The sequence below is a fragment of the Azospirillum sp. Marseille-Q6669 genome (assembly GCF_965111635.1).
This window is the reverse complement of the sequence record NZ_CBCOOP010000001.1, coordinates 1,261,688-1,316,284: the sequence shown is the minus strand read 5'-3', so window position 1 is coordinate 1,316,284 and position 54,597 is coordinate 1,261,688. Positions and strand designations below refer to the sequence as shown.

57 protein-coding genes (2 of these 57 only partly in view) are annotated in these 54,597 nt (G+C 68.5%); 20 read left to right on the top strand and 37 right to left on the bottom strand.

The annotated features are described in order from the left end of the window. The 7 genes in view from hypF to ACWPXE_RS05710 are tightly spaced (at most 3 nt apart) and all read right to left on the bottom strand, a layout consistent with a single transcriptional unit that may run on beyond the window. Nucleotides 1-232, bottom strand: partial view of a carbamoyltransferase HypF gene (gene hypF / locus ACWPXE_RS05740; protein WP_454017038.1) — the start only. It extends 2,036 nt beyond the left edge of the window; the window shows 232 of its 2,268 coding nt (coding positions 1-232); it begins with the start codon at nucleotides 230-232; its stop codon lies beyond the left edge, outside the window. Beyond that, on the bottom strand, nucleotides 229-840 hold the full coding sequence (locus ACWPXE_RS05735) for a LysE family translocator (protein WP_454017037.1): 612 nt from the start codon (nucleotides 838-840) through the stop codon (nucleotides 229-231). Before ACWPXE_RS05735 ends, hypF begins: the two co-directional genes overlap by 4 nt. Continuing rightward, entirely contained in the window at nucleotides 837-1,772 is a 936-nt protein-coding gene (gene hypB / locus ACWPXE_RS05730; protein ID WP_454017036.1) for a hydrogenase nickel incorporation protein HypB, read from the bottom strand. The genes ACWPXE_RS05735 and hypB overlap by 4 nt, the downstream gene beginning before the upstream one ends. Further along, nucleotides 1,772-2,113: a hydrogenase maturation nickel metallochaperone HypA gene (hypA, locus tag ACWPXE_RS05725; protein WP_454017035.1), complete on the bottom strand. Its 342-nt coding sequence runs from the start codon at nucleotides 2,111-2,113 to the stop codon at nucleotides 1,772-1,774. Before hypA ends, hypB begins: the two co-directional genes overlap by 1 nt. A 3-nt stretch (nucleotides 2,114-2,116) precedes the next feature. Further along, nucleotides 2,117-3,286, bottom strand: coding sequence for a nickel-dependent hydrogenase large subunit (locus tag ACWPXE_RS05720; RefSeq protein WP_454017034.1), 1,170 nt, complete (start codon nucleotides 3,284-3,286; stop codon nucleotides 2,117-2,119). Beyond that, on the bottom strand, nucleotides 3,283-3,987 hold the full coding sequence (gene hybE, locus ACWPXE_RS05715; protein WP_454017033.1) for a [NiFe]-hydrogenase assembly chaperone HybE: 705 nt from the start codon (nucleotides 3,985-3,987) through the stop codon (nucleotides 3,283-3,285). Before hybE ends, ACWPXE_RS05720 begins: the two co-directional genes overlap by 4 nt. Beyond that, entirely contained in the window at nucleotides 3,984-4,256 is a 273-nt protein-coding gene (locus ACWPXE_RS05710) for a HypC/HybG/HupF family hydrogenase formation chaperone (RefSeq protein WP_454017032.1), read from the bottom strand. Before ACWPXE_RS05710 ends, hybE begins: the two co-directional genes overlap by 4 nt. 235 nt (nucleotides 4,257-4,491) lie before the next feature. Between ACWPXE_RS05710 and ACWPXE_RS05705 the strand changes: the two genes are divergently transcribed. Further along, on the top strand, nucleotides 4,492-5,094 hold the full coding sequence (locus ACWPXE_RS05705) for a HupE/UreJ family protein (protein ID WP_454017031.1): 603 nt from the start codon (nucleotides 4,492-4,494) through the stop codon (nucleotides 5,092-5,094). Between the two features lie 106 nt (nucleotides 5,095-5,200). On the opposite strand, the gene ACWPXE_RS05700 is transcribed toward ACWPXE_RS05705, so the two are convergent. Continuing rightward, nucleotides 5,201-7,168: a methyl-accepting chemotaxis protein gene (locus ACWPXE_RS05700; RefSeq protein ID WP_454017030.1), complete on the bottom strand. Its 1,968-nt coding sequence runs from the start codon at nucleotides 7,166-7,168 to the stop codon at nucleotides 5,201-5,203. 653 nt (nucleotides 7,169-7,821) lie between these two features. Between ACWPXE_RS05700 and ACWPXE_RS05695 the strand changes: the two genes are divergently transcribed. Next, entirely contained in the window at nucleotides 7,822-8,838 is a 1,017-nt protein-coding gene (locus ACWPXE_RS05695) for an MBL fold metallo-hydrolase (protein ID WP_454017029.1), read from the top strand. 22 nt (nucleotides 8,839-8,860) lie between these two features. On the opposite strand, the gene ACWPXE_RS05690 is transcribed toward ACWPXE_RS05695, so the two are convergent. From ACWPXE_RS05690 to ACWPXE_RS05665, 6 genes are all read right to left on the bottom strand, one after another. Then, nucleotides 8,861-9,340, bottom strand: a complete 480-nt coding sequence (locus ACWPXE_RS05690; RefSeq protein ID WP_137105400.1) for a HyaD/HybD family hydrogenase maturation endopeptidase — start codon at nucleotides 9,338-9,340, stop codon at nucleotides 8,861-8,863. A gap of 153 nt (nucleotides 9,341-9,493) precedes the next feature. Next, nucleotides 9,494-11,197 carry a nickel-dependent hydrogenase large subunit gene (locus tag ACWPXE_RS05685; protein WP_119506681.1) on the bottom strand — a complete coding sequence of 568 codons (1,704 nt, stop codon included), beginning with the start codon at nucleotides 11,195-11,197 and terminating at the stop codon, nucleotides 9,494-9,496. A gap of 18 nt (nucleotides 11,198-11,215) precedes the next feature. Then, nucleotides 11,216-12,385, bottom strand: coding sequence for a Ni/Fe-hydrogenase cytochrome b subunit (gene hybB / locus ACWPXE_RS05680; protein ID WP_454017028.1), 1,170 nt, complete (start codon nucleotides 12,383-12,385; stop codon nucleotides 11,216-11,218). Between the two features lie 12 nt (nucleotides 12,386-12,397). Next, complete coding sequence (hybA, locus tag ACWPXE_RS05675) at nucleotides 12,398-13,456, bottom strand: hydrogenase 2 operon protein HybA (RefSeq protein WP_454017027.1); 1,059 nt, start codon at nucleotides 13,454-13,456, stop codon at nucleotides 12,398-12,400. Nucleotides 13,457-13,492: 36 nt separating this feature from the next. Then, entirely contained in the window at nucleotides 13,493-14,656 is a 1,164-nt protein-coding gene (locus tag ACWPXE_RS05670) for a hydrogenase small subunit (RefSeq protein WP_454017026.1), read from the bottom strand. Between the two features lie 320 nt (nucleotides 14,657-14,976). After that, nucleotides 14,977-16,668 (bottom strand): methyl-accepting chemotaxis protein, encoded by a 1,692-nt coding sequence (locus tag ACWPXE_RS05665; RefSeq protein ID WP_454017025.1) that lies wholly within the window; start codon nucleotides 16,666-16,668, stop codon nucleotides 14,977-14,979. A gap of 235 nt (nucleotides 16,669-16,903) precedes the next feature. Between ACWPXE_RS05665 and ACWPXE_RS05660 the strand changes: the two genes are divergently transcribed. The 4 genes from ACWPXE_RS05660 to ACWPXE_RS05645 all read left to right on the top strand — a co-directional run bounded on the left by ACWPXE_RS05660 (nucleotide 16,904) and on the right by ACWPXE_RS05645 (nucleotide 20,706). Further along, nucleotides 16,904-17,161: a hypothetical protein gene (locus ACWPXE_RS05660; protein WP_454017024.1), complete on the top strand. Its 258-nt coding sequence runs from the start codon at nucleotides 16,904-16,906 to the stop codon at nucleotides 17,159-17,161. 93 nt (nucleotides 17,162-17,254) lie between these two features. Then, nucleotides 17,255-18,964 carry an adenine deaminase gene (gene ade, locus ACWPXE_RS05655; protein ID WP_454017023.1) on the top strand — a complete coding sequence of 570 codons (1,710 nt, stop codon included), beginning with the start codon at nucleotides 17,255-17,257 and terminating at the stop codon, nucleotides 18,962-18,964. Nucleotides 18,965-19,119: 155 nt separating this feature from the next. Continuing rightward, nucleotides 19,120-19,836, top strand: a complete 717-nt coding sequence (locus ACWPXE_RS05650) for a hypothetical protein (RefSeq protein ID WP_454017022.1) — start codon at nucleotides 19,120-19,122, stop codon at nucleotides 19,834-19,836. A 60-nt stretch (nucleotides 19,837-19,896) separates the two neighbouring features. Then, a complete protein-coding gene (locus ACWPXE_RS05645; RefSeq protein ID WP_454017021.1) occupies nucleotides 19,897-20,706 on the top strand; it encodes an FkbM family methyltransferase in 810 nt (269 codons plus the stop codon). A 4-nt stretch (nucleotides 20,707-20,710) separates the two neighbouring features. Here the strand turns inward: ACWPXE_RS05645 and ACWPXE_RS05640 are convergent, their stop codons facing one another. Further along, nucleotides 20,711-21,634, bottom strand: a complete 924-nt coding sequence (locus tag ACWPXE_RS05640; RefSeq protein WP_454017020.1) for an EamA family transporter — start codon at nucleotides 21,632-21,634, stop codon at nucleotides 20,711-20,713. Between the two features lie 75 nt (nucleotides 21,635-21,709). On the opposite strand from ACWPXE_RS05640, the gene yddG reads away from it, so the two are divergent. Next, nucleotides 21,710-22,642 carry an aromatic amino acid exporter YddG gene (gene yddG, locus ACWPXE_RS05635; RefSeq protein ID WP_454017019.1) on the top strand — a complete coding sequence of 311 codons (933 nt, stop codon included), beginning with the start codon at nucleotides 21,710-21,712 and terminating at the stop codon, nucleotides 22,640-22,642. Nucleotides 22,643-22,647: 5 nt separating this feature from the next. Here the strand turns inward: yddG and catB are convergent, their stop codons facing one another. From catB to gloB, 4 genes are all read right to left on the bottom strand, one after another. Next, nucleotides 22,648-23,289, bottom strand: coding sequence for a type B chloramphenicol O-acetyltransferase (catB, locus tag ACWPXE_RS05630; RefSeq protein WP_454017018.1), 642 nt, complete (start codon nucleotides 23,287-23,289; stop codon nucleotides 22,648-22,650). Between the two features lie 61 nt (nucleotides 23,290-23,350). Continuing rightward, on the bottom strand, nucleotides 23,351-23,779 hold the full coding sequence (locus ACWPXE_RS05625; protein ID WP_454017017.1) for a cupin domain-containing protein: 429 nt from the start codon (nucleotides 23,777-23,779) through the stop codon (nucleotides 23,351-23,353). Between the two features lie 14 nt (nucleotides 23,780-23,793). Continuing rightward, entirely contained in the window at nucleotides 23,794-24,399 is a 606-nt protein-coding gene (locus ACWPXE_RS05620) for a glutathione S-transferase N-terminal domain-containing protein (protein ID WP_454017016.1), read from the bottom strand. Between the two features lie 72 nt (nucleotides 24,400-24,471). Continuing rightward, the gene (gene gloB, locus ACWPXE_RS05615) at nucleotides 24,472-25,233 is read right to left on the bottom strand and encodes a hydroxyacylglutathione hydrolase (RefSeq protein WP_454017015.1); all 762 of its coding nucleotides are present in this window, start codon (nucleotides 25,231-25,233) and stop codon (nucleotides 24,472-24,474) included. Between the two features lie 61 nt (nucleotides 25,234-25,294). Here gloB and ACWPXE_RS05610 point away from each other — a divergent pair, with 61 nt between their 5' ends. After that, nucleotides 25,295-26,071, top strand: a complete 777-nt coding sequence (locus ACWPXE_RS05610; protein ID WP_035678754.1) for a class I SAM-dependent methyltransferase — start codon at nucleotides 25,295-25,297, stop codon at nucleotides 26,069-26,071. A 61-nt stretch (nucleotides 26,072-26,132) separates the two neighbouring features. Further along, nucleotides 26,133-26,696: an RBBP9/YdeN family alpha/beta hydrolase gene (locus ACWPXE_RS05605; protein ID WP_454017014.1), complete on the top strand. Its 564-nt coding sequence runs from the start codon at nucleotides 26,133-26,135 to the stop codon at nucleotides 26,694-26,696. 4 nt (nucleotides 26,697-26,700) lie between these two features. Here ACWPXE_RS05605 and ACWPXE_RS05600 read toward each other — a convergent pair whose 3' ends face one another. From ACWPXE_RS05600 to metX, 3 genes are all read right to left on the bottom strand, one after another. After that, nucleotides 26,701-27,285, bottom strand: a complete 585-nt coding sequence (locus ACWPXE_RS05600) for a PRC-barrel domain-containing protein (RefSeq protein WP_454017013.1) — start codon at nucleotides 27,283-27,285, stop codon at nucleotides 26,701-26,703. A 97-nt stretch (nucleotides 27,286-27,382) separates the two neighbouring features. Further along, nucleotides 27,383-28,033: a methionine biosynthesis protein MetW gene (gene metW / locus ACWPXE_RS05595; RefSeq protein ID WP_454017012.1), complete on the bottom strand. Its 651-nt coding sequence runs from the start codon at nucleotides 28,031-28,033 to the stop codon at nucleotides 27,383-27,385. A gap of 10 nt (nucleotides 28,034-28,043) precedes the next feature. Continuing rightward, entirely contained in the window at nucleotides 28,044-29,267 is a 1,224-nt protein-coding gene (gene metX, locus ACWPXE_RS05590; protein ID WP_454017011.1) for a homoserine O-acetyltransferase MetX, read from the bottom strand. Between the two features lie 145 nt (nucleotides 29,268-29,412). Between metX and ACWPXE_RS05585 the strand changes: the two genes are divergently transcribed. The 5 genes from ACWPXE_RS05585 (at nucleotide 29,413) to ACWPXE_RS05565 (ending at nucleotide 34,357) form a co-directional block, all read left to right on the top strand. After that, nucleotides 29,413-30,327, top strand: a complete 915-nt coding sequence (locus ACWPXE_RS05585; RefSeq protein WP_454017010.1) for a chorismate mutase — start codon at nucleotides 29,413-29,415, stop codon at nucleotides 30,325-30,327. 8 nt (nucleotides 30,328-30,335) lie between these two features. Further along, the gene (gene hisC, locus ACWPXE_RS05580) at nucleotides 30,336-31,430 is read left to right on the top strand and encodes a histidinol-phosphate transaminase (RefSeq protein WP_454017009.1); all 1,095 of its coding nucleotides are present in this window, start codon (nucleotides 30,336-30,338) and stop codon (nucleotides 31,428-31,430) included. 164 nt (nucleotides 31,431-31,594) lie between these two features. Next, entirely contained in the window at nucleotides 31,595-32,488 is an 894-nt protein-coding gene (locus ACWPXE_RS05575) for a prephenate/arogenate dehydrogenase family protein (protein WP_454017008.1), read from the top strand. 193 nt (nucleotides 32,489-32,681) lie between these two features. Further along, the gene (locus ACWPXE_RS05570) at nucleotides 32,682-33,698 is read left to right on the top strand and encodes a sulfate ABC transporter substrate-binding protein (protein ID WP_454017007.1); all 1,017 of its coding nucleotides are present in this window, start codon (nucleotides 32,682-32,684) and stop codon (nucleotides 33,696-33,698) included. 47 nt (nucleotides 33,699-33,745) lie between these two features. Further along, a complete protein-coding gene (locus ACWPXE_RS05565) occupies nucleotides 33,746-34,357 on the top strand; it encodes a helix-turn-helix domain-containing protein (protein WP_454017006.1) in 612 nt (203 codons plus the stop codon). A 23-nt stretch (nucleotides 34,358-34,380) separates the two neighbouring features. Here ACWPXE_RS05565 and ACWPXE_RS05560 read toward each other — a convergent pair whose 3' ends face one another. Then, nucleotides 34,381-35,337: a hydrogen peroxide-inducible genes activator gene (locus ACWPXE_RS05560; RefSeq protein ID WP_454017005.1), complete on the bottom strand. Its 957-nt coding sequence runs from the start codon at nucleotides 35,335-35,337 to the stop codon at nucleotides 34,381-34,383. 222 nt (nucleotides 35,338-35,559) lie between these two features. On the opposite strand from ACWPXE_RS05560, the gene ahpC reads away from it, so the two are divergent. Together ahpC and ahpF are read left to right on the top strand one after the other, a co-directional pair. Further along, the gene (ahpC, locus tag ACWPXE_RS05555) at nucleotides 35,560-36,123 is read left to right on the top strand and encodes an alkyl hydroperoxide reductase subunit C (protein ID WP_014198402.1); all 564 of its coding nucleotides are present in this window, start codon (nucleotides 35,560-35,562) and stop codon (nucleotides 36,121-36,123) included. A gap of 248 nt (nucleotides 36,124-36,371) precedes the next feature. Next, complete coding sequence (gene ahpF / locus ACWPXE_RS05550; RefSeq protein WP_454017004.1) at nucleotides 36,372-37,952, top strand: alkyl hydroperoxide reductase subunit F; 1,581 nt, start codon at nucleotides 36,372-36,374, stop codon at nucleotides 37,950-37,952. Nucleotides 37,953-38,071: 119 nt separating this feature from the next. On the opposite strand, the gene ACWPXE_RS05545 is transcribed toward ahpF, so the two are convergent. The 7 genes from ACWPXE_RS05545 to ACWPXE_RS05515 form a co-directional block, all read right to left on the bottom strand. Further along, entirely contained in the window at nucleotides 38,072-40,348 is a 2,277-nt protein-coding gene (locus ACWPXE_RS05545) for a xanthine dehydrogenase family protein molybdopterin-binding subunit (RefSeq protein ID WP_454017003.1), read from the bottom strand. Further along, entirely contained in the window at nucleotides 40,345-41,343 is a 999-nt protein-coding gene (locus ACWPXE_RS05540; protein ID WP_454017002.1) for an FAD binding domain-containing protein, read from the bottom strand. Before ACWPXE_RS05540 ends, ACWPXE_RS05545 begins: the two co-directional genes overlap by 4 nt. After that, a complete protein-coding gene (locus ACWPXE_RS05535) occupies nucleotides 41,340-41,876 on the bottom strand; it encodes a (2Fe-2S)-binding protein (RefSeq protein ID WP_454017001.1) in 537 nt (178 codons plus the stop codon). Before ACWPXE_RS05535 ends, ACWPXE_RS05540 begins: the two co-directional genes overlap by 4 nt. A gap of 180 nt (nucleotides 41,877-42,056) precedes the next feature. Beyond that, nucleotides 42,057-43,670, bottom strand: coding sequence for a hypothetical protein (locus ACWPXE_RS05530; protein WP_454017000.1), 1,614 nt, complete (start codon nucleotides 43,668-43,670; stop codon nucleotides 42,057-42,059). A gap of 216 nt (nucleotides 43,671-43,886) precedes the next feature. Then, nucleotides 43,887-44,540: a metal-dependent hydrolase gene (locus ACWPXE_RS05525; RefSeq protein WP_145623942.1), complete on the bottom strand. Its 654-nt coding sequence runs from the start codon at nucleotides 44,538-44,540 to the stop codon at nucleotides 43,887-43,889. A gap of 213 nt (nucleotides 44,541-44,753) precedes the next feature. Continuing rightward, nucleotides 44,754-45,173, bottom strand: coding sequence for a hypothetical protein (locus ACWPXE_RS05520; RefSeq protein ID WP_014198408.1), 420 nt, complete (start codon nucleotides 45,171-45,173; stop codon nucleotides 44,754-44,756). 26 nt (nucleotides 45,174-45,199) lie between these two features. Beyond that, the gene (locus ACWPXE_RS05515; protein WP_014198409.1) at nucleotides 45,200-45,499 is read right to left on the bottom strand and encodes a cupin domain-containing protein; all 300 of its coding nucleotides are present in this window, start codon (nucleotides 45,497-45,499) and stop codon (nucleotides 45,200-45,202) included. Between the two features lie 244 nt (nucleotides 45,500-45,743). Between ACWPXE_RS05515 and ACWPXE_RS05510 the strand changes: the two genes are divergently transcribed. Beyond that, nucleotides 45,744-47,621, top strand: a complete 1,878-nt coding sequence (locus ACWPXE_RS05510) for a DEAD/DEAH box helicase (protein ID WP_454016999.1) — start codon at nucleotides 45,744-45,746, stop codon at nucleotides 47,619-47,621. A 90-nt stretch (nucleotides 47,622-47,711) separates the two neighbouring features. Then, nucleotides 47,712-48,095 (top strand): response regulator, encoded by a 384-nt coding sequence (locus ACWPXE_RS05505; RefSeq protein WP_454016998.1) that lies wholly within the window; start codon nucleotides 47,712-47,714, stop codon nucleotides 48,093-48,095. An 11-nt stretch (nucleotides 48,096-48,106) separates the two neighbouring features. Here the strand turns inward: ACWPXE_RS05505 and plsY are convergent, their stop codons facing one another. From plsY to ACWPXE_RS05475, 6 genes are all read right to left on the bottom strand, one after another. Beyond that, the gene (plsY, locus tag ACWPXE_RS05500) at nucleotides 48,107-48,700 is read right to left on the bottom strand and encodes a glycerol-3-phosphate 1-O-acyltransferase PlsY (RefSeq protein ID WP_454016997.1); all 594 of its coding nucleotides are present in this window, start codon (nucleotides 48,698-48,700) and stop codon (nucleotides 48,107-48,109) included. Nucleotides 48,701-48,704: 4 nt separating this feature from the next. Next, entirely contained in the window at nucleotides 48,705-50,009 is a 1,305-nt protein-coding gene (locus ACWPXE_RS05495; RefSeq protein WP_237905113.1) for a dihydroorotase, read from the bottom strand. Then, entirely contained in the window at nucleotides 50,002-50,964 is a 963-nt protein-coding gene (locus ACWPXE_RS05490) for an aspartate carbamoyltransferase catalytic subunit (RefSeq protein ID WP_237905112.1), read from the bottom strand. The genes ACWPXE_RS05495 and ACWPXE_RS05490 overlap by 8 nt, the downstream gene beginning before the upstream one ends. 70 nt (nucleotides 50,965-51,034) lie before the next feature. Continuing rightward, nucleotides 51,035-51,541: a hypothetical protein gene (locus ACWPXE_RS05485; RefSeq protein ID WP_454016996.1), complete on the bottom strand. Its 507-nt coding sequence runs from the start codon at nucleotides 51,539-51,541 to the stop codon at nucleotides 51,035-51,037. A gap of 12 nt (nucleotides 51,542-51,553) precedes the next feature. Further along, nucleotides 51,554-51,910: a DUF6152 family protein gene (locus ACWPXE_RS05480; protein ID WP_454016995.1), complete on the bottom strand. Its 357-nt coding sequence runs from the start codon at nucleotides 51,908-51,910 to the stop codon at nucleotides 51,554-51,556. 30 nt (nucleotides 51,911-51,940) lie between these two features. Continuing rightward, nucleotides 51,941-52,882 (bottom strand): transcriptional regulator GcvA, encoded by a 942-nt coding sequence (locus tag ACWPXE_RS05475; protein ID WP_454016994.1) that lies wholly within the window; start codon nucleotides 52,880-52,882, stop codon nucleotides 51,941-51,943. A gap of 167 nt (nucleotides 52,883-53,049) precedes the next feature. Between ACWPXE_RS05475 and ACWPXE_RS05470 the strand changes: the two genes are divergently transcribed. Beyond that, nucleotides 53,050-53,307, top strand: coding sequence for a DUF1127 domain-containing protein (locus ACWPXE_RS05470; protein WP_454016993.1), 258 nt, complete (start codon nucleotides 53,050-53,052; stop codon nucleotides 53,305-53,307). 37 nt (nucleotides 53,308-53,344) lie between these two features. Further along, entirely contained in the window at nucleotides 53,345-53,761 is a 417-nt protein-coding gene (locus ACWPXE_RS05465) for a GFA family protein (RefSeq protein ID WP_454016992.1), read from the top strand. A gap of 28 nt (nucleotides 53,762-53,789) precedes the next feature. Here ACWPXE_RS05465 and ACWPXE_RS05460 read toward each other — a convergent pair whose 3' ends face one another. Continuing rightward, nucleotides 53,790-54,597: the 3' portion of a hypothetical protein gene (locus tag ACWPXE_RS05460; RefSeq protein WP_454016991.1), read on the bottom strand. 59 nt of this gene lie beyond the right edge of the window; the window shows 808 of its 867 coding nt (coding positions 60-867); its start codon lies beyond the right edge, outside the window; its stop codon occupies nucleotides 53,790-53,792.

Genomic DNA, 54,597 nt, shown 5'->3' with positions numbered 1-54,597 from the left:
GGATGGGGCAGTCTTCCGCCTCGACCGCGTCGATCCGCGCCAACGGTGGGGCATCCTTCGCGAGCGCCGTCAAAAAGCGCTCCAGGGTCTCGCCCTGCACCTCCGCCAGCACCCCGGCCCCGTCGTTCAGCACCCAGCCGGTCAGTGCGAGGCGGTGCGCCAGCCCATGCAGGAAGGGCCGGAAGCCGACCCCCTGCACCTGCCCGCGGACCCGGAGGCGAAGCCGTTTCACCGCGCGGCGACCGCCACGCCAGCGCCGATCATCAACGTGCCGGCGCCCTGGTTCAGCGCCTTCATAGCCCGCTCGCTGCGGAACAGATGACGGGCGCGCGACGCCGCCATGGCGTAGGTCAGCAGGACGGCGCTCAACACGCCCACCACGATGCCGGCCATCAGCACGGCGTCGGTGGCGGATACGCGGGTCAGATCCACGAAGGCCGGGAGAAAGGCCATGTAGAACAGGATGGTCTTCGGGTTGGAAAGGGTCAGGGCCAGACCGCTCGCGAAGCCCCGCAACTGCGCGCCTTCGGCCGCCGGCGGGTCTCCACCGAGGGTGACGGGCGCGCGCCATGTTCGGATGCCCAGCCAGATCAGGTAACCGGCGGCGGCGAAGCGCAGCAGGGTGAACAACTCCTCGAAGGCGTGGGCGACGGCGGCCAGCCCGCCGAGGGCGAGCGCCAGAAGCACGAGGTCGCCCACCACCATTCCGGCGAGGAAGCCCAGATTGCACCGCCATCCCAGGGCGAGGGAACGGGCGACCACGGCGAAGATGCCGGGTCCGGGGGTGGCCATGAAATACAGGCAGGCCCCGGCCATCAGGAGGAAATCGGCGGGGCTCATGCGCCGCGTCCCGCCACGGCCGTCGCAAGCCCCTCCTCGATCCAGCCGTACCAGTCATCGAGCCCCTGGCCGGCGGTCGCGGAAACCTCGATCACGCGCAGGTTCGGCTTCAACTGGCGGGCGTAGGCGATCATGCGCGCCACGTCGAAGGTCAGATGCGGCAGCAGATCGACCTTGTTGACCAGCAGCAGGTCGGCGCCCGCGAACATCGCCGGGTATTTCAGGGGCTTGTCCTCCCCCTCCGTCACCGAGAGCACGACGACCTTGTGCGCCTCGCCGAGGTCGAAACCGGCCGGGCAGACGAGGTTGCCGACATTCTCGATGAACAGAACGCTGCCCGCCTCCACCGGCAGGCGCCCCATTGCCAGGGTAACCATTTGGGCGTCGAGATGGCAGCCCTTGCCGGTGTTGACCTGGATGGCCGGGGTGCCGGTGGCGCGGATGCGGTCGGCGTCGAAGGAGGTCTGCTGGTCGCCCTCGATCACCGCCATCGGGAACCGCCCCTTCAGGTCGGTCAGCGTGCGGGTCAGCAGGGTCGTCTTGCCCGAACCGGGGCTGGACATCAGGTTCAGCACGAACACGCCCTTCGCCGCGAACAGCTGGCGGTTCACCGCGGCGAAGCTGTCGTTCTTGGCGAGGATGTCCTGTTCGATGGCGACCAGCCGGGTCTGCGACATTCCCGGCACCTCCGTCCCCGCCGGGCCGCGGCCGAGGTCGATGGTGCCGTGGTCATGCCCATGATCATGGCCATGGTCGTCGCCGTGCGTGTGCCGGTAGACCTTGCCGTCCGGGCCGAGATGCTCGTGGCTGTGGTCGTGATGATGATGGTGGTCATGATCATGATGATGGTCGTGACCGTGGTGGTGATGGCCGTGCGCGTGGCCGGCTTCGATTTTCGTTTCGCCTTCGGCGCAGCCGCAGACCGTGCACATCACTCCACCTCCAGTTCCTTGACGCGCATTTCCTCGCCGCCGGTCACCATCAGCTGGTGGCCGCCGCAGTCCGGGCAGGGGGCCGACCGCTCGGGCAGCGGGACCGGCTTCTCGCAGGACAGGCAGAAGGCCTGACCCGGCGGGCGTTCGATGTCCAGGACGGCGCCCTCCGCGATGGTGCCGCGGCTGACCGCGTCGAAGCCGAAGGCGATGGCCTCCGGTTCGACGTGAGACAGGGTGCCGATGACCAGACGCACCGTCTTCACCGTCGTGAAGCCCTGGGCCGCGGCCTGATCGCGGATCACGTCGATGATGCCCTGGCTGAGCGCCAACTCGTGCATGGGTCAGTCCTCGTCCTGAATCGTGATGGCGGAGGCCACGCAGGGATCGAGTGCGGCCACCAGCAGGCTGGCACGCTCGGCCAGACCCACGTCGGCCGCGGTGCCTTCCAAACCCCGGGCCAGCGGTCCGTCCGCGGCGAAATTCCATTCGGTCGGCGCCGCGATGCGATAATCGGCGATACGACCGTCCTCAAGCCGCAGCCAGTGGGCGAGGCGCCCGCGGGCTGTTTCCACGACGCCACTTCCCGCGCCGCGCCGCGTGGCGCCGGTGTCCGGAGCCGGTTCGGCGTCGTCGAGGCGGTCCGCCCAGGATGCCAAGCGCTCCGCCAGTCCCGCCAGTTCCACCAGCCGGGCGGCGGCATGAGCGGCGAGACCGGAGCCGTGCCGGGCCAGCAACGCGGCGACCAGCGGATGCGCGGTGCGGCGGGCCAGCGGCCCGGTGTGGGCCGGGGCACCGTCCTGCCGGGGACGCGCGGAGAACTCCGCGTCGACGGACAGCCGCTCGCCGAACCAGCCCGCCGGATGCGGCTCCAGCGCCGCCACGCCGCAGGCGCCGAAGCCTGCCATGCCCGGTGCCAGGACGCGGCGAATCAGCCGAGCCGCACCGGTTCCGCCCGCCTCGGCCCAGCGCTCCAACGCCGCCACGTCGGTGGGAGCCGGGGCGGCGAAGACGGCGCGCTCCACCCCCTTGCGCAGGGCCGCGATGGCGGCGGTCAGAGCGGCGCGGTCGGGCCGCAGGGAGCCGCCGCCGAGGCGCAGCCCGTCGCGGGCCGGGTAGAGCGCAGGATGGATCGCCGCCGCCGCGGCGCGCAGGACTGCCAACTCCTTGGGCTGCGGCGCCTCGCCGAGCCGTGCCGGCCAGTCCATCAGGACTTGCCACGCGTGGTTCGTCGCGGCTTCCGCCTCGGCCAGCAGGACGCGGGCGGTGGTGTGCGGTCGGGCGCCGAGACCGAGCGCATCCTCAAGAGCCTCAAGCGCGGCCAGCGACTGGGCGGTGCCGCACAGGCTGAACAACAGCGGCACGAGGCGCATCGCCTCGTCGGGCGTGCGTCCGCACAGGGCGCGGGCGGCGGCGGGGCGGCGGACCTGCACCGACACGGCGCGCACCCGCCCGTTGGCGGTCCGCAGCCGCACCGACACGGTGCCTTCCAGTCCACCGCCCGCCACGCTCATCGGCGCGCTCTCCCGAACAGGGAGCGGCGGGACAGGGCGGGCTTCGCCGCCTCCGCATCGCTTGCCGGCGGCGGCTCGGTCTGTGGCGCCAGTGGCTGCGGCTCCCGCATCAGATGGTCGAGCGCCAGGGCGGCGGCGGCGCGGGCGTCCTGCTGATCGGGAAACACGTTCATAGCCGAGGCGAGCGGGATCACCGCCAGCGTTCCCAGGACGCCCACGCGCGCCGCGGTGAAGCGGTAGGCGCCGGAGGGCAGGGCGATCTCCATCTTGTCGCCGTCGCGCCGCTCCGCCCATAAGGCGGGATCGCGCGGGATCAGCACGGCGTTCAGGAACCAGGGGGCGATGACGCAGCCGATCCAGCCCGGCCCTTGGGGGCGGAACCCCAGCGCCTCCACCGCAAGGGCGGCGTTGCAGATGGGAACGCCGGCCATGTCGCGCTCCGCGATCAGGCGGTAGCTGGCGGTCAGGGCGGCGACGCGCGCGTCCATCGCATCGCCGCCGGGCGGTGCCGCGACGGTGAAGCCATGCTGCGGCCCGCCGCAACCCGGGCAGCGCCAATAGTCCGGCAGGCCGCCGAAGGGCGTTCCCGGCGGCACTTCCCGCCCCGGATCGCCCGCCGTGGGGTTGTAGACCGCGCCGCAAGACCCGCAGGCGGGACGCGCGTCGGCGGCGAAGCCCGCCTCGGGGCCGCCGGGGGTCATGCGGTCGCCTTTTCCATGAGGTCGGCGAACAGGTGGTCCACATTCTCCCCCTTCGCGGCCAGCAGGATGGCGTCCAGCGCGCGGTTCAGCGGCTCCACCTCTTCGAACTCCAGTGGGCGGACGGCGCGGTCGAGATGGACGAGGACCCAGCCGCCTTCCGGCACCTCCTCTATCAGCATGACGTTGACGCGCCGCTCCTCGCCGCGGCCGGTGCAGCGCGCGGTGAAGCCATCGGTTTCCAGGACCTGCATCGGGATGCCGAGACACATGCGCGCGTCCTCACGCGGGGAGGCCGGTCGCCGTGACACTGGCGACGTAACCGCGGCATCTTGACCGGGGGTTGAATCCGCACATTGATGTGCGTCAAACATGCGGTCCGACGCAATTTCGTGGCGCTCCGCCATTTCCAATCGGAACGGTTCTGCTAAAGTGGCGACCGCTTCGCGCGCGATGGGGTAGGGGTCGGTCGTGCGCCGCTCAACGATACAGCAGGGGTTTTCACAAATGAAACGCATCGCTCTCGCGTCGGTCACCGCGGCGGCGGCCCTGGCCGCGCTGCCCAACGCGGCGTTCGCCCACACCTTCGGCGCCCATGATGCCGGGTTCGTCCATGGGTTCATGCACCCGGTCGGCGGCTGGGATCACCTGCTGGCCATGGTCGCCGTCGGCCTGTGGGCCGCGCAGCGCGGCGGCAAGGCCCTGTGGGCGCTGCCGACGGCCTTCGTCGGCGCGATGATCGGCGGCGGCCTGCTGGGTGTCGCCGGCATCGACCTGCCGCAGGTCGAGCTTGGCATCGTCCTGTCCGTGGTCGCCCTGGGTGCCCTGATCGCCCTGCAGTCCCGGCTGCCGCTGCTGGCCTCCGCCGGTGTGGTCGCCCTGTTCGCCGTGTTCCACGGCCACGCCCACGGCGCCGAGATGCCGGAGGCGGCGGAGCCGCTGCTCTACGGCCTGGGCTTCGCCCTGTCCACCGCGCTGCTGCACGGGGCGGGCATCGGCGCCGCCCTGTCGCTGCGCCGTCTGGTGGAAGGCCGCAGGGGGGCCCTGGCGCTGCGCGGCACCGGCGCCGTGGTCGGTCTGGCCGGCGTGGCGCTGCTCGCGCTGGGCTGATCCGGAGCACCGCCTTCGACGCAATCGAAAAGGCCCGGCGGGTTTTTCCGCCGGGCCTTTTTGTATGCCGCGTTCCACGCGGCGCGGCGCATCGACGGCGTTCCGCCTAGGCCGCCCGGATGGCCGCGAGGAAGGTCGAGACTTCCTGATGAAGCGCGTCGGCCCATTGCGACAGGGTTCTGGCGGACTCCAGAACCTCGGCGGCGGCGGTGCCGGCCTGCGTGGCGGCGCCGTTGACGTTGGCGATGTTGCCGCTGACCTCTTGGGTGCCGCGCGCCGCCTCGACGATGTTGCGCGAGATCTCGCTGGCGGTGGCGTTCTGCTCTTCGGTCGCGGCGGCGATGGTGGCGGAGATCTCGTTGATCGACGCGATGGTGGCGCCGATCCCTTCGATCGCCGCCACCGTGCCCTGGGTCGCCGACTGCACGGAGGCGATCTGCGCCGAGATTTCCTCGGTGGCCTTGGCGGTCTGGTTGGCGAGGCTCTTGACCTCTCCCGCCACGACCGCGAACCCCTTGCCGGCCTCGCCGGCCCGCGCCGCCTCGATGGTGGCGTTCAGCGCCAGCAGATTGGTCTGGGCGGCGATGCCCTGGATGAGCTTGACGACGTCGTCGATGCGCCCGGCGGCGCTGGCCAGGCTGCGCACGCTGTCGCTGGTCTGCCCGGCCTCCGCCACCGCCTTCCCGGCGATTTCGTTGGAACGGGTGACCTGACGGCCGATCTCCTGGATCGCGGCGGTCATCTCCTCGCTGGCCGCCGCGACGGTCTGGACGTTGGTGGCGGTCTGCTCGGCGGCGGCGGCGGTGGCGGTCGATTGCCGGTGGGTCTGGTCGGCCAGCGCCGCCATCAGGCCCGCCGACTGGCTCATCCCGGCGGTGGAGGCGCCGAGCTTGCTCAGGATGTCGGCGGACTTGCGGTCGAAGCCGCGGATCAGATCCTCCAGCGCCCGCGTCCGCTTTTCCTTGCTGACAACCTCGGCCTTGCCGGTTTCGGTCAGACGGACGCGCTCTTCGGCGCCGTCCTTCAGAACCTGAAGCGCGCGGGCCATGTCGCCGATCTCGTCGGTGGCGGTGGGCTGCGGAATCTCGACGGCGAGATCGTTTTGCGCCAGCCGCAGGATTGCGGCGGTCAGCCGGTGCAGGCGGCGGATGACCTGCCGGAACATCAGCAGCAGCGCCAGGCCGAAGGCCGCCAGGATGGCCGCGATGACCGTCAACGCGATGCCCAACTGCCACCACGCCCGGCTCAGGGTGTCGGCGTTCTGTTCCTTGGCATTGACCAGCGCCGCATCCCGCATCACCAGGATGTTGTTCAGCATCGGGCCGGCCCACTTGTTCCATTCGGCATAGGTGACGGGCGGCGGCGCGCGATCCCGCGCCGCGGCGAGGGCGGCCTGGAAGCGCGCCTCGCCATCCGACATCACCGTCGCCTTCATATGGTCCAACGCCTTCACGAGGTCCGGAGGACTGCCCATGGCCTCGACCGCCTTCCCGATCTGCTGCCAGAGCAGGGCGATCTTGCCGGTCATTTCGGTCAGGGTCTTGATGCGCTCAGGGGTCTGCTCCGTGCCATTGACAAAAATGGCGAGGAAGGAGGAGCGAACCCCATCGATGTCACGCAGGTCCTGGGCCGTGCGGGCGAGGCTGGTGGTCGAAAGCAGGGTTTGATCCGCCTTTATCGTCGCGCGGAAGGCTTCGTTGGTGGCTTTTCCTCCCAGATCGCTTGCCTTCGCAAGGCCGTCGACCACGGTGGCATAGGCGTTGGCGGGACGGGAGGAGGGGGGCTGCATCAGCGCATTCCGTCCGTCCGTCCGCATCGTCTTCAATTCCGCGGTGAGACGGTCGATCGTCGCCGTCGGCAATCCAGCCGCCGCGAAGCGCTGCCGCGCCGCGCCGATGGACTCGTCGAGCGCGGCGCCCGTCGTTTCGAGCCGCTTGTTCGTCTCGGCGTCCAACTGGCCGGAAACCCCGAAGGCATAGCCCCACGCCGACCGTTCGGTGGGCACCTTGGAGCCGATCGCGATGGCGGTTTCATACGCTGCAAGGTTGCGTTGCGCTTCCAGTTGCGTGCGCACGTCGGATACCGCGTCGTACGCGATGAACCCAGCCAGGCAGAGTGGGACGACGGCCATAATCGCGTTGGCCGTAATGATTTTTCCGATAATTCTCATCCCGGTCTCCCTATGACCTTCAAGGACGAAGGACACTGCGCGGCTTTTTGTTATGTGCTCGGATTGTTAATTTTCCTATAATTTCATAAACTGGCTAAAATTGAAAATCTTCGATAAGCGGGTGGTGTTTTGGTGACGCGCAAAGCGGCTTTGCTTCCTCGTCGCCCAGTGCTTGTCCGATTGCTTTCAGCCGTGACGCGATCGGACGCGCCGGCCCGTGGTGGTTGAAGCCAGGCTCGCGTCACGACACGTCCGGCGCCGCCTGGTCCGGATGGGGGTGACGGGCTAATCCTCAAGACAACTCTCGCCGGGTGGCCGTTCCGTGCCGATGCCTCGACGATGTCGACTTACCCGCGGGTGTCCGCCGCCTCGTGCAGCGGGGACCGAGTCGCTGGCGATGATCCGGCAGACCTTCCACCGGGCGATCCCATGCGCAGCGGTGACGGCATTTCCATGGTCTCGATCAATGCATTGGCGTCATGCGCGCGGTTGCCCTTCCGCCGCGCGGCCAGGACGGCCATGCTGGGCGCCGACCATTCTGAAGGGGAACCTCGCCGATGACTCCGCCGACCTTCGTCACCTTGCGCAGAGCCCTGCTCACCCTGGCTGTCGCCGTTCCCGCCGTCTTGACCGCCGGTGCCGTCCTCGCCCCTGCGGCGCCGGCCCTGGCGGAGGTGCCGGGCCAGCAGCGGACCCAGGCGCCGGGCTTCTACCGCATGGCCATCGGCGATTTCGAGGTCACCGCTCTGTATGACGGCTTCATCGACCTCGACCGCAAGATCCTCAGCGGCGCCAGCGCCGACGATATCCAGAGCCTGCTCGCCCGGATGTTCCTGGCCGACACACCGGGCGTCCAGACGGCGGTGAACGCTTTCCTCGTGCACACCGGCGCAAACCTCGTCCTGGTGGACACCGGGACGGCCAAGGCCTTCGGTCCGGCGCTGGGCTTCATTGCCGACAACATCCGTGCCGCCGGCTACAGCCCGGAGCAGATCGACACGGTTCTGCTGACCCACCTGCACCCGGACCACGCCAACGGCCTGCTGCGTCCGGACGGCGCCATGTTGTTCCCCAACGCGACGGTCCAGGTCGCCAAGGCCGACGCCGACTTCTGGCTGAGCGAGGAGGTGGCGGCCAAGGCCCCGGCCGACAGCCAGCCCTTCTTCGCCATGGCCCGCGCGGCGGTGGCGCCCTACGCGGCGGCGGGCAAGCTGAAACCCTACCAGCCCGGCGACAGCCTCGTGCCGGGCGTGGAATCGGTGGCGGCCTACGGCCACACGCCGGGGCACAGCGGCTATCTGTTCACATCGGGGGAGCGCAGCATCCTGATGTGGGGCGACGTCGTGCACAGCCACTCCGTGCAGTTCGCCCGCCCGGAGGTCGTCATCGAGTTCGACGCCGACAAGGCGCAGGCCGTCGCGTCCCGCAAGAAGCTCTTCGCCGACGCCGCGGCGCAGAAGCTGTGGGTGGCCGGCGCCCATCTGCCCTTCCCCGGCATCGGCCATGTCCGCACCGAAGGCAAGGGCTACGCCTGGGTCCCGGTGGAGTTCGGCCCGATCCGCGCCGACCGCTGAGGATTGATCGTGATCGCCACGCTCAGTTTCGGGGCGTGGCGGTCACACCGAGGCGGGCCAGTTCCTCGACGATCATCGTCACCATCCGCGGGATCACCGCCTCGATCTCCGGAGACATCATCAGGCCGGTGCCCAGCGCCATCGGCACGCAGCCGACCACCGTCACGCTCTCCGGCGCCTCGTCCTGCAGGCGCAGCGAGGCCAGCAGGTCGCTGAGGCCGAGTTGGTGGGGCGACAGCTTGCCCTTGAAATAGGCCGGAACCTCGTCGCCGCGCAGCACGGTCAGGCTGGCCGGCGGCGCGCCGGTCTTCACCGCGTCCACCGCGATGAGGTGCTTGTGGCTGGCGATGAGGTCCAGCATGTCCATGCCACAGGTGCCGCCGTCCACCACGCTGACATGGTCGGGCACGCTCCAGGCGGCGTCGAACGCCTCCATGGCGCGCACGCCCACCCCTTCGTCCATCAGGAGGATGTTGCCGAGGCCGAGGACGAGGATGGACATGGTGCGGACGCTCCGTTCGTTGATTTTGAAACAGAAGGATGAGGCCGGATCGGCGCCGGGCGCCGTGAACTGGATCAATCGGCCTGAACAGGCGACGCGAAAAGCCCCTCCTCCATGGGGAAGAGGGGCTTTCGGCCGGTCAGAGGGCTTGGATCAGACGACCTTCACCTGATAATGCGACTTCGTTTCCGTGTCGGTCAGGTGCACGGCGCAGGCCAGGCACGGGTCGAAGCTGTGCAGGGTGCGGATGATCTCCAGCGGCTGGTCGGCGACCGCCACCGGGTTGTCGATCAGGGCCGCCTCGTAGGCCGAGATGTTCCCGTCCTCGTCGCGCGGACCGGCGTTCCAGGTGGTCGGCACGACCGCCTGGTAGTTCTTGATCTTGCCGTTCTCGATCACGACCCAGTGGGAGAGCATGCCGCGCGGCGCCTCGTGGAAGCCGAAGCCGCGGATCTCGCCCTTCGGGAACACCGGCTTGTTGAAGGTCTTGGTGTCGCCCTTCGCGATGTTCTCCATCAGGAGCTTCCACTGGTTCTGCAGTTCCTCGTGCAGGACCACGCAGCGCACCGCGCGGGCGGCGTGGCGGCCGATGGTGGAGTGCAGAGCGTCGACGCCGACCTTGCTGCCGAGATGGCCCGACACCGCGTCCAGCACCGCGTTGACCCAGAACTGCGTGCGCTGGTGGCCCGACGCGTACATGCCCAGCACGTTGGCCAGCGGGCCGACCTGGGCGCGCTTGTCGTAGAAGGTCGGCGACTTGATCCAGCTGTACTTGCCGTCGTCCTGCCAGTCGGTGAAGTTCGGGATCGTCTCGCCGTCGTAGGGGTGCAGGGGACCCTTGCCGCCCTGGTACCAGGAATGCTTCACGCTCTCCTTCACGCCCTTCTCGAAGTAGGGGTCGTGGAAGTCCTTGATCGGGGTGAACTTGGTGAGGTCGCCGCCGTCGATGTAGCCGGCGGGCAGGGCGAAGGTGGTGCCCTTGGTGTCCAGCGGCATGTCCGGGATGGACAGGTAGTTCACCACGCCGCGGCCATACTGCGTCCAGTCGGCGTAGAAGGCGCCGATGGCCGCCACGTCGGGGATGTAGACCTGGGTGATGAAGTCGCCCACCTCGTCGATCAGCTGCTTGATGTACATCAGCTTTTCGAGGGTCAGGGTGGACTGGCTGTCCATGTTGATCGGGTTGGTGACGCCGCCGACCGCCATGTTCTGGATGTGCGGGGTCTTGGAGCCGAGGATCGCCACCACCTTGTTCATGCGCCGCTGGTAGTCGAGCGCCTGGAGGTAGTGGGACGCCGCCATCAGGTTGGCTTCCGGCGTCAGCTTCATCGCCGGATGGCCCCAGTAGCCCGAGCCGAAGATGCCGAGCTGGCCGGAGTTGATGAAGGCCTGCAGCTTCTTCTGCGCGGTGGCGAATTCCTGCGTGCTGTTCCGCGGCCAGCCGGAGATCGACTGGGCCAGCTTGGCGGTCGCCGCCGGATCGGCCTTCAGCGCCGAGACGATGTCCACGAAGTCGAGCGCGGACAGGTGATAGAAATGGACGATGTGATCGTGGACGTTGTGGGCGCCCTGGATCATGTTGCGGATGTACTGGGCGTTGAGCGGCACCTCCAGCTTCAGCGCGTTCTCCACCGCGCGGACGGAGGTGATGGCGTGCACCGTGGTGCAGACGCCGCAGATGCGCTGGGCGAAGACCCAGGCGTCGCGTGGGTCCTTGCCCTGAAGGATCAGCTCGATGCCGCGCCACATCTGGCCCGACGCCCAGGCGTTGGTGACCTTGCCGCCGTCCACTTCACAATCGACCCGCAGGTGGCCCTCGATGCGGGTGACCGGATCTACAACAACTCGCTGAGCCATAACGAAAGTCTCCTAAACTCAGCCGTGCTCGGGATGGACGGCGTGCATGACGGGCAGCTTCTTCACGAAGAGGAGATACAGCGCGATCTCCAGCGCGAAGACGCCGACGGTGACCATGATTTCCTTGACCGAGGGGAAGTAGTGCCAAGGACCGACCGCCGGCGTGAAGCCGATGAGATAGACGTTCAGGCGGTAGAGGATGCCCGCCGCCAGCAGGAGCGAGGCCGCCAGGAACAGCGCCCGCGACCGGTTGCGGTTGGCCTTCGGGATCAGCAGCGCGAGGCCGGAGATCATCAACGCCATTTCCGCGACGAACCAGCCGGACTGCGGGCCGCCGAAGATCTGGCCGATCTGGCCGCGCACAATCAGGTCGACGAAGCGCAGCACGACGAACAGCGAGGCGACGACCAGCATCAGGCCCGACAGCTTCGACAGCACCGGCGTTTCCATCGGGCGGCGGAAGTTCAGCGAGGCCATGACCGATTCCCAGACCACGATGGCGAAGCCCATCAGGATGGCGGTCAGCAGGAAGAAGACCGGCAGCATCTGCGACTGCCACAGCGGCGACAGCTTGTGCCCGACGATGACCATCATGGTGCCGAGCGACGACTGGTGCATCGTCGGCAGCAGAACGCCCAGCGCGATGAAGACCCACAGCACCTTGTTCAGCTTGGCGCGCAGCCCCTCGATGCCGAAGCGCTCCAGGAAGGCCGGGGCGAACTCCACCACCAGCACCAGCGTGTAGGTCGCCACGCACAGGCCGACCTCCAGCATCACCGAGTTCGGCTGCGCGTACCACGGCAGCATCATGTGGTAGAAGTTCCAGTAGCGCCCCAGATCGACCAGCACCGCCAGACCGGCGAGGCCGTAGCCGAACAGGCTGGCCAGCACCGCCGGACGGACCAGCGGGTGGTACTCGCCGCGGTTCAGGATGTAGCAGAGCAGCGCGATGACGTAGCCGGCGCAGCCGAAGGCCGAGCCGATCACCACGTCGATGGCCACCCAGATGCCCCAGGGATAGCCGTCGTTCAGGTTCGACGCGGCGGCCAGGCCCTGCGTGTAGCGCTGGAACAGGATGACGCCGGCGATGGCGACCAGGGCGGCGCAGATCAGGAAGGGAAGGGTGAGGACCCGGCCGCCGAGCGGCTGATGCTCATGCCCATGATGCTCTTTAAAGTGCGAAGACATGGCGTGGCCCCCTCACTCGTCGGTGTGGTTCTTGGTGTTGCGGTGCGCCAGATAGGCGAGACCGGCGAACACCGTGGCGGGGGCGATCATGCCCGCGTAGAGCGTGTGCTGGATGCCTTCCGACAGGGTCGGATAGCCGTTCTCCGGCACGTTGGTAGGCAGGTTCAGCTTGTCGAACGGCACGGCGGACACCGCGAGGCACTGGGTGCCGCCCAGTTCCTTCTCGCCGTAGATGTGCGTCTGGTAGGCCGCCTCGACGAGCTTCTCATGGCCGGAGCGCGGGCCGCCGACCTTGCCGGCGATGTCGCCGCGCGGGTAGTGGGTGTGTTCGCCGACCTTCAGCGCGGTGCGGCGCTTGGCCTCCGCCTTGAGGTCCTCCGTGCGGCCGAATAGCGTCGCCCCGGTGGGGCAGACGTCGGCGCAGCCCGGAAGCTCGTTCTTGGCGAGCTGCTGCTTGCAGAGCTGGCACTTTTTGATCTCGCCGAAGGCGTCGTTGTAATCGTACTTCGGCACGCCGAACGGGCAGGACAGCACGCAGTAGCGGCAGCCGATGCAGGCGCTCGGGTCGTGGTTGACGATGCCGGTCTTCGCGTCCTTGGTCATCGCCGACACCGGGCAGACCGACACGCAGGACGGATCGGCGCAGTGCAGGCACTGCCGCTTGATGAAGGCGAAGCCGTTCTCCGCTGCGTCCTTGGTGGCGCCGGTGCCGTGGCTGTAGGCCTTGATGACGTTCAGCGTCCTGGCCGACAGCTCCACCGGGCTGTCGTAGATCGGCTTGTCGCCGCCCCCCGCGTTCCAGCCCTGCTGGGCCGGGCCGACGTCGGGCGGCATGTGGTTGACCTCCTTGCAGGCGGTCACGCAGGCCTTGCAGCCGATGCACAGCGTGCTGTCGTAGAGCAGACCGACCGCGTCGGGCGGCAGCGGCTTGGGCGGGCGGACCAGTGCGTTGGCCTCCGGCGGGGCCGCGACCACGGTGGTGCAGGCCGCTGCGGCGGCCGCAGCGCTGCCCTTGACCGCGTTGCGCAGGAAGCCGCGACGCGAAACCGATGTCCTGCTTTTCGACATCATGTTCTTTGACATCATGTTTTTCGACATGGCGTCACCTCACTCGGCGGCGGTGGAGGAGGATTCGGTCTTCGCGTCCTGCTTGCCGAGCCGGCTGGAGATGACGGCACCGGCGCCGACCGCCGCGCCGGCGATGCCGGCGACCACCGCCGCGGCCCCGGCGGAGATGCCCTCGCCCTTCTCGACGGCGACCGCCGGGTAGGTGTTGGGCGGTGCCACCGACTTCAGCGAGGCCAGCTCATGGATGCCCTTGGTGAAGCCGACGCCCTTCTCGGTGCAGCCGAAGCAGGGATGGCCGGTGCCCACCGGCCAGGTGCCCTGGCCGACGTCGTTGAAGCCGATGGAGGGACAGTTCGCGTAGGTCTCCGGACCCTTGCAGCCGAGCTTGTAGAGACAGTAGCCCTGGCGGTGGCCGTAGTCGCCGAACTCCATGGCGAAGCGTCCGGCGTCGAAATGCGGACGGCGCTCGCAATTCTCGTGGATCAGGCGGCCGTAGGCGAACTTCGGGCGCATCTTGTCGTCCAGCTCCGGCAGCTTGCCGAAGGCGACGAAATGCAGGACCAGCGACAGGAAATTGTAGGGGTTCGGCGGGCAGCCGGGGACGGAGACGACCGGCTTGTCCTTGATGATCTCGTTCAGCCCGACGGCGCCCGTCGGATTGACGCCGGTCGACGGCCAGCCGCCCCAGGAGGAGCAGGACCCCATGGAGATGACCGCGGCGGCGCCCTTGGCGCACTCCAGCACGGCGTCCTTGTAGGTCTTGCCGGCGACCTTGCAGTAGACGCCCCCATCCTTCGTCGGGATGGAGCCGTCGGTGACCATCAGGTACTTGCCCCAATTGTCCTTCATCGCCTGCTGCTTCCAGTTCTCGGCCTGGTGGCCGGAGCCGGTCATCAGCGTCTCGTTGTAGTCGAGCGAGATGGTGTCGAGGATCAGCGTCTCCAGCGACGGGTGATGGGTGCGCAGCAGCGATTCGGTGCAGCCGGTGCAGGCCTGGCCCGACAGCCAGATCACCGTCGGGCGCGGCGCGGCCACGGCGGCGTTGGCGATCTTCACGCCAAAGGCGGGGGACAGGCCCAGCGTGGCGGCCACGCCCGTGCAGTAGGTCAGGAATTCCCGGCGGGACAGGCCGGCCAGCGCACCCTCATACTCGTCGAGATCGCCGATGTGCTCGGCGTCGAGATCCACATGTCCGTCGGGCATGATTTCCCCCAAAGACCCTTTTGCATTGATCCGCTGGCCGCCCGGTTGCCGGACGCCGGATGCGCAGCACGCCACGGCGCGTCCTGGGGGACCCGATGAGGGAAACCCACGGCGCGGCGTAATCCCTATCAATTGTAGGGGTATTTGGGCGCGAAACGCTCGCCGGCATTGCACCAGTTTCGATGCGGGCGCGGCATTGATCTACATCAAATGGGGTATGACGCGGGTAAGCTTCGAACGCCGAGGCGGTATCAACGGAAAGGATGCGTCGGGAAAAGCCTCCTCTCCGGCGCGAAAGCCGGAGAGGAGGAGGGAGGGGGTCAGACCGCCTTCATCTGGCGGGTGAAGTCGTCCACGTCGCTTTGCAGGGTGCGCGCGTGGACCGACAGGCCCTTGGCGGCGCTCAGCAGGCCACCGGCGGCCTCGCCGGTGTGGTCGGCCGACTGCGACACGCCGGAGATGGTCGAGGAGACCTCCTGCGTGCCGATCGCGGCCTCCTGCACGTTGCGGGCGATTTCCTGGGTGGCGGAGCCCTGCTGCTCCACTGCGGCGGCAACGTTGGTGCTGATGTCGCTGATCCGCTCGATGGTGCCGACGATGCCGCTGATCGCGCCGACCGCCTGCTGGGTCTCGCTTTGGATGGCGACGATCTGGGCGGAGATCTCCTCGGTGGCGCGGGCGGTCTGGTTGGCGAGGCTCTTCACCTCCTGCGCCACCACGGCGAAGCCCTTGCCGGCCTCGCCGGCGCGCGCCGCCTCGATGGTCGCGTTCAGCGCCAGCAGGTTGGTCTGGCTGGCGATCTCGGTGATGAGGTTGACCACCGCGCCGATCTTCTCCGCCGCCTGGGCGAGGCCCTGGATGGTGCTGTTGGTGCGCTGGGCCTCCCGCTCCGCCTCGCTGGCGATGCGGGCGGCCTCGCCGAGGCGTTGGCTGATCGAGCCGATGGAGGTGGACAGCTCCTCGGTCGCCGCGGCCACGGTCTGGACATTGCCGGTGGCCTGCTCCGCCGCCGCGGCGACGGTCGAGCTGCGGCGCGAGGCGTCGGCGGCGGAATGGGTCAGCGATTCGGCGCTGCTGCGGATGCTGTCGGCCTCCCCGTTCAGGGTGCGGCACAGCCCCTCGATCTTCTGGGCGAAGCCCTGGGTCAGGGCCTCCAGCCGTTCCTGACGCTGGCGGCGGACGTCGATCTCGCGGCGCTCCTGCTCGGCCAAGTCATTGGCGCGCCGCAGCCCGTCCCGGAAGACCAGCACGGCCTCCGCCATGTCGCCGACCTCGTCGCCCTGGCCGGTGCCGGGCACCTCGGCCATGGTGTTGCCGGCGGCGATGGTCTTCATCGCCGCGGTCATGCGGGCGATGGGGCGCGCGATCATGTCGCGGGCGACCAGCACGGCCAGCAGGATGCCGAAGAGCACGCCGCCGACGCCGATGGCGAGCATCAGGGTGGTCCAATGCCAGCGGGCCGACTCCAGCTCGTCGTGCAGGCGGTCGATCATGCCGTCCTGATTGGCGCTGAGCGTCTGGATCGCGGCGTTGAGCGCCTGGCGGTTGCTGCGGTTGGCGTCGTTGTCACCGAAGGTGCGGGCTTCCGCCGGCCCCTTCTCACGGGCGAGGCGCACCGTTTCGGTGCGGAAGCGGATGAACTCCTCGGCCTTCGCCGCCACCGGAGCCAGCGCGGCCTGCCCCTCCGCCGGGGTGAGGCGCTTCAGGGTGCCGAGCCGCTCGCCAAGGGTGTTCAGATTGTCCAGCAGGGGCTTGCCGAACTTGTCCACCTCGGCCCGGTCGCGGGCCATGTAGACGCCGCGCGAGTCCATGACGACGGCGAGGACGAGGCCGTTGAGCTGCTCGCCCAGCACTTGGCGGTCCGACGCCCGTTCGATGGCCTCGGACTTGCCGGCCAGATCCTGCATGGCGGCCAGCCCCATCAGGCCGGTCACCGCGGCCACCGCCGCCTGCAGCCCCACGAGAAGATAGACCTTCGGCCCGATCTTTAGATTCTTAAGCGCTTTCAACATGCTGGACGTCCCCATTGCGGCGGTCTTGTGCCGCCTCTGCGTCTGACGATAATGAGGCACCCATTGGTTTCCGAAGCGTTAAATCGTTCCATGACACGTTGCCGCGCCGCCTTTTGGCCAGAACTGGACGAAACGCATATTGTTTTTGGAGCGGACCAATTTTTTCAGGAATAGCCAAAGTCACGGCGTGTTTGTTTTCATGAGGGTGCAACGCGTCGGAGCGGGCGGGTGGATCATGAAACCCATCGCAGCCATCATCGGAACGCTCACGCAATTGTTCATTGCCGTTCTGCTTCTGGTGCTGACGGCATGCGGAGACAATGGTCCGCCCGAGGCGGGCAACTACGGCGTCGGCTATGGTGGAAGCGGGCCGGTCTACACGCTGGGTGGCGGTCTCCCGGCCTACCGGCTGGAGCCGCGCACCTACTGGAACTACCCGGACTATCGTGGCACCGCACCGGTGATCGAACTGGCGAGTCGTCCGGGGGGCTGAGCGCGCAATCGACGTTATGGAATATCCGATTGAAGGGCGCCGTCCGGCCATTTACCTAAAGAAGACTTGGAATGGGCTGGACGAGGCGGAGCGATGGCGGTCACACGGGACGAACTGAAGACGCGCATCGGTCAGGCCCTGGGCGAGACCAAGGCCGATCTGGTCATCAAGAACACCCGTTTCCTCAACGTCGTCACCGGCGAAACCGCCGCGGGCGACATCGCCATCTGTGCCGACCGGATCGTCGGCACCTATGAATCGTACGACGGGGCGGAGGAGATCGACGGGTCCGGACTGACCGTCGTTCCGGGCTTCATCGACACCCACGTCCATTGCGAATCCACCTGCGTCACGCCGATGGAGTTCGACCGCTGCGTCCTGCCGCGCGGCACCACCACGGCCATCTGCGACCCGCACGAGATCTGCAACGTGCTGGGCGAGAAGGGGCTTCGCTACTTCCTGGACTGCGCCGAGGGAACGGTGCTGGACCTGCGGGTGCAACTCTCCTCCTGCGTGCCGGCGACGGAGCTGGAGACCTCTGGCGCGCGGCTGGAGGCGGCGGATCTGCTGCGCCACAAGGACCACCCGAAGGTGCTGGGGCTGGCGGAGTTCATGAACTTCCCCGGCGTCTTCCACAAGGTGGACGGGGTTCTCGACAAGCTGGCCGCCTTCGACGGCCGCCACATCGACGGCCACGCTCCGCTGCTCAGCGGGCGGGAACTGAACGCCTATCTGTCCTGCGGCATCCGCAACTGCCATGAGACGACCAGCGCGCCGGAGGCGATGGAGAAGCTGCGCAAGGGCATGCAGGTGCTGATCCGCGACGGGTCGGTGTCGAAGGACGTGCACGCGCTGGCCCCGGTGATCCAGCCGGAAACATCGCCCTTCCTGGGCTTCTGCACCGACGACCGCAACCCCCTCGACATCGCCGAGGAGGGGCACATGGACCATCTGATCCGCAGCGCGATCCGGCTGGGCGCCCCGCTGGCCCATGTCTACCGCGCAGCCACTTGGTCGGCGGCGCGCGGCTTCGGCCTGTTCGACCGCGGCCTGATCGCGCCGGGGCAGCGCGCCGACCTCGTCCTGCTGGACGATCTGGAGGAATGCGCGGTCAACCGGGTCATCCGCAACGGGCGGGTGGTGACGCCGGAGACTTTCGCCGGCCGTCCGGCGGTCAGCCCGGTGGGCCTGCGCTCCGTCAAGCTCCACCCGGTGACGGCGGAGGACTTCGCGGTGCCCGCCCGCGGCTCCGTCCAGTCGGTGATCGGCGTGCTGCCCGGCAAGATCATCACCGCCCATCTGCGGCTGGAGGTGCCGGCCAGGGACGGCAAGCTGGTGGCCGATCCCGACCGCGACATCCTGAAGATCTGCGTTTTCGCCCGCCACGGCACCAACCAGAATGTCGGGCGCGGCTTCGCCAGCGGCTTTCACATCCGCGAGGGCGCGCTGGCTTCCTCGGTCGGGCACGACAGCCACAACATCTGCGTGGTCGGCGCCTCGGACGAGGATATGGCCATCGCCGTCAACCGCCTGATCGAGCTTCAGGGCGGCTTCGTCGCGGTGCGCAATGGTCAGGTGGTGGGGGAACTCGCCCTGCCGCTGGCCGGGCTGATGAGCCTGGAGCCCTTCGAGACGGTGGAGCGTCATCTGCGCAGCCTGCGCGCCTCGGTGAAGGAGATGGGATGCCCGCTGGCCGAGCCCTTCCTGCAACTGGCCTTCCTGCCGCTGCCGGTGATTCCGCATCTGAAGATCACCGACCGCGGGCTGGTGGACGTCGACACATTCGCGCTGGTGGAAGCGTGACCCCGGCAATTCCTGCCGGACGGGGTGCGGATCTTGCCGGCCCCTTCGGCAGGAGCCCCGGCTCAACCCTTTGAAAGTCATGGAAAGCCTTTTGGCCCGCCGCCTGCAAGGGGCCGCCCGACAAACGCGAAGAATGCCGGTCGGAGGGGCGTGCCATGGTTGGAATGAGCGACATCAGCGGCTTGGCGCAGAGCATCCAGACGTCCATCGACGCGGCGATGAAGCGCGTCCAGGAGCAGGCCAAGCAGGCGACCGACGCCAAGCCCAGCGGCAACGTCCAGGAGTATGAGCAGACCGTCCGCAAGTCGGCCCTGAACGCCGCGCCCTTCGCCACCAACGTCGGCACGCTGGTGAAGGACACCAGCCGCCTCAACGTGCTCAGCACGCTGGCCGCCAACGACCCGGCGGACTTCTACAAATTCAATCTGGCGACGCCCGGCGAGGTCGCCCTCGGCCGCGTCGGCGACACCGGCGTGCGCGTCCAGCTGATGGACAAGCAGGGCAAGATCGTCGCCGACAGCAACAGCGAGGCCGGCTCTACCTACGACGCCTACAAGAAGTTCGAGGCGGGCACCCTGTCGCTCGACCGTGGCGACTACACGCTGCGCGTCTCCCGCGACAAAGGCGTGGCGGCGAAGGAGGAGAAGAACTACGGCCTCCAGCTCCGCATGGGTGATTACAGCAAAGATTACGACACCATCGCCAAGCAGCCGGCCAAGGGCGACAACCCGCTCCAGCAGACGCCGCAGCTTCAGCGCCTGACCTCCCTGCTGACCGGTGGCACGACGACCAGTTCCGGGGCGCTGGGCATCCTCACCGGGGGAAGCAGCGGCTACAGCGGGCGCGGGTCTCTGCTGAACGGGCTTTTCTGAGGCGCGGCGGGTCGGCGGCGGCTACACTGCCGGTCCGCCGCTGCCGGAGACCACGCCGCCATGACCCCTGAAGAGCTGTTCCGCGCCGTCGCCGACTACGTCGCGGAGCATCAGGGAAAGGCCGGCCAGCAGGATTTCTTCCGCGCGATCCACCGGCAGGCCCTGAAGGGGATGGGTCTGGTCAACGACGCCGACATCCAGACCTCGGGCGAGGCCGGAGTCCTCCGCTACATCCAGGGCGAACTGAAGCGGCGCGGCGTCGCCGACGCCGTGATTCTCGATGTTGGCGCCAACGTCGGGGTTTACACGGCGGCGGCGCTCGACCGCTTTCCCGCCGCAACCGTCTGGTCCTTCGAACCGTCGCCGACGGCGTTCCGCGCGCTGCGGGAGACGGCCACGCGTTATCCCGGCCGTTGCCGCCCCGTCAACCTCGGCCTGTCCGACCGGGCCGGCGCAGCCACCCTGCACAGCGACCGGCCCGGTTCGACCCTGGCCTCCCTCCACGATCGCGCGATCCGGGAATTTCAAGAGGGCGGGAGCGGGGAGACCGTTCGTCTGGCGACTCTGGATGGGTTCTGCGCGGAGGCTGGCATCGACTGCGTCCATTTCCTCAAGATCGATGTGGAGGGCCACGAGATCGCCGTCCTGGACGGGGGGCGCGGCCTTCTGGAGCGGCGCGCCGTTGACTTCATCCAGTTCGAGTTCGGCGGCTGCAACCTCGATTCCCGGACCTTCCTGCGCGACTTCTGGAGCCGGCTGGACGGCTTCGCCGTCTGCAAGATCGTCAAGGACGGGCTGTACCGGCTGTCCGCCTATTCCGAGTTCGACGAAATCTTCGCGTACCAGAATTTCCTGGCCATCCGCCAGTAGGGCCTCAGGCCGCGAGGCGCAGCGACGCGGCACCCAGCACGATGACCGCGCCGGAGGCAAGACGCACCGGACCGACCCGCTCCTTGAGCACCAGAGCGGCCAGCGCCATCGCGAACAGGATCGAGGTTTCGCGCAGCGCCGCCACCACCGCGACCGGCGCCAGGGTCATCGCCCAGAGTGCGAGCCCGTAGGAGGCGATGCTGGCCGCCCCGCCGGCCAGCGCCACCATCCAGCGCCGGCGGGCGTGGCTCAGGAAGCCCCGGGCGTCGCTCAGCAGCGCCCCGCCCACCATGGGCACGCTCAACAGCAGGAATCCCCACAGCGTGTAGCCGGCCGCCGAACCGGACAGCCGAACGCCGATGCCGTCCACCACCGTGTAGGCGGCGATCACCAGGGCGTTGGCGAGCGCGCAGGCGGTGCCCCGCCACGATCCCGACGGGGCCGAGCGCCGCCCCAACAGGGTCAGCCCGAGGATTCCGCCGCAGACCAGCAGCGTTCCCATCCAGGCGCCGGCGGATAGCCCCTCGCCCAGCAGCACGCCGCTGCACAGCGCCACGATCAGCGGCGGCGTGCCGCGCATCAGAGGATAGGCGTGGCTCATCGCCCCGTCGCGATAGGCGGCGGCGAGGAGACGGAAATAGGCGACGTGCAGCACCGCCGTCACACAGAGATAAGGTGCGCTGGCGAGCGATGGCGCTGGAACGACGGGAAGCAGCAGCAAGGCGATGAAGGCGGACCCGGCGACCACCAGGACCGCGTCGGACGCACTGCCGCCGCCGGCCTTCAGCGCGGTGTTCCAGCCGGCATGGAGAAGGGCGCCGGCCAGGACGGCGAGAAGGGCTTCGGTGGGCAAGGCGGGAGCCGTGGTTGGGATGGTGACGACATGGACGGAGGCGCGGCATGGGACCCGCCGGGTGACAGGATACACGCCCAGCTCCGCTGCCGGACAGTCCGATTGCCCGGGCCGATTGCCCGGCGGCGTTCTTTGCGCTAAGCGTTCGCCATGCCGACCGATAGCTTCCCGCCCCAAAGTCTCCCGGCCGCCGCGGCGTCAGCCCCGGCCGCCGTCCGCCGCGCCACCGCCATTGGCGGGCTGGCCATCCTGATGTGGTCCACGCTGGCGCTGCTGACGGCGCTGTCGGGAACCATTCCGCCGTTCCAACTCGTCGCGATGTCCTTCGGCGTCGCCTTCATCGTCGGGACGGCGGCGGGGGCCGCGCGGGGCAAGGACGTGATCGGCGTGCTGCGCCAGCCCTGGCGGGTCTGGCTGCTCGGCGTCGCCGGGCTGTTCGGGTACCATTTCTTCTATTTCCTTGCCTTCCGCCTCGCTCCCGGTGCGGCGGTCGAGGTCAATCTGCTGAATTATCTCTGGCCGCTGCTGATCGTCCTTTTCTCCGCCCTTCTGCCGGGGGAGCGGTTGAAGCGCGGCCATGTGCTGGGCGCGCTGTGCGGGCTGGCCGGGACGGTGCTGATCGTGACCGGTGGCGGGCGCGGCCTGTCGCTCGACGCCGGGGACACGCCGGGCTACCTGTCGGCCATGGCCGCGGCGGTGCTCTGGGCGTCCTATTCGGTGCTGTCGCGCCGTTTCGGCGATGTCCCGACCGAGGCGGTCGGCGGCTTCTGCCTCGCCACGGCGGTGCTGGCCGGGCTGTCGCACCTGCTGTTCGAAACCACCGTGGCGCCGTCGGGCGGCGAATGGCTGGCGGTGCTCGCCATGGGGATCGGGCCGGTCGGCGCGGCCTTCTTCGTGTGGGACCACGGGGTGAAGCGCGGCGACATCCGGGCGCTGGGTGTGCTGTCCTACGCCACGCCGCTGACCTCCACGCTGCTGCTGATCCTGTTCGGGCAGGCGGCGGGAGGCTGGACCGTCTGGGCGGCCTGCGCGCTCATCATGGGCGGCGCCGTGCTGGCCAGCCGCGACGTTCTGCGGGGGTGAGGCTTTTACGGCGCGCGGTCGGTGGTCCTTGACCACTGCGTGTGGAGGGCAGCGATGTCGCCAGCGCAGAGCATCGGCATGGCCTCGGCGATCTGTTCGATCGGCCAATCCCACCAAGCCATCTCCAGAAGTTGGGCGATGTCGGAGTCAGGGAACCGCTTGCGGATCGGCTTCGCCGGATTCCCGCCGACGACCGTGTAGGGCTCGACGTCTTTGGTGACGAGCGCCCGGCTGCCGATGATGGCGCCGTGACCGATTTTGACGCCCGCCATGATCATGGCCTCCGAGCCGATCCAGACATCGTTTCCGACGACCGTGTCTCCGGCGGGTGCGTATCCGTCGCGTGCTCCGACAAAGGCGGCTTCTTCCTTCATGTAGAAGAAGGGGAAGGTCGAAACCCAATCGTTTCGATGTCCCTGGTTGCCCGCCATGATGAAAGAGGCACCCGAACCAATCGAGCAGAAGCTTCCGATGATCAGCTTGTCCACATCGGTTCGGTCGGGTATCAGGTACCGGGCGCAGTCGTCGAAAGAGTGACCGTGATAATATCCTGAATAATAGCTGTAGCGACCAACAATAATATTTGGATTCGTCACCTGTTCGGACAGTAATTTTCCTTTGAAGGGTGATTCGAAGAAATTCGTCATGATTGCTTTTTCCGTTGCCAATGCAGATAAGTATAAAGAAGATGAGGCGCCCGCTGACGGCTCACCCCGGCTCCCATCCTTCCGGCGCCATTTCGAAGCCGGAGAATTCGAAGGCGGGGGACACGGTGCAGCCCACCAGAACCCAACCTTCCGTTGGCCGTGCCGCCTGCCACGCGTGGGCCGGAACGACCCCCTGCGGGCGTTGACCGCCCGCAAGGTCCATCCCGAGGATTACCCGCTCCACCGACCGCCCGTCTTCGGAGATGGACAGCTCCAGCGGCCCCCCGGCGTGCCAGTGCCACATCTCGACCGCGTCCACACGGTGCCAGTGGGAGCGCTCTCCCGCCTGCAGCAGGTAGTGGATGCCGGTCTTGACCCCGCGCCCGCCGCCCGGCGGGGCGTCCCGGAAGGTTTCCACATAGTGGCCGCCTTCCGGATGGGGCTGCATGCCCAGCGTCGCGATGATGCGCTCGGGCGTCAGGGGCTCCATGGCGTCGTCTCCGTTCACGCCAGAGGCGGCGCGGTGCGGCGGAAACTGTCGAGGTCGGAAGCCGAGGCGAACCACGCCGCCAGCTCCGGGCGGCCCACCCGCCAATCCTCATGCCCGAACCGGAAGTCGAGGTAGCCGAGCGCCACCAGGACGGACAGCGTGCCGATGGTCAGCGTGCCGTCGAGGGCCGGCGCCTCCGCCTCCAGTACGTCGAGGGCGCGGGCGACCGCGCGGCGCTGGCGGTCCGCCCAGGAGTCGGAGCGCTCGCCGTCCGGGCGCTGAAGCTCCAGGCGACGCAGGATGGCGGCGTCGCAGATGCCGTCGGCCAGGGCCTGCTGGCGCAGCGCCGTCCAGCGTGCCGGGCCGGAGACCGGGAACAGGCGCGGGCCGTCGTGCAGCGAGTCCAGATACTCGGCGATCACCGGGCTGTCGTAGAGCGTCGAGCCGTCGTCCAGGATCAGGGCCGGCACCTTGCCCAGCGGGTTGTCCGCCGGCAAATCGGTGTCCGGCGCCCAGGCGTTGGTCACCTGTTTCTCGACCGCCGACTCCAGCCCGCATTCGATGAGGACCATCGCGACCTTGCGGACGTAGGGCGAGGTCGGGCTCCAGCGCAGCTTCATGAAAATCTCTCCTCCCGTTTTGTGGGCGTCAGCGTAGCGCGAGGGCGCTCCTTCTTAAAAGCAGTCCTTGCCTTAAAAGCGGTCCTTGCGGCCGCGGATCTCGGCGAAGACCGCCACCGGATCGGCCCCGGCCATGCCAATAGCGGACTGGACCTCCGACACGTCGGCGCGCAGGAAGGGGTTGGTGGCCTTCTCGACGCCCAGCGTGGAGGGGATGGTCGGCTCCCCGCGCTCGCGTTGCGCGGCGATGTCCGCCGCGCGGGCTTTCAGGGCAGCGTTGTCCGGCTCCACCGTCACGGCGAAGCGGGCGTTGGACAGGGTGTATTCATGGCCGCAATAGACGCGTGTGTCGTCCGGCAGGCCGCGCAACTTGACCAGAGAGGTCCACATCTGGGCCGGGGTGCCCTCGAACAGCCGCCCGCAGCCGAGCGCGAACAGCGTGTCGCCGCTGAACAGCGCCTTGGCCTCCGGAAACCAGAAGGCGATGTGGCCGGAGGTGTGGCCGGGGACGAAAAACACCTGCGCGGTGAGCGATCCGAACGAAATGGTCTCGCCTTCGCCCAGGCACGTCTCCATATCGGGAATGCGGGCTGCGTCGGCGCGCGGGCCGATCACGTCGGCGCCGTAGCGCGCCTTCAGCGCGTGGTTACCGCCGATGTGGTCGTTGTGGTGGTGGGTGTTGAAGATATGCGTCAGCGTCCAGTTGCGCCGGTCCAGTTCCGCCAGCACGGGCTGCGCGTCGCCGGGATCGACGACACCGACGGCGCCGCTGGCCGGGTCGCGCAGGAGGTAGATGTAGTTGTCGGCGAAAGCCGGAATAAGATGGATGTCCATGGCCTTGGGCCTCTCCCGCATGAATGGACGTTCAATCGAAACGTGATAGCCTGGGATGACCATGTACACCGATATCGTCGATCTTCGTGAATTCTACGAGTCCGGGCTTGGTCAGGCGGCGCGGCGGATGATCCGCCGGCGCATCCGCACCATCTGGCCCGACCTGCGCGGGCAGATCGTGCTGGGGGTCGGCTACACGACGCCGTACCTGCAACCCTTCCGCGACGAGGCGGAGCGGGTGTTCTCCATCATGCCGGCGACCCAGGGCGTGACCTTCTGGCCGCCGGGTGGGCCGGGCCTGGTGGCGCTGGGCGACGAGGCGGACCTGCCGCTGGCCGACATGTCGGTGGACCGCGTGCTGCTCGTCCATGGGCTGGAGGGGACGGAGCAGCTCCGCCCGATGATGCGGGAGATCTGGCGCGTGCTGGCCGGCGGTGGCCGGGTGCTGGTGGTGGTGCCGAACCGCCGCGGCCTGTGGGCGCGGGCCGACTGGACGCCCTTCGGCCATGGTTTCCCCTACTCGGCTTCTCAACTGAAGCAGGTGCTGCGCGACACGATGTTCGTGCCGGAGCGCACCGGGCACGCCCTGTTCCTGCCGCCGCTGCGTTCCCGCTTCCTGATGAAGACCGCCCCGGCCTGGGAAGAGGTCGGCTGCCGCTGGTTCAAGGCCTTCGCCGGGGTCACGATGATCGAGGCGTCCAAGCAGATCTTCGCCGGGGTGTCGCGCAAGACCCAGCAGCCGGCCAAGCGCCGTTTGATCGTGCCGCTTCCCGGCGGGGCGGCTCCGGCCCGCCGCCCGGCGGGGTCCGGCGCGTGGCGGGTGTCGGAGGAACCGTAAGCCTTGCTCCGGGGGCGTTGCGGTTTGTAACCTCCCTGGTCACCGCAGCGGATCGGACCCTATGGCGAAGGCGAGCGTTCTCATCGTCCCCGGACTCGGCAATTCCGGCCCGGACCACTGGCAAGGCTGGTTGCAGCAGCGTCACCCATCCTTCACGCGGGTCGAGCAGGCCGACTGGGATGCGCCGCTTCTGGAGGACTGGGTGCGGTCGCTGGAGGAGGCCGTGACCGCCGCCTCTGCGCCGGTGGTGCTGATCGCCCACAGCCTGGGCTGCGTGACGGTCGCCCATTGGGCCGTGCGGAGCGGATCGTCGGTCGGCAAAGTCGCCGCCGCCCTGCTGGTCGCCCCGCCCGACGTCGAATCGGCGGTGCACACGCCCCCGGAGGTCCACGGCTTCGCCCCGGTGCCCACCGATCCGCTGCCCTTCCGCGCGGTGGTGCTGGCCAGCCGCAACGATCCCTACGCCGCGATCGCGCGCTCCTGCGGGTTCGCGGTGGGGTGGGGTGCCGACTTCATCGACGGGGGCGACCTTGAACACATCAACACCGCCGCCGGCTACGGTCCCTGGCCGGACGGCGAGCGGCTTGTTCTCGATCTGCTGCGCGCGGTGGACAGCGGCGTTTGAGCCGCTATTGCGGCTGGCCGGTCACCGTCTTCACACCCGCGCCATAGGTGAATTCCGGCGCCCGCGCGAGTTCGGCCGCCGGCAGGTCCAGCGTCGGCGGTGTCGAGCCGTCGGCACTGGCGGCCGCGCCCGCGATGTCGGTGCGCAGCATGCTGACCGGCAGGGACCGCAGCTTCCCGTCCGCCCCGCTGCCCTCGGCGGGGGCCAGCACGATCCGTTCGATCGAGGCGGCGCTGCCGTCCAGTGTGAAATCCTTGATGGAGCCGCCGGGCTGACCGTCGCGGGTCCGCACCTCCTTGCCGATCAGGGTCCGCGCCTCCTCCGGGGTCAGCAGATGGGGGATCGCGGCGACGGAGGGAGCCGCGCGCTGCATCTCGTCGGAGGGCGCGTCGCCGCCGAGTCCCTCCGGCGAGGCCGCGGGCGGGGTGGCCGGTGTGTCGTCCGGGCGCGGCGCCGTCATCAGCGGGGGGCGCGCGGCGTCCGGTGACGCCTGTGGCGTTTGTGCCTGCGATGTTTGGGCCGATGCGGCGCCGGACAGCAGCAGGGCGGCGGCCGATGCGGCCAGGATGGAGGAGGGGACGAGGCGCATGGTGCGTGGCTCCCGCTGGTCTGTTGTTGAACGGACGTTGCCTAACAACAGCGCCAGCGGGGCAGGGGTTGCATCGCCGGGAAGCGGCGGGGTCCGGTCAGTCCCGGCGCAGCAGGAAGACGCCCTGCTCGCCCAGCAGGTTGGCGAGCCCGGAATGGGCGTGGCCGGTGACCCGGCCGGCGCGGTCCACGATCATGCAACGCTCGATGCGGATGCCCATCTCCTCCGCCAGGACGACGAAGTCCTTGATCGTGCAGAAATGGATGTTGGGGGTTTCCCACCACTGGTAGCCCAGCTTCTCCGTCACCGGCATGCGCCCGGTCAGCAGGAGCTGCACGCGGATGCGCCAATAGCCGAAGTTGGGCACCGACACGATGGCCCGCCGCCCGATGCGGGTCATCGTCTCCAGCACCGTCCGCGGCTCGCGCATCGCCTGGAGGGTCTGGCTGAGGATCACGTAATCGAAGGCGCCCGGCGGGTAGTCCTTCAGGTCGGTTTCGGCGTCGCCCTGGATCACCGACAGGCCCTGGGCCACGCACTGGTGCACGCCGTCCATCGACAGCTCGATCCCGCGCGCGTCCACCCCCTTCTGCCGGGACAGGAAGGCGAGCAGGGCGCCATCGCCGCAGCCGACGTCGAGCACGCGGCTGCCCGGCTCCACCATCTCGGCGATCAGCTTCAGGTCGGTGCGGATGCCGTTGCCGGAAGCGGTGCAGGCGGCGGCTTGATTCTCATCGAGGGGGCTCATGGCCGGGATGTCATGGTCTGGAGGGGCGTGTCAGGCCGCGGTGTTCGGCGCAGCCGTCCAGGAAGCCGCGGATCACCTGATGGAATTCCGGCTCGTCGAGCAGGAAGGAATCGTGGCCCTTGTCAGTGCGGATCTCCACGAAGCTGACGTTGGCCGCCACCGCGTTCAGCGCGTGCACGATGGCCCGCGATTCGGAGGTCGGGAACAGCCAGTCGCTGGAGAAGCTGGCCAGGCAGAAGCGCACCGGCGTGCCCTTGCCGTCCTTGCGGAAGGCGTTGGACAGGGTGCCGCCCCCGTAATCCGCGGCGAGGTCGAAATAGTCCATCGCCCGCGTGATGTAGAGGTAGGAGTTGGCGTCGAACCGCTCGACGAAGGTGATGCCCTGGTGGCGCAGGTAACTCTCCACCTGGAAATCGGCGTCGAAGCCGTAGGTGACGGTCTGGCGGTTCTGCAGGTTGCGTCCGAACTTGCGGTGCAGCGCCGGTTCCGACAGGTAGGTGATGTGCGCGGCCATGCGCGCCACCGCCAGCCCGCGGTGGGGGCGGGTGCCCTCCAGCAGGTAGTTGCCGCCGGCCCAGTCCGGGTCGGCCATGATCGCCTGCCGGCCGACCTCGTGGAAGGCGATGTTCTGCGCGGAATGGCGGGCCGCCGTGGCGATCGGCACCGCGGCGAAGACCGATTCGGGATAGGCCACCGCCCATTGCAGGACCTGCATGCCGCCCATCGAGCCGCCGATCACGCAGAACAGTTGGTCGATCCCGAGATGCTCCACCAGCAGCTTCTGCGCGCGCACCATGTCGCCGATGGTGATGACGGGGAAGCCGAGGCCGTAGGGCTTGCCGGTCGCCGGATCGGTCTCCTTCGGGCCGGTGGAGCCCATGCAGCCGCCGATCACGTTGGAGCAGATGACGAAGTAGCGGTCAGTGTCGACCGGCTTGCCCGGACCGACCAGCATCTCCCACCAGCCGGGCTTGCCGGTCACCGGATGCCGGTCGAGCACGTAATGGTCGCCGGTCAGGGCGTGGCAGATCAGGATGGCGTTCGACCGGTCCGCGTTCAGCGCGCCGTAGGTCTGGTAGGCGATCTCGAAGGGACCCAGCTCCGCCCCGCTGTCCAGCCGCATGGGCCGGTCCACCCCGAGCGTGACCCGGTGGCCGGGCATCGTCGCGGGCTCGGCAGGCGCGGCGGCAGGCACGGGGCCAGACACGGCGGCGGCGGGGTTCGGCGCGGACATGACGGGTCGGTGGCCTCCGGAAAACGGGAGTTCATAGCTACGGACCGGCGGTTGGGAGTGTCAACGTTTTCTTTGATTTCGCTCCGCTTGCGGACTACTACTATCCGGCTTTGGATTCGCCCTGGATTTGACGGTTTCCCGCCCCATGCCTCCGCCCAAGTCCCCGCTCGACGATCTGCGCCGCGAGATCGATCACATCGACGATACGATCCACGACCTGCTGATGCGCCGTGCCGCGGTGGTGGAGCGCGTCGGCGTCGTCAAAGGTCAGATCGAGGCCGCGGAAGGTCAGGTCAGCGGGAATCCCCAGACCCCGATCTATCTGCGCCCGGCGCGCGAGGCGGTCATCCTGCGCCGCCTGATGGCGCGCCACGCCGGCTCCTTCCCGGCGATGGCCGTCACCCGCATGTGGCGGGAGATGATCACCGCCTTCACCCGGCTCCAGGGGCCTTTCGCCGTCGCGGTCTACGCGCCGGAGGACCGCCGCGGATTCTGGGACGTCGCCCGCGACCATTTCGGCAGCGTCGTCCCGATGACCGCCGTCAACTCCCCCGCGGCGGCCATCCGCGCGGTGTCGGAGGGCACGGCCACCGTCGGCGTCGTCCCCTACCCGGCGGAGGACGACGCGGACCCCTGGTGGCGCTTCCTGGTGTCGTCCGACGCGCGTACGCCGCGCGTGGTGGCGCGGCTGCCCTTCGCCGGGCGCGGCAACGCCCGCGGCGAGGACCGCGACGCGCTGGCCATCGCGCTGGTCCCGCACGAGCCGACCGGCGACGACCGCACCCTCCTGGGGATCGAGCTGGGGCATGACCTCAGCCGCGGCCGGCTCAAGGACCATCTGGAGACGAGCGGCCTCGCCCCGACCTATTTCTGCACCTGGCACGCCCGCGATCCGTCCGGCCCGTCGATCCATCTGGTCGAGGTCGCCGACTTCGTCGACCACACCGACCCGCGCCTGTCCGCCTTCGCCGGCCGGCTGGGCGAGATCCCGGTGCGGATCAACATCGTAGGCGGCTACGCCGTCCCGCTTCATTTCTCCCACGACGCCCGCAAGGTCTGAGACCTGATATGACCCAGCCGAACAACGGCCCGGCGCCCCGCCCGGGGATTCTCGACATCGCCCCCTACGTTGGCGGCGAGCATGCGGGGCACATCCGCCTCGCCTCCAACGAAGGCGCGCTCGGCCCCAGCCCGCGCGCCGTGGAGGCCTATAAGGCCGCCGCGGGCGAGCTGCACCGCTACCCGGATGGCGGCTCCGCCAAGCTGCGCAAGGCCATCGCCGAGCGTTTCGGCCTGGACGCCGACCGCGTGGTCTGCGGCGCCGGTTCCGACGAGCTGATCGCCCTGCTGATCCGCGCCTATGCCGGGCCGGGGGACGAGGTGCTGTATTCGCAGCACGGCTTCCTGATGTACCCGATCGGCGCCAAGTCGGTCGGCGCCACCCCGGTCCAGGCGCCGGAGACGAACCTGACCACCGATGTGGATTCGCTGCTGGCCCACGTCACGCCGCGCACCCGGCTGGTCTTCGTCGCCAACCCGAACAACCCGACCGGCACCTACATCACCGCCGACGAGATGGCCCGCCTGCACGCCGGGCTGCCGGAAAACGCCATCCTGGTCATCGACGCGGCCTACGCCGAGTACATGAACCACAACGACTATTCGGCGGGGCAGGAGCTGGTTGACCGCTTCCCCAATGTGGTGATGACCCGCACCTTCTCGAAGATCTTCGCGCTGGGCTCGGTCCGGCTCGGCTGGGCCTACTGCCCGGCAGGGATCGCCGACGTGCTGAACCGCGTGCGCGGCCCCTTCAATGTCTCCTCCGCGGCGCAGATCGCCGGTGTGGCGGCGCTGGAGGACACCGCGTTCCTGGAGCGCTCGCGCAGCCACAACATCGAATGGCGGGAGTGGTTCGTCCAGCAGGTCCACGGCCTTGGCCTGAAGACCCATCCCAGCGTGACGAACTTCGTTCTGGTCGATTTCGCCGGCCAGACCCCCGGCAAGGACGACGCCGAGGCGGCGCGCCTGTTCCTGAAGGGCCGCGGCATCCTGGTCCGCCAGATGCCCGCCTACGGCCTGCCGAGCTGCCTGCGCGTCACCATCGGCACGGAGGCCGAAATGCGCGAGGTGGTGCAGGCGCTGAAGGACTTCCTGGCGGCGTAACAGGGCCGTCGGATCGCGCTGAAACAGGCCGGGCCATGCGCCCGGCCTTTTCGTTTGGGCTCTTGCGCGCGGTCGGCCGGGCAAAGTTTCGCTTGGTCAGGGGGCGCCTTGGTGCTTTATAGCGGAGCGTTCTGCAACCCATCCGCAGCCGGTGCCTTGAGATCATGAGCGAGACCGCCACTCCCTTGTTCGACCGCGTCGCCATCGTCGGCGTGGGTCTGATCGGTTCGTCCCTGGCGCGGGCGCTCACGCATTACGGGGTGGCGCGTCAGGTCGTTTGCGCGGACCGCAGCCCGGAGCATTGCGCCAAGGCGATGGAGTTGGGCATCGTCGAGCGCGCCACCACCGATCTGGCGGAAGCGCTGGAGGGTGCGGACGTGGTGGTCCTGGCGACTCCCGTCGGCGCCTTCGCCGAGGTGGGGGAGCAGCTCGGACCGCTGCTGCGCCCCGGCATGATCGTGACGGACGTCGGCTCGGTGAAGCAGGCGGTGCTGCGCGACGTCGGGCCGCACATTCCGGACGGCGTGCATCTGATTCCCGGCCACCCGGTGGCGGGCACCGAGCATTCGGGGCCTGAGGCCGGCTTCGCCACCCTGTTTCAGGGCCGCTGGTGCATCGTCACCCCGCCGCCCGGCGCCAACGAGGGTGCGGTGGACAAGGTGGTGGCGATGTGGCGCCGCATCGGTTCCACCGTGGAACTGATGGACGCCACCCACCATGACCGCGTGCTGGCGATCACCTCGCACCTGCCGCACCTGATCGCCTACACCATCGTCGGCACGGCGTCTGACTTGGAGGACGACACCAAGTCCGAGGTCATCAAGTTCTCGGCCGGCGGTTTCCGCGACTTCACCCGCATCGCCGCCAGCGACCCGGTGATGTGGCGCGACGTGTTCCTGAACAACCGGGAAGCGGTCCTGGAAATTCTCCAGCGCTTCACCGAGGACCTGACCGCCCTCCAGCGCGCCATCCGCTGGGGCGAGGGGGAGCAGTTGCAGGACCATTTCACCAAGACCCGCGCCATCCGCCGCGGCATCATCGACGCCAAGCAGGCCTGACCGGTCCGGTTGCGCCGTTCGGCTGGCGCAACCGTTTGATGTCCTATTTTCACATTAAAATTCCGATAAATGATAATCGTGCATATGTGAATTACACACCAAACAACAAAAGACGACTTGCCTGATAGGGATCGTCCGTGTTCAATAATCCCCGGCACCACGCCATCGACCGTCAGCCTGGGAAACACCGTTCATGCCGTCGCGCTTCCGCCAGAGCCTCATCGCCGTCGGGCTGGTGACCTTGGCCGCCCTGGCGACCGCCAGCGCCGCGAGCCGCAGCACGATCCTGAACGTCTCCTACGACCCGACGCGGGAGCTGTACGAGGAGTTCAACCCGGCCTTCGCCCGCACCTGGGCGGAGGCGTCGGGGGAGACGGTGGTCATCCACCAGTCGCACGGCGGATCGGGCGCGCAGGCGCGCTCGGTCATCGACGGGCTGGACGCCGACGTAGTGACACTGGCTCTTGGCTACGATGTGGACGCCATCGCCGATGCCGGGCTGATCGGCAAGGACTGGCGAACGCGCCTGCCGAACAACAGCTCCCCCTACACCTCGACGATCGTCTTCCTGGTCCGCAAGGGCAACCCGAAGCAGATCAAGGACTGGGACGATCTGGTGAAGCCGGACGTTGAGGTGGTCACGCCGAACCCGAAGACTTCGGGCGGGGCGCGCTGGAACTACCTTGCCGCCTGGGCCTACGCGCTGAAGACCAACGGCAACGACGAGGCGAAAGCCAGGCAATTTGTCGCCGACCTTTACAAACATGTCCCGGTGCTGGACAGCGGCGCCCGCGGGGCCGCCCTGACCTTTACCCGCAAGGGCGTCGGCGACGTTCTGCTGGCGTGGGAGAACGAGGCTTTCCTGTCGCTCCAGGAGTTCGGGGCCGACCAGTTCGAGATCGTCGTGCCGTCCCTGTCCATCCTGACCGAGCCGCCGGTGTCCGTGGTGGACAGCGTGGTCGACCGCAAGGGCACCCGCAAGGTGGCCGAAGCCTATGTGCAGTATCTCTACACCCGCGAGGGGCAGGAGATCGCCGCGCGGAATTTCTACCGGCCCCGCCATCCCGAACTGGCGCGGCAGTATGCCGGGCGCTTCTCCCCGGTGGCGCTGGTGACCGTGGACGACGTGTTCGGCGGCTGGCGCAAGGCCCAGGCGACCCACTTTGCGGAGGGCGCCCTGTTCGACCAGATCCAGTCGGCGCCCCGCTGAATCCCAGGGCATGAGCACGGATTGATGGAACGGGAGGGCCAAACACCATGAGCACGACATCGACCCCCCGGAGCACGGACTCCCGGACGGCGGACGGCGACGCCAACCCGCTGACCGGCGTGATCGCCGAGAACATTCGCAACTTCCGGCTCCGCCAGGGGCTGTCCGTCGACGCGCTCGCCAAGCTGTCGGGCAACAGCCGGGCGGAGCTGACGGCGATCGAAGCCGGGCAGGGGCCGTCCAGCATCGACTTCCTGTGGACCATCGCCCGCGCGCTCGATGTGCCCTTCTCCAGCTTGCTCAGCAGCGGGGGCAGCGGCGGGACCACGGTGATTCGGCGGGCGGACAGTCGGCCGCTGGCCTCGCGCGACGGGCGATTCAGCTCGCGGGCGCTGTTCCCCTTCCGCGGTGAGCGGCAGGTGGAGTTCTACGAGCTGCGCCTCGCTCCCGGCACCGACGAGCGGGCCGACGCCCACACCATCGGCACCGTGGAGAACATCCTGGTCGGGCACGGCGTCGTCGAGATCGAGACCGGCGACGGCACCCACCGGCTGGAGGAGGGCGACACGATCCAGTTCGATGCCGACGCTCCCCACGCCTACCGCAATGTGGGTGACGGCGAGGCGCTGCTGTATCTCGTGATGACCTACGTCTTCTGATTCCGGCGTTCTCTGGCCCTGGATCAGGCGGCGGTCCGCACGCTGGCATCGCCGTTGGCAGGGGCCTGCGGCCCGCTGTCGCAGGACATCTCCGTCTTCAGGGCGGCGGCGAGTTGACGGAAGGTCTCCTTGCGGCCGGAGGTGCGGCGCCAGACCAGTCCGATCCGGCGGAACGGCCGCTCCCCGCCCAGCGGGCGAACGACCACATCCAAACCGCGCAGAATCCCCGAGTCGAGCGCCATCTGCGGCAGCAGCGTCACCCCCAGACCGTTGGCGACCATCTGGACCAGCGTGTGCAGGCTGGTGCCCTGGAACGTGGCGCTTTGCCGCGCCCCTTCCATGGAGCAAGCGGCCAGCGCGTGGTCGCGCAGGCAATGCCCATCCTCCAGCAGCAGCAGATCGTCCAGCGCGACGTCGGACGGGCGGGGCGTCGTAACGTCGCTCAGCCGGTGCTCGGGCGTGCAGACCACGGAGAAGCGGTCTTCGGCGATGTCGATCGATTCCACGTCGCCGGAGGGGTAGGGCAGGGCGAGGATGGCCGCGTCCAACTCCCCCGATTCCAACCGGTCGAGCAGACGGGCGGTCTGGTCCTCGCGCAGGAACAGCTTCAGCTTGGGGAAGCTGTCGCGCAGCGCCGGCATCACGCGGGGGATCAGGAAGGGGCCTATGGTCGGGATCACGCCCAGATGGAGCGGCCCGGACATCGGGTCCTCCACCGAGCGGGCCATGTCCACCAGCTCCTCCGCCCCCTTCAGGACGGTGCGGGCGCGGTCGGCGATCTCGCGGCCCAGCGGAGTCGGCAGGACGGTGCGCCGCGTGCGCTCCAGCAGCGGGGCGCCCAGCAGATTCTCCAATTCCTGGATGCCGGCGCTGAGCGTGGACTGGCTGACGAGGCACGCCTCCGCCGCCTTGCCGAAATGGCAGCGATCGACGACGGCGACGAGGTAGTGGAGCTGACGCAACGTGGGGAGGGGCTTCATGCACTGCACAATAATCGGTTTTATCGATCAAAGCGATTGGTATTTTTCGCTTCCATCGCTGACCCATTGCCCCTAACTTCCCTGGTGTCAAGCGACCAACGAGGGGGGAGCAGACTTCCGGCAGGGATGCCGCGGCACCGGTAGCCCATATGGGAAACGGCGCCAGGCTGGCAGGACACCGGAGTGACGCTTGCTCCAATCATTCAGACTGATGGAGAAATCATGTCCTTGATCAACACCGAGATTAAGCCGTTCAAGGCGACCGCTTTCAAGGGCGGCAAGTTCATCGACGTCAGCGACGCCGACCTGAAGGGCAAGTGGTCGGTCGTCTTCTTCTACCCGGCGGACTTCACCTTCGTGTGCCCGACCGAGCTGGAAGACCTGGCCGATAACTACAGCGAGTTCCAGAAGCTCGGCGTTGAGATCTACAGCGTTTCGACCGACACCCACTTCTGCCACAAGGCTTGGCACGACACCTCGCCGGCCATCGGCAAGATCGCCTACACCATGGTCGGCGACCCGACCGGCACGATCTGCCGCAACTTCGAGATCCTGATCGAGGAGAAGGGCCTCGCCGACCGCGGCACCTTCGTCGTCGACCCGGACGGCAAGATCCAGATCATCGAGATCACCGCCGGCGGCATCGGCCGCGACGCCCGCGAGCTGCTCCGCAAGGTGAAGGCCGCCCAGTACGTCGCCTCGCACCCGGGCGAGGTCTGCCCGGCCAAGTGGGAAGAGGGTGAGAAGACGCTCGCCCCGTCGCTCGACCTCGTCGGCAAGATCTAAGCCTTTCCGGCTTGATCCTCTGGGAACCGCCGGCCGCAACCGCGGCCGGACGGTTCGGCCGCGGTCACGCCGGCCGCGGCGCCACGGCTTCGGGCCCGGATCGATTCCGGGCCCGGATCACGAGTGGCCTTCATCCGTTCACCAAGATCTGCCGTTCGACAAGAAACGCTTCAACGAACTTCTGCTGCCCGGACCCGCCCTGGCGCCACCGGGCTCGCTTCGAAAAACCACTTTCGGGAGCCCTCGCCGTGTTGGATAGCAACGTCAAAGGCCAGCTCAAGGCCTATTTCGACAAGATCACGCAGCCCATCGAACTGGCCGCCTCCCTGGACGACGGCGCCAAATCGCAGGACATGCAGGCTCTGCTGCAGGACATCGCGTCCCTGTCGGACAAGATCACCTTCGTCCGCACCGACGACGACGCGCGCAAGCCCTCCTTCGCGATCAAGCGCACCGGCACCGACGTCGGCGTCCGCTTTGCCGGCCTGCCGATGGGCCACGAATTCAATTCCCTCATCCTCGCCCTGCTGCAGGTCGGCGGCCACCCCTCCAAGGAGTCGGCGGAGGTCATCGAGCAGGTGAAGGCGCTGGAGGGTGAGTACAGCTTCGAGACCTACTTCTCGCTGTCCTGCCAGAACTGCCCCGACGTGGTGCAGGCCCTGAACCTGATGAGCGTTCTGAACCCGCGGATCAAGCATGTCGCCATCGACGGCGCGCTGTTCCAGCAGGAGGTGGACTCGCGCAAGATCATGGCCGTCCCGTCCATCTTCCTGAACGGCGAGCCGTTCGGCCAGGGCCGCATGGGGCTGGAGCAGATCCTCGCCAAGATCGACACCGGCGCCTCGCAGCGCGACGCGGAGAAGATCAAGGCCAAGGACGCCTTCGACGTGCTGGTGATCGGTGGCGGCCCGGCCGGCGCCGCGGCGGCGATCTACGCGGCGCGCAAGGGCATCCGCACCGGCGTCGCGGCGGAGCGCTTCGGCGGTCAGGTGCTCGACACCATGGCCATCGAGAACTTCATCTCCGTTTCCCACACCGAGGGTCCGAAGCTGGCCACCGCGCTGGAGCAGCACGTCAAGGAGTATGAGGTCGACGTGATGAACCTGCAGCGGGCGGAGAAGCTGATCCCCGCCGAGGGGCCGGGCGGACTGATCGAGGTCCAACTCGCCAACGGCGCCTCGCTGAAGTCGAAGACGGTGATCCTGTCGACCGGCGCCCGCTGGCGCCAGATGGGCGTCCCCGGCGAGGACGAGTACCGCAACAAGGGTGTGGCCTACTGCCCGCACTGCGATGGCCCGCTGTTCAAGGGCAAGCGCGTGTCGGTCATCGGCGGCGGCAACTCCGGCGTCGAGGCGGCCATCGATCTGGCCGGCATCGTCGCCGAGGTGACGCTGATCGAGTTCGACAGCCAGCTCCGCGCCGACGAGGTGCTCCAGCGCAAGCTGCGCAGCCTGCCCAATGTGCGCGTCATCACCTCGGGCCTGACGACCGAGGTGCATGGCGACGGCACAAAGGTGACCGGTCTCAGCTACAAGAACCGCAACACCGGCGAGGTGCACCGCATCGACCTGGAAGGCATCTTCGTGCAGATCGGCCTCGTGCCCAACACCGAGTGGCTGAAGGGCTCGGTGGCGTTGAGCCCGCGCGGCGAGATCGAGGTGGACGCCCGCGGCCAGACCTCCATCCCCGGCGTGTTCGCGGCGGGCGACGCGACGACGGTCCCCTACAAGCAGATCATCATCGCCATGGGCGAGGGCTCGAAGGCCGCCCTGTCGGCCTTCGACTACCTGATCCGTATGGCGCCGGTGGAGGCTGTCGCCGCGGCGTAAGGGGACGTGGTCGTGTAGGGCTCCCACCCAACCCTCCCCGCTTTGCAGGGGAGGGCTTTTTTCTCCTCCCCCGCGCAGCGGGGAGGTCGGGAGGGGGCCCGTCGCGCTCCCCCCCCTCGTCAGCGAAGCCCCGCCAGCACCTTGTCCAGCGTGATCGGGAAATCGCGCACGCGCACGCCGGTCGCGTGATGGATGGCGTTGGCGATGGCGGCGGGAACGCCGACGATACCGATCTCGCCGACGCCCTTGGCGCCCAGCGCGTTGACCATGTCGTCGTGCTCCTCGACGAACAGGACGTCGATCTCCGGCACGTCGGCATTCACCGGGACATGATACTCCGCGTAGTCGTGGTTCATCACCCGGCCCAACCGGTGATCGGTGAAGGCCTCCTCCTCCAGACCCATGCCGATGCCCCAGACCACGGCGCCCTGAATCTGGCTGCGCGCCGTCTTGGGGTTGATGATGCGCCCGGCGGCGATGGCGCTGACCACGCGGGCCACCCGGATGGTGCCGAGATCCTCGTCCACCCGCACCTCCACGAAGACCGCGGAATGGGTGGCGAAGGTGTGCCGCGCCCGCGCCAGCAGATAAGGCAGGGCGCGCGCCTCCTCCTCGATGCTGAGGGTGCCGGAGCCGCGCATCACGTCGGTGATGGACAGCCGCCGCGACCGGTTGTCCCGGACGATCAGATGGCCGTCGGCAAAGAGCACATCCGCCTCCGCCACCCCCTTCAGCGGACTGTCCTCCAGCTTGCCGGCCAGCGTGACCAGTTGTGACCGCACCCGGTCGCACACCGCCTTCACTGCCGACCCGACGGTGGAGACGGTCCAGGACCCGCCCTCGATGGGAGCGGTGGGAAGCGAGGAATCGCCCAGGCAGAAGGTCACCTCCTCGATCGGCAGGCCCAGCACGTCAGCGGCGATCTGCGTCATGACGGTGTAGGTGCCGGTGCCGATGTCGGCGGTGGCGCTGGAGACCACCAGCTTGCCGTCGACGCCCAGGACGGCCTTGGCGGCGGCCTGCCCCTGCATGGCATCCCAGACGCCCGCCGCCATGCCCCAGCCGACCAGTTCCCGCCCGTCACGCATAGAGCGCGGCGCGGGGCTGCGCTTCGCCCAGCCGAACCGCTCCGCCCCGTGCTGGAAACAGGCGCGCAGCTCCTTGCTGGAGAAGGGGTTTCCGGTGTTGGGGTCGGTCTCCGCGTAGTTCTTCAGGCGAAGCTCCACCGGGTCCATGCCGAGCTTGACGGCCAGCTCGTCCATGGCGATTTCCAGGGCCGGGACGCCGGTCGCGGCCCCCGGCGCGCGCTGATCCAGCGGGGTGTGCACGTCCAGCCGGGTCAGCTTATAGTCCAGCCGGACGTTGTCGCAGGCGTACTGCTGGCCAGACCAGTTGACGACGATCTCCACATAGTTCTCGTTTTGGGAGCTTTCCTGCACCGCCTCGTGGATCAGCGCGCGCAGCGTACCGTCGCGGTCGGCGCCCAGCGCCACCCGCTGGATGGTTTCGGGCCGGTGGCCAAAGCTGAACATCTGCGGGCGCGACAGTTCCACCCGGACGGAGCGTTTCAACTGCGTCGCTGCCAGCATGGCCATGAAGAGCTGATGCTGCGGCCGCAAGCCGGAGCCGAAGGCGCCGCCGACGAAGGGCGACATCACCCGCACCGCGGATTTGGCCAGGCCGAAGACGTTGCAGACGTAAGTGTGGCAGTTCTGCGCGCCCTGGGTCTTGTCGTGGACGGTCAGCGTGCCGTCGTCGTGGTGCAGGACAGTGGTGGCGTGCATCTCCATCGGGTTGTGGTATTCCGCAGCCTGGGTGAACTCCGCGTCCACCTGGACGGGCGAGTCCAGGAAGGCCTGCTCCGGGTTGCCGCGCGGCTTCGGTGGGGGCTGGAAACCGCCCTTGTCCTTGCCGGGGGTGAAGCTGTTCGCGCGGTTGGCGCGCAGGTCGGTCTGGTGGGGCGCCGCCTCATACTCGATGTGGACGAGGCGGGCGGCGTAGCGGGCCAGCTCGAAGCTCTCGGCGATCACCAGCGCCACCGGCTGGAGCGCGTGGTGGATTTCCGCGTCGTAGAGCGGGCGGAAGGGCGCTCCCTTGGGCGCGTCGTCGTCCTTCCATTTGCGGTCGAACCAGGCGAGGCTCGGCCGGTTCTCGTGGGTGAAGACGTGGATGACGCCGGGCAGGGCCAGCGCCGCCGCGGTGTCGATGCGGGTGATCCGCCCGCGCGCGATGGCGCTGGAGACGATGAAGCCGTGGGCGAGGTCCGGCAAGGTGAACTCGGCGGCATAATGGGCGTTGCCGGTCACCTTCTTGCGCCCGTCCACCCGGCTGACGGGCTTGCCGATGGGGCCGTTGGGGGCCGTCAGGAAGCCGGGGATGCTGGGAATGGCGATCATGGACGGGGCGCTCCCTTGCGGTCTGCGGCTTCGGTCAGGGCGCGGACGATGGCGCGCTCGGCCAGTTCGATCTTGAAACTGTTGTGCTCGTGCCCCTTGGCGTCGCGCAGCAGCACGCGCGCGGCGGCGCGGAACCGGTCGGGGGTGGCGGGTTTTCCGACGAGGGCGGCTTCCGCCTCCAGGTCGCGCCAGGGCTTGTGGGCGACCCCGCCCAGCGCCAGACGGGCGTCGCGGACGGTGCCCCCATCCAACTCCAGCCCCGCCGCGACCGACACCAGCGCGAAGGCGTAGGAGGCGCGGTCACGGACTTTCAGATAAGTCGAATGCTCGGCGAAGCCCTTGGCCGGCAGGTCGATGGCCGTGATGAGGTCGCCCGGCCGCAGGACCGTGTCGATCTCCGGGCGGTCGCCGGGCAGACGGTGGAACTCGGCGAAGGGGATGCTGCGCTCACCCTCCGGCCCGGTCACCTGGACCACCGCTTCGAGTGCCGCCAGAGCGACGCAGAGGTCGGAGGGGTGGACGGCGATGCACTGGTCGCTGGCGCCCAGGATGGCGTGGATGCGATTCACCCCGCCGATCGCGCCGCAGCCCGACCCCGGCTCTCGTTTGTTGCAGGGGGTGGCCGTGTCGTAGAAGTAGTAGCAGCGGGTCCGCTGCAGCAGGTTGCCGCCGTTGGTCGCCATGTTGCGGAGCTGAGCCGAGGCCCCCGCGAGAATCGCCTTGGACAGCATGGGGTAGCGGGTGTGTACGCGCTCGTCGTAGGCGGTGTCGGCGTTGCGGGCCAGCGCGCCCAGCCGCAGGCCGCCCTCCGCCGTCTCCTCGATCCGGTCCAGCGGCAGACGGGAGATGTCGACCAGCCCTTCCGGACGCAGCACGTCGGCCTTCATCAGGTCGAGCAGATTGGTTCCCCCGGCGACGAATGCCGTCCCGGAGGCGCCGGCCCGCCCGATCGCGTCCGCCGCGCTGTCGGCGCGGGCGTAGGTGAAGGATCTCATGGCGCGCCCTCCGCCTTCGGGGCGGCGGTGGCCATGGCCTGCCGAATCGCCGCAACGATGTTGGGATAGGCCCCGCAGCGGCAGAGGTTGCCGCTCATCAACTCGCGGATCTCGTCGTCGGTGGTGGCCTTGCCCTCGGCGATCAGCCCGGCGGCGGAACAGATCTGGCCCGGCGTGCAATAGCCACACTGGAAGGCGTCATGCTCAATGAAGGCGTCCTGGAGCGGGTGGAGCGCGTCGCCGGTGGTCAGCCCTTCGATGGTGGTGACCTTGCGACCGTCCTGCATCGCCGCCAGCGTCAGGCAGGCGTTGATGCGCCGCCCGTCCACCAGGACGGTGCAGGCCCCGCACTGGCCGTGGTCGCAGCCTTTCTTGGTGCCGGTCAGGTCGAGATGCAGGCGCAGCGCGTCCAGCAGCGTCGTCCACGGCGCTAGGTGAAGCGTCCGCTCCACCCCGTTGACGTTCAATGTGACGGGAATCGGTGCTGGGGGCGGCGCGGGGGCCGGGCGCAGGCTGGCCTTGAGCGGTGCCATGGAGACTCCGGATCTGCGGGGGAGCGCCGGACGCTGCCACGAACAAGGGCTGCGCCGGCGTCATATGTCCGGACCAACAGGAGGTTGGCACCGCCGTTCCGCTCTTGGCATGAACGAGCCGGGAACGGGGGATTCAGCATTCTTCACAACGAGCAAAAGACAGTGTTGCGGCGGTCGTCGTTACTTTTTCGCAGGACCAGCGATGCCGGACTTCTCCGCGGCGTCCAGCAGGGTGACGACCTCCGGGGCCACCCACCAGCGGCAGCGCTTGCGCTCGTCGCTCGACACGGCGATGACGCGGTCGATCAGGCGGGTTTCGGCAGCGCCGAACGTCTTCTGCTGCCGCAAGGCCGCCTCGATCACCCCGGCCAGCGCGATGTCGAGCGCGGTGATCTCGATGGGATAGCTCAGCATGTCCGCCAGATCGGCGAGCTGGCCGAGCGTCCGCAGCCCTTCCGCGGCGCCGGTGGAGGATAGGCGGCGGAAGACCGTGGCGACGTGGTTGCCGTCCTCGGCCCGCCACGGCTTGCCGGACGACACGATGCCGCGCCGCGCCAGCTGCGCCTGGAACTCGTTAACGAAGCGCACGCGCTCCATCAGCGGGTCGAGCACGCTGTGCATGGTCAGCGCCTCGATCCGCCGGGCGAGGACGGGGGCGAGGTCCTCGTGCACCGCGTTGCTCAGCTCGCGGAACGCCTGATGGACCATGTTGCGTTCGCGGTCGGTGGTGTCCAACTCCAGCGCGTGGACGGCGTCGTACCAAGCCAGGAAATGCTGGAGCTGGGCGGAGGGGTGGTCGCGGTCGTCCACCGCGTCCGCCACCAGCAGGCCCGGCTTGCTGAGAAAGCTGCCGGTCAGCGTGGTCTTCAACGCTTCCGCGGCGACAAGAAGGCGCCCGATGATCGCGTCCTTGGCCACGGCGACGGGGAAGGCTTCGAAGAGGCGGATCGCCAGGGCGGCGTCGTCGCGCCGGTGCAGGCCGGCCACCGCGAACATGGCCGCCCCGTCGCGCGTGCAGTCGCCGCGGCGCACCATCTCCCGCGCCAGACGCACCGGGTCGCCGTGCAGCAGCGACGGCAAGGGCTGGTCCGCCCAGGCGGGGGCTGCCAGAAGGATGGTTTCCATCCGCTCCAGCTCCGCACGGGCGACGCCTTCACGCTGGCGGACGCCGTGGCGTTTCAACATCTGCGCGCGGAAACCGGACGCCTCGGCCAGGAAGGCGGTCGCCTCCGCCGGCGTGGCGCGCAGGCGGGCCAGCACGGCGAGGCTGCGCTGGCGCAGCTCGTCCGCCCAGCTCTGCGCCTCGGCGGAGGCGAAGATCTCGTTCAGCGGCTGGTCCTTGGCGAGGCGGGCCACCGTCTCCTGGACGCGGCCGACCAGCGGCTCCATGCGCGGGGCCAGGGCGAACCACCAGGCGCTGACGTCCGCCAGATGAAGGGCGCCGGCCAGCCGGACCCCGCTGGTCAGCAGGGAATCGTCGCGAAGGATCAGCGCGTCGAACAGGCCGGTCCAGACGCGGCGCGCGTGCTCGGACCGCCGCCCGTTCAGCATGGTGACCAGCATCTGGGCGACCGGCTCGGCCATGTCCTCCAGATACCCGTCGCGGATCATCTTGTAGAGCTGGAGCTTCTGCCCATGGTCCAGCGGGGCCAGCACGTCGGACACACGCTTCAGGCTGTTGTCCTGCCCGCCGGGGAGATCGGGCAGCGCGAGATGGAGCGGCATCGCCGTCGCCGCATCGGGCGGCATGCCGTCGGCCGCCTGCGTCTCTTTCGACATCCGGAGCTTTGCCATGGTCGGACCCATCCGCATCGAAGCGTGTGGAAATTCAATCTAAGATCGATTGGATATGGTCGTTAGAATATGCCTAAAAAGCCTAACGAATCGCTAAGCGGTGACAAAGACAGATTTCCGCGGTCTCTATGACGAAATGTGACAAGGTTGACGAAACGAAAGCAAAAGATGAGTCATTGACCGTTACATTAAAAACACAACCCAAGCGCTCATGCCTCATCCTTTCAGCGGGCGGCTTCTTGCCGGCTCCACGGGCTTGCGGGCGGGGATGGGGGGTGCGCTGCGCTCCCGCCCTTCCTCCCCGAGGAAGCCCTGCGCCGCGACGACGGCGGAACGCCACGGGCGGTCCATCGCCATCCAGTTCTCGAAGGGCAGGCGGTCGAGGGGCAGGCCCGGCCAGGATGCGGAAAACAGGCCGGAGATCATCCAGCCGGCCAGCAGGGTGACCGCCAGTTGCTCCGAGAATCCCCCCGTCTTCAGGATGGGGAGCGCGAAGTTGCGCCGCCGCTTGATCGGCCAGAGCAGAGGCAGCCCCGCCGGGGTCAGCAGGTCGCCCGCCAGATGGGTCAGATAGCCGATCAGGAAGGGCAGGATCAGGTGCGAATAGTCCGCGTATTCGTGCAGGACCCACAGGCAGCCCACGATGGCCAGCGTGGAATGGGTGACGCCGCGATGCCCGAAGACGGCGGAAATCACGTTCGACAGGGGCCGCATCAACTGGCCGAGCGTCGATTTGGGATGGTCGATGTCCGGCGCCAGCGACCCGATCACCGCCGCCCCGAACGCCACCACGTCGAAAGGCAGGCCGAAGCGCGCCGAGGCGTAGAACCACGCCGCCCCGCCGACGATCATGTGGGAAGAGGCCATCATGACCGGTCACCGCAGGTCGAGCGATGAGGCACAGGGCGTCAGAACGCGCGAAGGCTGTGCCTGGGTGACGGCCACTCTGTCGGATGCTCCCGGATTCCTGGTTCCTAACATTAGGACAGAAGTCGCGACCACACAATCGCGGCCTGATCAAGAGGGATTCCGAAATAACATGGCGCCTATGCGTTCACGTGCGTCCGTGATGGAGGTACGCCTTCAGCCCGCCGGGCCGCGGCTGCAGGTGGCCCCGATGGCGCGCAGGGCGTTGCGCACCCGTCCGACGCTCTCACGGTCCGGCAGGCTGTACCAGGTGATGGTCAGGGCGACCGGTGCGGCGCGGCGCAGGCCATGGACGTCGCCGGGAGCGGCCTCGACGACGCGGCCCTGGCTGCCGACGAACCAGCGCCAGCGCTGGCCCTCCCCGTCGGCCAGTGATTGCCAGACCTCACGGGAGTCCCGGTAATAGGCCCCGCCCCCGGCGTCCGCCGCGTCGGCGTAAAGGTAAAGCGGGTTCTCCGGAGACAGGGAGAGCAGCAAATGTTGGACGGACCGCGGCCCGCCGGAACGGATGACGGCGTCGGGAAGCGGCTCGTCGCCGTCCTGGCCATAGTCGAACATGGTGGAGCCGCGGTGCATCGGTCGGTTGGATCGGGCTTTGGGGGTCAGCCGGGCTGGAGGAATTCGACCTCGACGAAGACGATGTCGCTGTCGCCGTCGTTGATGACGTTGTGGCTGACACCGGCCTTGCGGAAATAGGAGCGGCCCGGCTCCAGCGGAAACTGGCGGGCGTTGCCGTCCGGATCGACGATGGTGAAGGCGCCGGCCGTCACCGGGACGATCACATAATCGTAGCCATGCACATGGGCGCCGGTCTCCGCCCCCGGCACCAGACGCCATTCGGTGACGCGGGTGCGCTCGTTCTCGACATGCTGGGTGGAAACCGCCTGCGGACGGGTGCTCATCTCCTGGTGCCCTCCTTGCTCTTCTCGTCGGGGTCTTTTCAAAAGAACAATTCGTGTACCACGAAGCCCGAGCCGCGCCCAGACCGAAGCGCATTCTGCACCTTTCCTTCGGACTCCTTTGGCGAGCGGCCCCCCTCCTTTGGGGGACGTCTACCTACGATTGAATCCGTGACCCAACGACTCCCCGCAGCTTAGCCTTGCCGGTCCGTACCGCGGAAACCGTCAGGGAGGGCGTCAGGCCGGCATGCCAGCGTTGAGGAGCCACCAGACCATGGTCGCCGGCATCGCCGCGGCCATCGCCCAGCGGCAGACGGACGTGCGGGACGTTCTGGCCGCGGTGACGCCGGGTGGGGGAAAGTCGCTGCTGCCGGTCATCATGGGAGCGGCGCTGATGCGCGCCGGGCTGATCGACCGCATCTGCTGGATCGTGCCGCGCGACAGCCTGCGCCGGCAGGCGGAGGAAGCCTTCGCCGATCCGCGCTGGCGCGAGGCGCTGGGGCATGGGATCGCGCTGCGGGCGGCGGAAAACGGGCGCGATCCCTGCCGCGGTCTGCAAGGTTACGTCACCACCTATCAGGCGGTCGCCGCGGCTCCGGACCTGCACCTTCAGGAGTTCCGCCGCCACCGCTATCTGCTGGCCGTGGACGAATTGCACCACCTGCCCGCCGTCGCCGACACCGGAACGGCGACCACGGCGGAGGACGAGACCGCCTGGAGCCGCTCCATCCTGCCACTTCTGGAAAGCGCCGCCGCCCGGTTGCTGATGAGCGGCACGCTGGAGCGGGCGGACGGGCGCCCCATCCTCTGGCTGCCCTACCGCGCCCCTCTGGGGGTGCGGCGGGTGCGCGAGATCGACTTCAAGGCGCCGGGCTGGGCCATCGTCGGCTATTCGCGGCGGCAGGCGCTGGCCGAGAAGGCGATCCTGCCGGTGACCTTCGGCGCGATGGACGGCACCGCGACATGGCTGGACGCGGAGCGGACGACGCGCAGCGTCGACGCGCTGTCCCGTGCCGGGGAGAACACCCGCGACGCCCTGTTCACCGCGCTGCGCACCGGCTTCGCCCAGGCCATGCTGCGCGAGGCCTACCGCTCCTGCCGCGAGCACCGGGCGAAGCGGCGCGCGGCGGCGAACGGATCGGACGGTGCGGGGCTGGGCAAGCTGCTGGTGATCGCGCCAGACCAGGAAACCGCCCGCAACTATCTCGACACGCTGCGCGGCTGGATGCCTGGGGCTCAGGCGGCGCGGATGGCGCAGATCGCCATTTCCGAACGGCGTGACGCGCAGGAGGTGGTGGCCGCTTTCCGCCTGCGCCCGGAACCCGCCGTGCTGGTATCCGTCGCCATGGCCTATGAGGGGTTGGACGCGCCGGCCATCTCGCACGTCGCCTGCCTGACCCACATCCGCTCCCGCCCCTGGCTGGAACAGGCCATCGCGCGGGCTACCCGCGTCGATCCCCACGCCGGCGCCTACGAGCAGCAACGGGCGGTGATTTACCACCCCTCCGACATGATGTTCGAACGGTTCCGCCAGATGGTGGAAACCCAGCAGGGCACGCGGGCTATGGTGAAGACCCGGCGCCAGCATGAACTGCCCTTCGAGCGCACGGTGGAGGCGGAGCCGGAGATCATCCCGCTGGAATCCAACGCGACCGCCCTGCGCTTCGCCGTGGTCGCTCCCGGCCCCGATTTCGGCAACCCGTCGCCGGGGCGCGATTCCGCCGACCGCCCCTCGGCTGAGCGCCCCTCAAAGGAAGGGGTGCAGGTGCCCAGCGCGGTGGAGCATCATCTGCGCCAGCGCATCGGCCAGATCGTGGCGGCCCAGGTGATCGAGGACCAGGACAACAACCTCGTCGCCGAGGGGCCGGTCAGCTACCACACCTACAACGCCGTGCTGAAGCGCTGCATGAACAAGGCGCGGTCGGAGATGACTCTGTCGGAGCTGGAGGCCGCCCTCGGCTGGCTGGAGCGCAACCGCATCTCCGACCACCTGCACCTGATCGCCGACGACCCGCAATACCGTTGGTCGAGCCGCCGCAAGGCCCGTGGGGCGGGTTCGGTCACGGCCTTTTCAAAACCATCCCGCCGGACGCCACCCCATGGTACGGTGAAGCCGGCGTCCTAAATAACGCCCGCCGACACACTTTTTTGCAGGAGCGAAGACATCGGCCTTCGTGGAGAGTGTCGGCCCGTTCGCCACCCGTGGAGGTTCCTGGTGCGTTTCGTGAGGCCGCTCAAGATTCTTCTCGTGGAGGATGACTCGCTCACCGCCATGGCGATGGCCCGCATGCTGGAGATGGCCCATTGCACGGTCACCACCGTGACGGACGGGGAGGCCGGTTTGAGCGCCCTGGCCGACGGCTCCTTCGATGCGCTGATCACCGATCTGGTGATGCCCCGGCTGGGGGGCGAGGCGATGATCCGCCAGTTGCGCCGCGACTGGCCCGACCTGCCCATCGTCGTCCTGTCGGCCTCTCCGCCCGATGACGGGATTTCCGGCCTGCAGGACGGGGAGGGCGGTCCGCTGGTGATCCTGAGGAAACCCGTCCTGGCGGGGGAGTTGCTGACGGCGATGGAGCGGGTGTTCGTGAAGACCTGACCGGGGGGCGATCAGGCCTTCCTCTTGCCGAAGCTGATCTTCGGTTCCTCGCCCTTCAGCAGGCGCTGGATGTTCGCGGAATGGCGGATGGCGACCAACACCGCGATGAACAGGCACAGACCCGCCACCAGCGGCCCACCGAAGATCCAGCCGAAGATCGGGCTGAGGCCCAGCGCGGTCAGCGCCGACAGCGACGAGATCTTGAACAGGAAGGCCATGGCGAGCCACGTCGCGCAGGCGATCACGCCGACCGGCCAGGACACCGCCAGCAGCACGCCGAGCGCCGTCGCCACGCCCTTGCCGCCCTTGAAGCCGAGCCAGACCGGGAAGCTGTGGCCCAGCATGGCGCCGCCCGCCGCGAAGACCGCGGCCTCCGGCCCCGCCCAGGCGAGGGCGAGCAGGGCGGCGATGGCGCCCTTGCCGCTGTCCAGAATCAGGGTGGCGGCAGCCAGCGGCTTGTTGCCGGTGCGCAGCACGTTGGTGGCGCCGATGTTGCCGGATCCGATCTGGCGGATGTCGCCCAGGCCGGCCAGCCGCGTCAGCACCAGCCCGAAGGGGATCGAGCCCAGCAGATAGCCCAGCAGGGCCGAGATGAGGAGAGTCACCCGGTCAGCCCTCGAACTGCCAGACGGTGCGCCCGTCCACCACGGTGCGCAGCGGACGGCCCTGGACGGGGCGATCCTCGAAGGGGCTGTTCTTCGACTTCGACTTGAAGGCCGCCACGTCCACCTTCCACGGCACCTCCAGGTCGAAGGCGATCAGGTCGGCGGGCGCCCCCTTGGCGATGCGGCCGAGCGGCAGGCCGAGGAGTTCGGCCGGCTTCACGGTCACGCAGGCCAACGCCTTCAAAAGCGGCATGGCGCCCTTGTGCACCAGCTCCAGCGTCAGCGGGAACAGTGTCTCAAGCCCGATCACGCCGCAGGCGGCCTGGGCGAAGGGCAGGCGCTTCTGGTCCTGGTCCTGCGGCGTGTGGTCGGACGCGATGGCGTCGATGGTGCCGTCGGCCAGACCTTCCACGATGGCCCGCCGGTCCATCTCGCCGCGCAGTGGCGGGGAGACCTTGGCGAAGGTGCGGTAGTCGCCGACATCCGTCTCGGTCAGGGCGAAGTAATGCGGGGCGGTGTCGCAGGTGACCTTGAGCCCGCGCGCCTTGGCGCGGCGGATCAGGTCCACCGACTCGCCGGTCGAGACGTGCGCGAAGTGCAGCCGGCCGCCGGAGAGCTCGAGCAGGCGCAGGTCGCGTTCGATCATGATGATCTCGGCTTCCCGCGGAATGCCGACGAGACCGAGGCGGGTGGCCCGCTCGCCCGAATTCATCATGCCGCCGCTGGCGAGGCTCGGCTCCTCCGGATGCTGGACGATCAGCTTGTCGAAGGTGCGGGCGTAGCTGAGCGCGCGGCGCATCGCCTTGGCGCTGGCGATCGCCTTGGTGCCGTCGGTGAAGGCCACGGCCCCGGCGCGGGACAGCAGGCCCATCTCGGTGATCTCGTTGCCCTCGGTCCCGCGGGTCGCGGCGGCGTAGGCGAAGACCTTGACCAGACGCACCTCGCGGGCGCGCCGGGCGATGAACTCCAGGCTCGCCACCTCGTCGGTCACCGGGTCGGTGTTGGGCAGCAGGACCACGGCGGTGATGCCGCCGGCCACCGCAGCGCGCGACGCGCTCTTGATGGTGTCCTTTTCCTCCTCGCCGGGCTCGCCGATCAGGACACGCATGTCGACGAGGCCGGGGGCGAGGCACTGGCCCTGCAGGTCCACGACCTCGATCCCCTCCGGCACGCCGTCGGCGAACAGGGACGGGCCGAAGTCGGCGATCTTCGCGCCTTCGGTCAGCAGGTCGCCCCGCTGGTCCAGGCCGCTGGCGGGGTCGAGCAGGCGGGCGTTGCGGTAGGCGACACGGGCGTTGGCGTTAGACATCGGTGCCCCGGCGGTCTCGGGTGAGAAGGTCGAGCACGGCCATGCGGACGGCCACGCCCAGCTCCACCTGATCGAGGATCATGGAGCGTTTGAGGTCGTCGGCGACCTCCGAATCGATCTCGACGCCGCGGTTCATCGGGCCGGGGTGCATCACCACCGCGTGCGGCTTCGCCACCGCCAGCTTCTCGTAGTCCAGGCCGTAGAAGTAAAAGTATTCGCGGGTCGAGGGGACGTACTGCCCGCTCATCCGCTCCGTCTGGAGGCGCAGCATCATCACCACGTCGGCGTCCTTCAGGCCGGTCGCCATGGAGTGGTGGATCTCGACGCCCAGCCGGTCGATCTGCGAGGGGATCAGCGTCGGCGGCGCCACGACGCGGACGCGGGCGCCCATGGCGTTCAGCAGATGGATGTTGGAGCGCGCGACGCGGCTGTGCAGGATGTCGCCGCAGATCGCCACGATCAGCCCGTCGAGGCTGCCCAGGCGGCGGCGGATCGCCAGCGCGTCCAGCAGCCCTTGCGTCGGGTGCTCGTGGTGGCCGTCGCCGGCGTTGATGACCGAACAGTTGACCTTGTCGGCCAGCAGCTTCACCGCCCCCGAATCGGCGTGGCGCACGACCAGCGCGTCGAGGTGCATGGCGTTCAGCGTCATCGCCGTGTCGATCAGCGTCTCGCCCTTCTTCACCGAGCTGCCGTCCGACGACATGTTGATCACGTCGGCGCCGAGCCGCTTGCCGGCCAGCTCGAAGCTGGTGCGGGTGCGGGTCGAGTTCTCGAAGAAGAGGTTGACGATCGTCCGCCCGTCGAGAAGCGACGACTTCTTCGTGGGCTGGCGGTTCTGCTCGACGTAGCCGTCGGCGAGGTCGAGGATGGTGGTGATCTCGCCTGCCGTCAGCCCCTCGATGCCAAGGAGGTGGCGGTGCGGGAAAACCGTCGTGGAATGGGGCGATCCGGTCATGGGCCGCGACTATAGGAGCGGTCCCGGACGCCCGCAAGCGCGCCCTATGACCTTTTCCTACAGGTAGGCCCTACACGTAGGCGATGAGCCGCCCGCAGGCCAGGACGCCGACCCACAGCGCGAGCGAGGCGGCGCCCGCGAACCGGGCGCCCGGCGGTGGCCGGTCCGCAAGGCTCCACTCCGCCATCCGACGGCCGGCGAGCCCGTGAAAGGCCAGGATGTTCAGCAAGGCCAGCCCGATCAGCGCCAGCTTCGCCAGGAAGGCCGGGTTGCCGGCTAGCGCCGTCGCCTCCGTCGTGAAGAGGAGGAGGCCGGTCGGCACCGCCAGCGCGAAGCCGGTCACCGCCACCGGCAGGAGCAGCCGCGCCAGCGCATCCGCCGGTAGCAGCGGCGCCCGGACCCCGATCAGCCGCAGGTCGAAGGCCAGGATCGCCCCGACAAGAAGGGCGAATCCGAGGATGTGCGTGATCTCGACCAGCGGATAGAGCCAGATCGACTGGCGCAGCGATTCGCCGAGCCCGGATGTCTCCAGTGCGACGAGCCAGCCGGGGCCGGTGGGGCCGAGGTCATGGTCCATGCGGGGGCGCCGTCAGCGCAGCTCGATGGTCTTGTCGGCGGCGGTGATGCGCTCCGCCCGCAGCTCCGCCGGGTCGGACTTGGCGGGGTAGCCGACCACCGTCACGGTCTGGCCGGGCTTGATCGAATCGGCGGGCAGGCCGCGCGTGCTCATCCGGCTGGGCGGAGCGAGCACGACGTGCCAGACCTTGCCGTCGGCCTGGAGGTTCAGCATCGCGTGCGGGTTGTTGAAGGCGATCTGCTGCACGGTACCGGTCAGCGTCATCTCCTTGTCCGACTCGTAGCCGCCCCAGCCATGGTGGGCGGCGGCGGGCCAAGCCAGCGAAGCGGACAGGAGGGCGGCGAGGGCGAGTGGGCGTGCGTGCGTCATGGCGCAACCTTTCCCCGGTCAGGCGTCTGTTCAGGCGTCTGGGGTAGAGGTTGTGGCGGACTCCGCCGCGGACAAGGTCCGGCTGTGATCGGCGGTGGCTTCCTCGAACAGCCAGTCGCGGAACGCTTTGACCTTCGGACGCGCGAAGTAATGGGGCGGGGCGGCCACATAGTAGGCATAGTTGCCTGGCAGATGGACATCGAACAGCCGGACCAGCCGCCCGGCGGCGACATCGTCCGCCACCAGGACGCCGCGGGCCAGCGCCACGCCGCCGCCCTCCGCCGCGACCTGGAGGAGCAGCGCCGAATCGTCGAAGCGCGGGCCGCGGGCGTGGTCCAGTCCGGCGATCCCGGCGGCCTCACCCCAGGTGCCCCAGGTTATGAAGTAGTCGTCGTGGAGCAGCGTGTGGTGGCGCAGATCCTCCGGACAGCACAGGGGGCGGGGGCCGTTCAGAAGGGACGGGCTGCACACCGGGTAGATGTCCTCGGTCATCAGCCGCTCGCACCGCAGGCCGGGCCAGTTGCCGGCGCCGAAGCGGATGCCGATGTCGACATCCTGCTGGGTGAAATCCACGAGCTGCGGGGTGGTGTGCAGCCGCACCTCCAACTCCGGATGGCGGGCCTGGAAGCGGCCCAGCCGCATGACCAGCCACTTCGCCGCGAAGCTGGGCATGGTGGAGATGGTCAGCGCGCCGGCCCCGTCCATGCGGAACAGCCGCTCCGTCGCCTGCGACAGCGTGTCGAGCGCATCGCGCACCGGCGGCAGATAGGATTGCCCGGTCTCGGTCAGGATCAGCGAGCGGTTCATGCGGCGGAACAGCGGCATGCCCAGCCATTCCTCCAGCCCCTTGATCTGATGGCTGACGGCGGCCTGGGTGACGTGAAGTTCCTCCGCCGCCTTGGTGAAGGACAGGTGACGGGCGGCGGATTCGAAGGCGCGCAGAGCGTTCAGCGGCGGCAGGCGGCGGGCCATGGAGCGACTCCGGGAGGCTGTCTTCGGATTAGTTTTCCTAATCCAAACTATGAGAAAGCGTCGTTTGTGCGCAAGGACCGGGTGGCCCATCCTCCAGTCACGGAACACAGTCCGGAACGTCGGGCGACAGGCACCGACAACGACCGGACACAAGAGGAGACGCGGTCATGGCCCAGAGCATGAATGACGGCATGAACGGCAGCATGAACACCCGCATCGACGCGCAGGAGCGGCCCGGCCAGGGCAGCGCCATTCATGGGATCGGCGGTGCGGTGATCGCCCTGTTCGACACGGTGGCGACCTGGAACGAGCGGCGGCGCCAGCGGCGCGCGTTGGAGGCTTTGCCCGATCATCTGTTGCAGGACATCGGTCTGTCCCGCGCCGACGCGGTGACCGAGGCCGACAAGCCCTTCTGGCAGGGCTGACTCATCCCTTATCGAGGAAACGGACGGGAGCGGACCGATGAGCGACGGCGGAGTTCTGACGGGCGGGTGTCTTTGCGGCGCCGTTCGGTACGACGTGACCGAGCGGCCCATGGGGGTGGTGAACTGCCATTGCGGCCAGTGCCGGCGCTTCCACGGCCATTTCGGCGCCTACATCACCATTCCTCGTGAGACGGTGGCGGTGTCCGATGCGGAAGGCACCCTGTCCTGGTACCGCTCCTCGGCGAAGGCGCGGCGGGGCTTCTGTTCGCGCTGTGGGTCGTCGCTGTTCTGGAGCGGCGATGAGTCCGACTTGTTCGACGTTGCCGCCGGGAGCCTGGACCAGCCGACCGGCCTCGCCACGCTGCGGCACATCCATGCGGCGGACAAGGCGGACTATTACGCCATCGACGACGGGCTGGAACGCTTCCCCCAGGGGGCGCCGGAGCCGCCGTGACCGGTCGCGGCGGCCCCTTGCAGCCGTTTCAGCCGAGGAGGCCGTGGATGGTTTCGACGATGGTCTTGGAATTCGCCCTGGCGTAATCATTCAGGCCGTTGGAGATGATCATGCCAACGACCCCGCCACTGCCGTCCGTAAGAGCGTAGGCATTGGCGGACTTTCCCGGACTCCAGCCGCCCGCACCGTCCAGCGACGCGCCAAGCGCCGAGGTCCTGATGCCGGCCAAGGCGCCTTGAGCGTTTGGTCCGCCCGTCTCCAAATCGACCAGGGAACTGCCGGCTCCGGGCTTCCTGCCGCTGTCGAACAGGATGCGGAGGTTTCCGCCCTTCTCCGCGCCATTCGGCAGGAATGTGACGTCGAACATACCGGTGCTTCCGCCACTTTTGCCGCTCCACATGCTTTCACCCGTCGTCTGCAGCATGTCGGCCACAGCCGGCGGCATCTCCGGTTCGATCAGCCCATTCTTTTCCGCCAAGTTCTTGATGGCGGTCAGCGCGGCTCCGCCCGCTGCCCAGCCGTTCCGGTCCGCGTCCAGACCGAAGGTCTGGTTGACGAGATCACGCACCTTGCCCGTATAGTCCGCGTGATTCTTCCGCCATTCGGCATGGGCCGCCATCGCTTCGGGTGTGAAACGGTCCGCGTTCGCGTCCAGCCCTGATACCGTCTTTGCCGCGGCCGCGGCTTGCGCCAGTGATTCGGCGGTCACGGATAGCTTGGTCGCGCTGCTCATCCTGAATTGTGCCTCGGCCGACAGAGTGATCGTGTCCATGGGTCCGGAGGCGGGTGCTTCCGCCGGCGTGAAGACCGCGGCAACCGGGGTGTTCCCTGCGGCT

Coding starts and splice junctions, on each gene's coding strand:
- ACWPXE_RS05735 (WP_454017037.1), bottom strand. CDS start 840: ATGAGCCCCGCCGATTTCCTCCTGATGGCCGGGGCCTGCCTGTATTTC.
- hypB (WP_454017036.1), bottom strand. CDS start 1,772: ATGTGCACGGTCTGCGGCTGCGCCGAAGGCGAAACGAAAATCGAAGCC.
- hypA (WP_454017035.1), bottom strand. CDS start 2,113: ATGCACGAGTTGGCGCTCAGCCAGGGCATCATCGACGTGATCCGCGAT.
- ACWPXE_RS05720 (WP_454017034.1), bottom strand. CDS start 3,286: ATGAGCGTGGCGGGCGGTGGACTGGAAGGCACCGTGTCGGTGCGGCTG.
- hybE (WP_454017033.1), bottom strand. CDS start 3,987: ATGACCCCCGGCGGCCCCGAGGCGGGCTTCGCCGCCGACGCGCGTCCC.
- ACWPXE_RS05710 (WP_454017032.1), bottom strand. CDS start 4,256: ATGTGTCTCGGCATCCCGATGCAGGTCCTGGAAACCGATGGCTTCACC.
- ACWPXE_RS05705 (WP_454017031.1), top strand. CDS start 4,492: ATGAAACGCATCGCTCTCGCGTCGGTCACCGCGGCGGCGGCCCTGGCC.
- ACWPXE_RS05695 (WP_454017029.1), top strand. CDS start 7,822: ATGACTCCGCCGACCTTCGTCACCTTGCGCAGAGCCCTGCTCACCCTG.
- ACWPXE_RS05690 (WP_137105400.1), bottom strand. CDS start 9,340: ATGTCCATCCTCGTCCTCGGCCTCGGCAACATCCTCCTGATGGACGAA.
- ACWPXE_RS05685 (WP_119506681.1), bottom strand. CDS start 11,197: ATGGCTCAGCGAGTTGTTGTAGATCCGGTCACCCGCATCGAGGGCCAC.
- hybB (WP_454017028.1), bottom strand. CDS start 12,385: ATGTCTTCGCACTTTAAAGAGCATCATGGGCATGAGCATCAGCCGCTC.
- hybA (WP_454017027.1), bottom strand. CDS start 13,456: ATGATGTCGAAAAGCAGGACATCGGTTTCGCGTCGCGGCTTCCTGCGC.
- ACWPXE_RS05670 (WP_454017026.1), bottom strand. CDS start 14,656: ATGCCCGACGGACATGTGGATCTCGACGCCGAGCACATCGGCGATCTC.
- ACWPXE_RS05665 (WP_454017025.1), bottom strand. CDS start 16,668: ATGTTGAAAGCGCTTAAGAATCTAAAGATCGGGCCGAAGGTCTATCTT.
- ACWPXE_RS05660 (WP_454017024.1), top strand. CDS start 16,904: ATGAAACCCATCGCAGCCATCATCGGAACGCTCACGCAATTGTTCATT.
- ade (WP_454017023.1), top strand. CDS start 17,255: ATGGCGGTCACACGGGACGAACTGAAGACGCGCATCGGTCAGGCCCTG.
- ACWPXE_RS05650 (WP_454017022.1), top strand. CDS start 19,120: ATGGTTGGAATGAGCGACATCAGCGGCTTGGCGCAGAGCATCCAGACG.
- ACWPXE_RS05645 (WP_454017021.1), top strand. CDS start 19,897: ATGACCCCTGAAGAGCTGTTCCGCGCCGTCGCCGACTACGTCGCGGAG.
- yddG (WP_454017019.1), top strand. CDS start 21,710: ATGCCGACCGATAGCTTCCCGCCCCAAAGTCTCCCGGCCGCCGCGGCG.
- catB (WP_454017018.1), bottom strand. CDS start 23,289: ATGACGAATTTCTTCGAATCACCCTTCAAAGGAAAATTACTGTCCGAA.
- ACWPXE_RS05625 (WP_454017017.1), bottom strand. CDS start 23,779: ATGGAGCCCCTGACGCCCGAGCGCATCATCGCGACGCTGGGCATGCAG.
- ACWPXE_RS05620 (WP_454017016.1), bottom strand. CDS start 24,399: ATGAAGCTGCGCTGGAGCCCGACCTCGCCCTACGTCCGCAAGGTCGCG.
- gloB (WP_454017015.1), bottom strand. CDS start 25,233: ATGGACATCCATCTTATTCCGGCTTTCGCCGACAACTACATCTACCTC.
- ACWPXE_RS05610 (WP_035678754.1), top strand. CDS start 25,295: ATGTACACCGATATCGTCGATCTTCGTGAATTCTACGAGTCCGGGCTT.
- ACWPXE_RS05605 (WP_454017014.1), top strand. CDS start 26,133: ATGGCGAAGGCGAGCGTTCTCATCGTCCCCGGACTCGGCAATTCCGGC.
- ACWPXE_RS05600 (WP_454017013.1), bottom strand. CDS start 27,285: ATGCGCCTCGTCCCCTCCTCCATCCTGGCCGCATCGGCCGCCGCCCTG.
- metW (WP_454017012.1), bottom strand. CDS start 28,033: ATGAGCCCCCTCGATGAGAATCAAGCCGCCGCCTGCACCGCTTCCGGC.
- metX (WP_454017011.1), bottom strand. CDS start 29,267: ATGTCCGCGCCGAACCCCGCCGCCGCCGTGTCTGGCCCCGTGCCTGCC.
- ACWPXE_RS05585 (WP_454017010.1), top strand. CDS start 29,413: ATGCCTCCGCCCAAGTCCCCGCTCGACGATCTGCGCCGCGAGATCGAT.
- hisC (WP_454017009.1), top strand. CDS start 30,336: ATGACCCAGCCGAACAACGGCCCGGCGCCCCGCCCGGGGATTCTCGAC.
- ACWPXE_RS05575 (WP_454017008.1), top strand. CDS start 31,595: ATGAGCGAGACCGCCACTCCCTTGTTCGACCGCGTCGCCATCGTCGGC.
- ACWPXE_RS05570 (WP_454017007.1), top strand. CDS start 32,682: ATGCCGTCGCGCTTCCGCCAGAGCCTCATCGCCGTCGGGCTGGTGACC.
- ACWPXE_RS05565 (WP_454017006.1), top strand. CDS start 33,746: ATGAGCACGACATCGACCCCCCGGAGCACGGACTCCCGGACGGCGGAC.
- ACWPXE_RS05560 (WP_454017005.1), bottom strand. CDS start 35,337: ATGAAGCCCCTCCCCACGTTGCGTCAGCTCCACTACCTCGTCGCCGTC.
- ahpC (WP_014198402.1), top strand. CDS start 35,560: ATGTCCTTGATCAACACCGAGATTAAGCCGTTCAAGGCGACCGCTTTC.
- ACWPXE_RS05545 (WP_454017003.1), bottom strand. CDS start 40,348: ATGATCGCCATTCCCAGCATCCCCGGCTTCCTGACGGCCCCCAACGGC.
- ACWPXE_RS05540 (WP_454017002.1), bottom strand. CDS start 41,343: ATGAGATCCTTCACCTACGCCCGCGCCGACAGCGCGGCGGACGCGATC.
- ACWPXE_RS05535 (WP_454017001.1), bottom strand. CDS start 41,876: ATGGCACCGCTCAAGGCCAGCCTGCGCCCGGCCCCCGCGCCGCCCCCA.
- ACWPXE_RS05530 (WP_454017000.1), bottom strand. CDS start 43,670: ATGGCAAAGCTCCGGATGTCGAAAGAGACGCAGGCGGCCGACGGCATG.
- ACWPXE_RS05525 (WP_145623942.1), bottom strand. CDS start 44,540: ATGATGGCCTCTTCCCACATGATCGTCGGCGGGGCGGCGTGGTTCTAC.
- ACWPXE_RS05520 (WP_014198408.1), bottom strand. CDS start 45,173: ATGCACCGCGGCTCCACCATGTTCGACTATGGCCAGGACGGCGACGAG.
- ACWPXE_RS05515 (WP_014198409.1), bottom strand. CDS start 45,499: ATGAGCACCCGTCCGCAGGCGGTTTCCACCCAGCATGTCGAGAACGAG.
- ACWPXE_RS05510 (WP_454016999.1), top strand. CDS start 45,744: ATGCCAGCGTTGAGGAGCCACCAGACCATGGTCGCCGGCATCGCCGCG.
- ACWPXE_RS05495 (WP_237905113.1), bottom strand. CDS start 50,009: ATGTCTAACGCCAACGCCCGTGTCGCCTACCGCAACGCCCGCCTGCTC.
- ACWPXE_RS05490 (WP_237905112.1), bottom strand. CDS start 50,964: ATGACCGGATCGCCCCATTCCACGACGGTTTTCCCGCACCGCCACCTC.
- ACWPXE_RS05485 (WP_454016996.1), bottom strand. CDS start 51,541: ATGGACCATGACCTCGGCCCCACCGGCCCCGGCTGGCTCGTCGCACTG.
- ACWPXE_RS05480 (WP_454016995.1), bottom strand. CDS start 51,910: ATGACGCACGCACGCCCACTCGCCCTCGCCGCCCTCCTGTCCGCTTCG.
- ACWPXE_RS05475 (WP_454016994.1), bottom strand. CDS start 52,882: ATGGCCCGCCGCCTGCCGCCGCTGAACGCTCTGCGCGCCTTCGAATCC.
- ACWPXE_RS05470 (WP_454016993.1), top strand. CDS start 53,050: ATGGCCCAGAGCATGAATGACGGCATGAACGGCAGCATGAACACCCGC.
- ACWPXE_RS05465 (WP_454016992.1), top strand. CDS start 53,345: ATGAGCGACGGCGGAGTTCTGACGGGCGGGTGTCTTTGCGGCGCCGTT.